This window comes from Arthrobacter sp. GW822-FHT05G07 (assembly GCF_058799755.1).
Genome location: NZ_JBXALT010000009.1, coordinates 119808 through 177478, shown reverse-complemented (window position 1 = coordinate 177478; position 57671 = coordinate 119808). Strand labels below are relative to the sequence as shown.

Genomic DNA, 57671 nt, shown 5'->3' with positions numbered 1-57671 from the left:
GATCATCCAGAACGCGTAGTTAACCATCGGCGGGATGGTGGTGGGTCCGGGCTGCTGGCTCGGCCAGTTAGTGCCCTGGCCGTACTGCGGAGCCACAGGGGCCTGGCCGTAAGGAGAGGCCTGCTGTCCGTACTGCGGTGCAGCGGGAGACTGCTGTCCGTACTGCGGCGCAGCGGGAGACTGCTGTCCGTACTGCGGCGCGGCAGGCTGACCGTACTGAGGTGCCGGGGGCTGCGGGGCAGAAGGCTGGGTGCCCTGCTGCTCGGGCTTGTTGTCGTCACCCGGGGTTGACGGCGGGTACGGAGGGTTGCTCATGGCATTCCTTTGCTTGTTCGACTGCTGGTGCGGCCGCCGGGATCAGCAAATCGACCCTGCCCCCAGCGTGGTTCTGCTACCACCGTACCTCCCGGGTCCGACGCTGCAGACGATCACACGCTGGTATTTCCAGCTCACAGGAAAAATCATCAAATCGGCTTACGCCTTCATGATGAAAGCCGCGGGAATCCGGAGGATCCGGGCCGCGGCCTTCAGCCTGCATTACCGCCGATCACGCACGACGACGGCAGTTGGGGCAGTGCTATGCGTGGCCCTTTACTGCCTTGAACCAGAGCTGCGAATTGGGCATCCACATCAGGACGACGGCGACTGCGCTGACCAGGAAGCCGAACCAGTTGCCGCCCAGGCCCATCCCGGAACCGCCGCCACTTGCCGCTCCGAAGATGGCCAGCAGCAGCGAAACGCCGGCCAGGATGGTCAAAGCGAGGCGAGCCCATTCTTTGCCTTCCTTCATCTTCATGGCCAGGACCACCTGGGCGGCGGCAACGGCCAAAGCGAGCAGGAGGAGGATGAGCGCGATTGCCGCGATACCCGGGGCGAAGGCGAAGGCTGCGATCACGGCGAAGAATCCAATAAGCCCGAACAGCAAGCCCAGAAGTCCGGAGATCACCCAAATAAAGTAGGAAACCTTCAACTCCGTCGGTAGGCCTTGGGTCTTGAACATTCCCGAGAACCCGCCCTGAGGCATGACGTCGTTGAAACTGCGCGGTCCGTCGGTGGGCATTTCGAAGTGGAAACCAGGCTGCCCGGCTGCAGGTTGGCCGGGCCCGGGCTGGGGTGCGCCGGGCTGTGAATACTGGCCTGGTTGAGACGGTGGCTGGTAACCCTGGGGGGGTTGGTAGCCCTGCGGAGGCTGGTAACCCGCAGGAGGAACATTGCCGGGCTGCGGAGGCTGGGAGCCGGGCTGCTGTGGCTGTGGTGTTTCGTCTGGGGTACTCATGGCATCACTTTAGACCGCGGGTTGAAGGATGCATAGGAAATTCGGAGCCAACTCGCAGCTAAATGCAGGCTCTTTGCCGAACAATTGCGTGGGTGACTTCCCTGCATGCGAAACGGCGCCCCCACAGTGTGAACTGTGTGGGGCGCCGTTTGGCTGCGTCGGCCACGGATCAGTCTCTTGTTCGTCGCCCTCCGCGTTGTACGGCGGGGATGACGAACAAGGGCGGGACTCGTGAACCCGCACCAGGAGCAGCAGGACTATGCGGCAGCCGGTGCGATGAAGGCGAGCTCCAGGTTGATGACTACCTTGTCGCTGACCAGGACGCCACCGGCTTCGAGGACGGCGTTCCAGGTGAGGCCGAAGTCCTTGCGGCTGATGGTGGTTTCGCCGGAGACACCTGCGCGGGTGTTGCCGAACGGATCCACGGCTACACCGTTGAATTCGGTTTCGATGGAAACTTCCTTGGTCACGCCTTTGATTGTGAGATCGCCCACGAGGTCGAAGCTGTTGCCGTTGGCCTTGACGTGGCGGGACACGAAGGTGATTTCCGGGAACTTCTCCACGTCGAAGAAGTCTTCGCCCTTGACGTGGCCGTCGCGGTTGACGTCGCCGGAGTCGAAGCTGGCGGTCTGGATGGTGGCGGTGACCTTGGAGTCGGCCAGTGTCTCACCGACTTCCAGAGTGGCAGCAGCATCCTTGAACTGGCCGCGGACCTTGCTGATGCCTGCGTGGCGGACGGTGAAGCCGATCTCGCTGTGGGAAGCGTCGAGGGTCCAGGTGCCGGTGGTGACGGAAGCGGGGAGAGTCATCATGGTGTTGCTCCTATATCAAGTGGTGGGTACTGCGTGCTTGCCCGGTCGAGCTCATTGCTTGAAGCGTCAACCGAGCTTCGTACCCAGTATAAACATGCATATGCATCTTTTATTCCAACTCCACGGAACATTTCGGGAAAACTTTGAGTTCTACTAGCGGTAGAAGATTTCGGATCGCCCCGCTTCTTTGAGAAACTGGTAAACATGCCCCAAGCAACTGTCCATCTGCTTCGCCATGGCGAGGTCCACAATCCCGGCGCCGTCCTCTATGGCCGGCTGCCGGAATTCCACCTCTCAGAGCGTGGCCGGGAGATGGCCCGGATGTTGGCGGACCACTTCACGGCCCGCGCCAGTGAAGGTGCCAAGATTGTGCATTTGGTAGCCTCGCCGCTGACCCGCGCCCAGGAAACAGCCATGCCGACATCCGAGGCGCTGAACCTGGACATCACCACGGATCCTCGCATCATCGAAGCCGAGAACCACTTTGAGGGACTCCATCCCACCAAGAGCGAGTTCCTCAAGCCCAAGCACTGGTTCTACTTCAGGAATCCCCTGCGGCCTTCCTGGGGCGAGCCCTATAAAGAGCAGGCGGCCCGCGTTCTGGCGGCTGTGGAAGACGCACGGGTGAAGGCGATCGAGCTCGGTGGCGACGGCGCTGAAGCCATTCTGGTGAGCCACCAACTTCCCATTTGGTCAACCCGTTTGACCGCTGAGGGCCGCCGCCTCGCGCACGATCCCCGCAAGCGTGAGTGCACCCTCACCTCCCTGACATCCTTGACTTTGGACGACGACGGCAAGATCGTGCGCGTCGAATACACCGAGCCTGCTGCCGTTCTGCTCCCCGGCGCGGCGAGCACCCCGGGGGCATAGAGCATGGACAACAATCTTTCGCGCCGCGGCGTGCTGACCGCCGGCGGTGTCCTCCTCGCAGGACTGACCATGGGCCTGTCCGCGTGTGCCCAGGAAGACTCCCTTGCAAAGCAAGCCAAGGCTGGCGACAACAAGAACTACGTGGCCGGCGATGGTTCGGTGACGGAGTTCGCCAAGGCAGATCGTGCAGCCCCCGTGGCGCTCAAGGGCACTCTGTTTAATGGGCAGACCGTAAAGCCGGAGGACCTGCAGGGCAAAGTCACTGTCCTGAACTTCTGGTTTGCCGCATGTGCTCCGTGCCGCATCGAAGCCCCCCAGCTTGAAGCCCTGCACCAGGACTTCAAGGACCAGGGAGTCCAGTTCTTCGGCGTTAACCTGCGCGACGAACAAGCCACCGCTGAGGCGTTCGACAAGACCTTCAACATCACCTACCCGAGCTTCAATGACAAGGACGGGGCTGTGCTGCTGTCCGTGTCCGGCATTGTGCCCCCGGGAGCAGTTCCCACCACCTTGGTCCTGGACAAGGAAGGCAAGGTTGCCTCGCGCGTGCTCGGCGAGATCGAGAAGAGCACCCTGAAAGCCCTCATCACCTCCGCAGTGGCCGAGTAGCACCCATGAACAGTCCTTTCGCCGAGACGATCCTCAACGGATCACTGCTGCTGGCTGTGCCGGTGGCGTTGCTGGCCGGACTGGTCTCGTTCCTTTCGCCTTGCGTGCTGCCGCTGGTCCCCGGTTACCTGGGATACGTCACGGGACTGACGGGCGTCGACCTCCAGAAGCAGCGGCGGGGCCGCATGCTGGCCGGCATCGGACTGTTTGTCTTGGGCTTCTCGGTGATTTTCGTCCTCCTGGGCGGTGCCTTCGGCCAGCTTGGGACGTTGCTGACGGGTCCGCAAAATGCCTGGATCACGCAGCTGTTGGGCATCCTGGTGATCATCATGGGCGTGGTGTTCATGGGCGGCTTCGGCTGGCTTCAGCGTGACGCGAAGATCCACGCCAAACCGCCCGCAGGCCTGTGGGGTGCGCCGCTTCTGGGACTCACGTTCGGCCTCGGCTGGGCGCCCTGTATTGGTCCCACGTACTCCGCGGTACAGTTGCTGAGCCTGTCCGGCGGTTCGTCGGCGGCCAAGGGAGCACTCCTGGCGTTCGTTTACAGCCTGGGCCTTGGCATTCCATTCCTCCTGATTGCTTTGGCCGTCCGCCGGGGCATGGGCGTCATGTCCTTCTTCCGCAAGCATCGGCTGGCCATCCAGCGGATCGGCGGGGGCATCCTGATTTTGCTCGGCATTCTGATGGCCACCGGTGTGTGGGGAACCTGGGTGACCGAGTTGCAGTACTGGTTCCAAAACGATGTGAAGTTGCCAATCTGATGAGCGAGTCCGTGAAAGCCAAGAAGAAGTCACCAGCCGCTGAAAACACAGCGGACGGAAAACTCCAGCAGGCCAAGTCCGAGGCAGCCCTGCCCGCGCTCGGTTTAAAAGGCATGCTGCGGTGGGCCTGGACCCAGCTGACCAGCATGCGCACGGCCCTCTTCCTGCTGCTCCTGCTCGCAGTGGGCGCCGTGCCGGGTTCCCTGTTCCCGCAGCGGCCTGCCAACCCGTCAGTGGTCACGCAGTACATCAAGGACAACCCTTCTTACGGCGAGCTTCTGGATGCCTTGCAGCTGTACGACGTCTACTCGTCGGCCTGGTTCTCGGCCATCTACATCCTGCTGTTTGTCTCCCTGATTGGCTGCGTCACACCGCGTGCCATCGCCCATTACAAAGCCATGAAGTCGCAGCCGCCGCGCACCCCCAAGCGCCTGTCGCGCCTGCCTGAGTACGGCACCTTGGCCATACCCGCCGACGCCGGGATCCCGGCCTCGAAGGCCATCAACGATGCCGCCGGGCTGCTCAAGAAGCGCGGCTACCGCGTGGAGGTCAGGGACGTCGACGACGCCCTGCCGTCCTTGGGTGCAGAACGCGGCTTCCTGAAGGAAGTGGGCAACCTGGTGTTCCACACGTCCTTGATCGGGGTGCTGGTGTCTGTGGCCATCGGTGGGCTTTACGGATACAGCGGCCAGCGGATCTTGGTGGAGGGCGAAACGTTCGTCAACACCTTGGTGGGCTACGACCAATTCACGCCGGGTACCAACTTCCAGAGCAGTTCGCTCCAGCCGTACTCGATGCAACTGGATAAGTTCGAGGCCAGGTTCGACCGCGAATCGCCGGGCAAGGCCGGGCAACCCATCGACTACACCGCAGAAGTGACCACCAAGGAAACTCCGGATTCGCCGGGCAAGAAGGAAACGCTCAAGGTCAACGACCCCGTTTCCCTCGGAGGTACAAGCCTCTACCTCACAGGAAACGGCTACGCACCCTTGGTCACGGTCCGCGACGGCGAAGGCAATATTGCCTTCCAAGGTCCCGTAACGGCCAAGGTCCAAGGCGACAACTACTATTCCTCCGTGGTCATCAAGGTCCCGGACGCCAAGCCGGAACAGCTCGGCTTTGTTGGCTTCTTCCTTCCCACGGCGTTCGTCACCGAGGACGGCATTTCCTTCAGCGGCGCCCCGGAACTGATCAACCCCCAGCTGAGCCTGAACTCGTTCTACGGCGACCTCGGACTGGACAAGGGCGTGCCCCAGAACGTGTTCGAACTGGACGTCAAAGACTTGACGCAGCTCAACGGCCGCGACCTCGCCGCCGGGGGTATCACCCTGACCCCGGGCGCCACAGTCGACTTGCCCGAAGGCAAGGGCAGCATCACGTTCGATGGCGTCAAGAAATACATCGGCGTAGACATCCACCACAACCCGGGCCAGCTGTACGCGTTGATCTTCGGTTTCCTTGCGGTGGCCGGTCTGGTCATGTCGCTGTACATTAACCGCCGCCGCGTGTGGGTCCGCACCGGAACCCACGCGGACGGCCGCACCATGGTGGAGTACGGCCTGCTGGCACGTGGTGAAGACCACCGCCTGGCCGGCGAAGCAGCAGCCCTCCGCGAGATCTTGGCCCGGGAATGGAACATTCCTGATACCGCCGCAACAACAGCAGTCTCTTCCTCAACCTCGAAGGACCAGTAATGCCCGTCATCAACGAAACCCTGGGCCAGTACAGCGAGCTGTTCATGCTGTTGGCCGCCGGCACGTACACCGTGGCGTTCATCGCCTTTGCCTGGGACCTGGCGAAGAGCAGCAAAATGCTCCGTGCAGTGGACCAGAAGGCCGCGGCAAACACCGCCGGCGAGAAGGTCACGGTGGCTGCAGGCCGGGTCGCCAGTGGCTTGGGAGGTCCCGACGCCGGTGGGCCGGCTGGCCGTGCCGAGCGTCCGACGTCGGGCCTCACCGTTGAGGGCGGTACCGCCGCAGGTGACATGAAGTACGCGGGCGAACGCCGCGCACCTGCCCGGGTGGCCGTGGCGCTGACGGTTTTGGGCGTCCTCATCCACGGCGCAGGCGTGGTTACCCGTGCTTTCGGTGCGGGCCGCGTGCCGTGGGGAAACATGTACGAGTTCCTCACCACAGGTGCTTTTGTTGCTGTGGCCGTCTTCCTGGTGGTCCTCATCCGCAGGGATCTGCGCTTCCTGGGCACGTTCGTGATCGGGCTGGCCATCATCATGCTGGTGGCCGCGTCCGCTGCTTTCTGGACTCCGGTGGGGCACTTGGTTCCGGCCCTGCAGAGCTACTGGTTGATCATCCACGTTTCCATCGCGGTTTTGTCATCAGCCCTGTTCACGCTGACCTTCGCCATGTCTGTGCTGCAATTGCTGCAGTCGCACCGCCAGAAGAACCTGGCTGCGGGCCGGACTGACAACCTGGGCTTCATGCGCTTGGTTCCGAATGCGCTGAGCTTGGAAAACCTGTCCTACCGAATCAATGCCATCGCCTTCATCGGTTGGACGTTCACCCTCATGTTCGGTGCCATCTGGGCCGAAAAGGCGTGGGGCCGTTTTTGGGGTTGGGACCCCAAGGAAGTGTGGACCTTTGTGATCTGGGTGGTCTATGCGGGCTACCTCCACGCCCGGGCCACACGAGGTTGGACTGGAACCCGTGCAGCGTGGTTGTCGATCGTTGGCTACGCCTGCGTCATCATCAACTTCACACTCGTGAACACTGTTTTCAACGGCTTGCATTCTTATTCGGGACTTTAGTTCCAGATCCCGCCCTGAGCAGGGGCGTTACTTCCCAAGCTCATACTCACGCCTCGACAATGACAATTCGGTGTAGCAATTAGCCCTTTTGCCCTGTGAAGGCAGGTGCTAACTTGATCAGGACCCGCTTGTGATGCAGACCGCTAGCGACGCGCCGTGACCTTTTCGAGGTAACCATGAGCTATGTTCTCGCCATTGACGTCGGGACAAGTTTTACAGCCGCAGCCCTTGTTAAACCCCAGCAAGGACCCGCTCCGACCCCTGAAATTCTTTCGCTGGGATTGCACGGCAGCGCCGTGCCCTCGGTGCTGTTTTATGCCGACGACGGCAGGATCCTGGTTGGCGAAGCGGCCGAACGTCGCGGCTTGGACGACCCCCAGCGCATGGTGCGGGAGTTCAAACGCCGGATAGGTGACTCCGTTCCCCTCGCTGTCGGTGAGAGCTGGCTGGCCCCAGAAGACGTGTATGCCACCATGGCCCGTTGGGTGGTGGACAAGGCCGAAGAGCGCGAGGGAAGCGCGCCGTCGTCGATCATCATGACGTACCCCGCAGCATGGGGGCAGCACCGCACTTCCCTGGTCCTGGCAGCGCTCAACATGGCGGGTCTGCAGGACATCACCCTGATCAGCGAGCCGGAAGCGGCGGCCCTTCATTACGCCTCCCAAACGCGTGTTGAGGACGGCAGCATCATCGCGGTGTATGACCTGGGCGGCGGTACTTTCGACACCGCCGTCCTGCGCAAGGCCGGAGCCGGGAACTTTGAACTACTGGGCCGTCCGGACGGCATTGAAACCCTTGGCGGCGCCGATTTCGACGCCGCCGTCCTGCGCCACGTGATGGGTCATGTTGGTGACGCTGCGGTGATGGATCCGGGTTCTCCCGGGACGTTGGCCGCCCTGTCCAGGTTGCGGCGGGAATGCCGGGAAGCCAAGGAAGCGCTGTCCCTGGACAGCGAAGCCAGCGTTGCTGTCTCCCTGCCCGGCACCCAGCTGTCCGTGAGGCTGGTCCGTTCCGAGTTCGAGGCGATGATCGAGGCCCCGGTCCGGGACACAGTGGACGCCCTTGAACGCAGCCTGGGGAGCATCAACCTTGGAGCCCAGGACCTGAGCGCCGTGCTGCTGATCGGCGGATCGTCCCGGATTCCACTCGTGGCGGAGCTGATTTCCGTGGAACTGGACCGTCCCATAGCCGTGGACGCCGATCCCAAATCGTCCATTTGCCTTGGTGCTGCCGTAGCTGGTCTGCGTTCCAGCGGGGCGGGTGCCGTGGATGCCGCGGCCGGCGCTCCAACCCTGGCTTCCGCGTCCAAGGATTCCGTTGCTGGCGGGAGGCCGCACGTCCCGGGCCGGGTTCCGGCATTCAGCCACCCCAAGGCGGCGTCGGCCAAGCCCGGTCGGCACGCCCCACGGCCCCGGGTCCGCATGGCAGCAGCAGCCGCTGCGGCCGCAACCGCGCTGACCATCGCCACCGCCACGGCAGCACAGAGCCCCGAAGGCACCGGACTGCTGGCAACCGTGTTCGGAAACCAAGCGGCCGATGTCATGCGCGACGGCGGTGCGCAAGCTTCCGGTGCGCAGGCTTCCGGTGCGCAGGGCGGCAGCGCTGCAGGAGGCGCCGCCGGTTCGGCGCCCGTGATGGGAGGACCGGCTGCGGGGCTCGAAGCGAGCGCCAAGGCCGGGGTCACGAGGGCTGGATCCAACGGACGGGCTCCGGTCAGGCAAGGAACAACGAATTCGGGTGCAGCGAACGCGGGGACAGGCAGCGCGAGCACCGGTTCAGGGAACACTGCAGGGGCGGGCGCTGGCGGCACCACCGCTGGTACAGTCGCCGGCGGGACAGGGGGCACCACCGCGCCGGCCGCCCCGGGAACGGGGACCACCGCGCCGGGCACCCAGGCCCCAGGCACGCAGACTCCAGGCACGCAGACGCCGCCAACAACCCCGGCCCCTGATCCCACAGGAGGTGCCGCGAGCGGACCAACACCCGATCCGAGCACTCCGCCTCCCACCACACCACCGGTGGTGGTTGAGCCCACGACGCCACCGGTCATCGAGCCAACAACACCGCCTACCACTCCGGCAGATCCAGTTACTCCACCACCATCGCCGGAACCCCCTGCACCGCAGCCCGAGCCCACAGTGGTCCAGGACCCTCCGCCGCCGTCACCGGAACCAACTCTGCCGCAGGAGACCGCACCGCCGGTCACCCCGGACCCTGCACCTTCACCAGCGGAAACCAGCCCTACTCCGGATCCAGCGCTGCTCTCGGCGGTCTAACCCATGACGGGACAGGACCATACGCCCGGGCACTTTCGGCCCGCGGCAGACGATCACCCCCTGAACCAGACCACAGAGACCCGGGGCACAGATATTGCTCCCACGCTGACGGGCGCGACTGCGGCAGTCCGCGAGCTGCTCTTGGCATTGTCCGTGGGGTTCTCCATCCCGTCGCCCCTGCCTGACAGCCTGGGAGACCACCACCTGGTGGACCATGGAGGGCTGGACTCGATCATTGCCGCAGCCAAGGATGCCGGGCTGCTCTCACCGGACGGGTCCGTGGTGGGTACTGCACGGTACGCCCTGCTGAAGGGAACACCCACTGCCCGCATCCGCGCGCTTCAGAAAGAACTGGTGGACAAGACTCTCCAGGAGGGTCAGGCGTTGGGGGAGTTAGCCCGGGACCTTGCGAGGAGTGGGTTCAAAAACCCCCGTGTTGTGGCTGAGCTCGAACGGTCCGCGGACGCTGTACTGGAAACCGACCCAGCACAGGCCGCCGAGCTCTACTCCGAAGCCCTCATGGCAGGGGGAACAGAACTGGCCACAGCTGCCAGGCGCGCCCAGGCCACCGCGGCCACCGGTGACCTGGACTCCGCAGGCAGGATCGTGGATCGACTCCTCGCGATGCCTGAGCCGCCCGACCTTCGCCTGGGAGTGGATGTGGCGGCCGCGGTCTGGGCGCAGCGTGGAATGTTGTCTCGGAGCGCCGATACTTACAGCTGGCTGGGATCAGACAGGATCGACGGTTCGGCCCCGCTCGCTGCGGTGGCCATGATCGGTTCGGGAAATTCTGTGGGTGCCGAAGAGTTGCTGGCAGTTGCTCCGCCGAGTGGTTCGCCGACGCTCCTGGCAGTGGCTTTGTCACTGACGCAGGAAGGGCTGCGCCAAACCTTGGGGCCCGCACCCGAACTTGCGCTGCCTGAACTCATTAGGGCCTCGGACATGATGAACGCGGCAGGTACCTCGATCCCCTTGCCGGAGACACCCAGCGCGCTGGCCGCCGTATGCGCCCTGCACAGCGGGGAACCGGGGGTAGCGGACACAGTGCTCAAAGCCGCGCTGGCTGGAGGCCAAGGCGGCGATGCTGCCCGTCCCCGGCTGTTCCTGCTGCGGGCATGGTCTTCCATGCAGCAGGACAACGCCGACGAAGCACGCCTGGCCATCAACGAGGCCGTCAAGGCCAACCACTGGCCCTTGGCGCCCCGGGATGAATTCTTATTGGCGGCCTTGGACGTGGGCCTGGCCCGGCGGGGCAGCGACGTGCACGAGCTTGTGCTGGCGTGGGACAAGGCCCGCGAAGCGATGATGCACGTCTCCGTGGATCTCTACAGCCTTCTGCCGTGGGGTGAATTGATGATCACCGCGGCGCGATTGCGGGAATCCAGGAGAGTTTCGCATTATGTGGAGGGTGCTTGGGACTTGCTGGGAAGGCTGGGCAACCCGCCCTTGTGGTCAGTGCCGCTGCACTGGGCGGCCGTGCAGGCGGCGTTGCTGAGCGAGGACCCGGCCGGTCTTGCACCGCACGCGGCAGCCTTGGTGCGGGCATCGGAACACAGCCATCTGGCGTCCGTGCTCGCCGCTGGAGGCAAGGCCTGGGTGTCTGTCCTGGCTGGCCGCTTCGAAGCGTGCGACGTCGAAACAGCGGCCCGCGGGTTGGCCGCCGTCGGGATGCCCTGGGAAGGCGCGCGTTTGGCGGGCCACGCCGCAGCGCATGCGGACGAACGGCGCGACATGGTGAAACTGCTGGCTTGCGCCAGGGACATCCATCCCCAGAGTTCGGCTCCGTCCGGCGGAGCTTCAGAGCGGCAGGAGGATGTCCACACCGCCGTCGTCGCCCCGCCCGTCATGGACAACGGGGGTAGTCCCGGGAACCCTGATTCTTCAGGGCTTAGCGCCAGGGAACGGGAAGTGGCCCGGCTCATCCTGGAGGGCAAGACCTACCGGGAAATCGGCGAGGCCATCTACATTTCGCCCCGCACGGCAGAACACCACGTGGCACGCATGCGCCGGCGCCTGGGCGCCGAAAACCGCTCTGAACTCCTGGTCCGTCTCCGCCTGGCGTTGGGGGAGGGGTACCCGCCTCCGTAGCGGCAACCCCCTCCACCCCCTAACGCAAAACCACACCATCCCCTAACGGTGAGGCAGCCGGTAGGGGGACCACCCCCGATGCCCGGTCCCCAACCGCGGCAATAGTTTGGATTCAAGCCCGGCAAAGGCGCCGGGCGAATCATTATCCATCACAGAATTTGAGGGAGCACTCCAATGCCTACACTCGCACAACAGCTCGTGCAGTTCCTGATGAGCCTGTTCAACGATCCTGAAGCAGCCGAAGAATTCGTACGGGATCCCGAAGCAGCGCTCGCAGCGGCCGGCCTCCGTGACGTCTCTTCGGCCGACGTCGACGCCGTTCGCCCGGTGGTCCTCGACTACGCACCCATCAACGCCCGCTCGTCCTTCGACCGCGAATACAACACCGGCGGCAACCACGCATCGACGGGTGGCTGGGGTGGCCGTGACGACGATGATCATGACGGTGGCGGCCACGGCGGTGGCGGTGGTGGCTGGGGTGGCCATGACGACGACGATCATGGCGGTGGCGGACACGGCGGTGGCGGTGGTGGCTGGGGTGGCCATGACGACGACGATCATGACGGTGGCGGACACGGCGGTGGCGGTGGTGGCTGGGGTGGCCATGACGACGACGATCATGACGGCGGCGGCCACGGCGGCGGCGGTGGCGGTGACTGGGACGACCATGCACATGCCGTCCAGCAGCTGGTCCACGTAGTAAACAACTACTCGTACACCACCACGATCGACGACCGCGACACGATTACTGACCAGTCGGTCAACCAGAACATCTGGGCCGACGGTGACGTAGTCCAGTTGTTCGACAATGAGGCCGTCATTGCTTCCGGCGATGGTGCAATTGCAGCCGGGGACGATGTTCGGGATTCCGGCAACACCACTACAACAACCACTACAACAACGACGAACACCGACGATCATTCGTTCAACATCAATGAATCGGGCCCTGGCGACGTTGAGGTCGGCAACACGGACATCGAGATCAAGGATTCGTTCAACGACAACTCCGATAACTCCGTGACCAAGGACTCCTACAACACGGACGTCGACGTTGACGTGGACATCGAGGACTCCTTCAACGAGGACAACTCGGTGGACAATTCGCACACCAATATCCACAACACGGATTCGTTCAACAAGGACTCCTACAACAACGAGACCGAACTGGAAGTCGGCGACGTGGACGTGGAGTACACGAACATCGAGAACTCCACCATCATCAAGGACAACGAGGTGGATCTGGAGTACACCAACGATCACTCCACCAACGTGGAATTGGAAGACGTGCAGGTCAACTACGACTCCACGGTGATCCAGGACAACGAACTGGAGATCGACAACTCCAAGGAAATCGATGTCGAAGACGTCCAGGTCAACTACGATTCCACGGTTGTCCAAGACAACGAGTTGGATGTTGAATACACCAACGTGGAGGACAACACGGTCATCGCCGACAACGAACTCGACGTGGATGTGGAGTACAACGACATCGACGATTCGATCGTCGTCGCCAAGAACGATGTGGAAATCGACTAGCACCAACGAGTTCCACACGATGTAACAACAAGAAGCACAACGCGTTACCCCCAGCAGTGCCCGGCAGGCGGCAAACCGTCTGCCGGGCACTTCGTGGCCTCATCGGCGAGGCTGGCAGAGCAAAGGACAGACCGTGGCGGAAACAGGACGCATGACCACCTTGGCGGAGCAGGGCATGGCGCTGGTGGGGGACCGGAACGACCTCCGTCGCCGATTGGAAAACACCCTCAACCGCCTGCGGGATCCAAGCGTTCGGGTGATCGTGGTGGGTGAGTTCAAGCAGGGAAAGAGCCAGCTCATCAACGCCTTGGTGAACGCACCGGTCTGCCCCGTTGATGACGACATCGCCACCTCCGTCCCTACCGTCGTACGGCAGGGGGACCCGGCGTCGGCCGTTGTCCTGGTTCCCAGGAAGGACGGTACCGGACCCGAGGCTGAAGGTGAGACCGGCGGATCCGAGAACGGCTTGGAACGGCAACCCGTGCAGCTGGAACAACTCGCGGAATACGTTTCCGAAAAGGGCAACCCGGGCAACACGAAGAACATCGTGGCAGCCGAGGTTTCCCTGCCCCGGAAACTGTTGTCCGGGGGCCTGACAATCGTGGACTCTCCGGGCGTTGGCGGCCTGGGCTCAACACACACACTGACCACCTTGACTGCGCTGCCCTCGGCGCACGCCATGGTGTTCGTCTCCGATGCTTCCCAGGAGTTCACCGAGCCGGAAATGCGGTTTCTGCGTCAGGCGATGCGCATCAGCCCGAACGTCCTGTGCGTATTGTCCAAAACGGACCTTTACCCCGCGTGGCGCCAGATCGCGGACCTGGATCAAAGGCACCTGGCTGACGTCGGGCCCGATATTCCGCTGTTTCCGGTGTCCTCGGAACTTCGTCTGCATGCGGCGCGGCTGCAGGACCCGGAACTGAACGCCGAATCAGGGTTCCCGGCGTTGATCGGCCATGTGCGGAACAACATTGTGGGCGGGGCGGCCAGAATGCAACGCAGATCCGTGAGCAACGACCTCTTGTCCGTCACCGATAACCTCAGGCTCGCCCTGCAGTCGGAACTTGGAGCCTTGGAAAATCCGGCAGGAACTCCGCAGATGATCGCCGGCCTGAATGCGGCCAAGGAGGATGCCGATGCGCTGCGCAAACGCTCCGCGCGGTGGCAGATAACGCTCAACGATGGCATCGGTGACCTGATCGCCGACATGGAGTACGACCTGAGGGACCGGCTACGCAGGATTCAACGCGAGGCCGAAACAGCCATTGAGCAAGGCGATCCTGGACCCGCGTGGGAGCAGTTCACGCAATGGCTGGAACAGAGCACGGCGGCAGCGGTTTCAGATACTTTCGTGTGGACCAGCGAGCGTGCTCAATGGTTGGCCACACAGGTTGCGGAGCACTTCTCAGAAGAGGAGGTGGCCCTCCCCGCATTGAAAGTGTCCGATACCGGCGGCGTGCTGGACCCCGTGGCCGATATTCAGCACATGGAAGACGGCCGGCTGGGGCCTCTGCAGAAGGTGCTGATAGGGATGCGGGGGTCCTACGGCGGAGTGCTGATGTTTGGCCTGCTGACCGGCATTTTCGGTATGGCCCTCATCAACCCGCTGTCCGTTGGAGCAGGCCTGATGTTGGGACGCAAAGCATTCAGGGAAGACAAAGAGGCCCGACTCAAGCAACGGCAATCAGAAGCCAAAGTCCTGGTCCGAAAGCACGTGGATGATGTGGTGTTCCAAGTGGGCAAACAGCTCAAGGACAGGCTGCGGTTGGTCCAGCGGGCCACGCGGGACCACTTCACGGAGATTGCCGAGGAGCACCACCGTTCCCTGACGGAATCCGTGGCGGCCGCGCAGAAAGCGGCAGCTACGTACGCGGTGGAGCGGGACATGAGAATCAAAGAGATACGGAACCAGCTCAAAGCCGTTGACGCCCTGGCCAAGTCCGCTCAGCAGCTGCTCGAAGAGCCGCCCGTCTCCCGGCCCGACACTGGATCCCAGCCCGGCACCACCTCCCTCCCCGGCGCCGCGACCTCGCCGATCCCGGCAGGATGATGGACACAGGCATTGCCGGAGCCTCGGACCTGCTCCGGCAAGCAAGGGAGATCTTCCACGGCGACGCAGCGGCTCTCGCGGTGGTGGACGAACTCGAGGGCAGGCTGGAAGGGCCTTTGCGCATAGCCGTGGCCGGGATGGTGAAAGCCGGCAAATCAACGCTTCTCAATGCGATCATCGGGGAGGAAATAGCGCCCACTGACGCCGGGGAATGCACGCGGATTGTTACGTGGTACCGCTACGGACACACGCCCAGGATCACGCTCCATCCCATCATCGGGGAGCCGCAAGCACTCCCCGTCACCCGTGAAGATGGCCGCTTGGTGTTCAATTTGGGCCAGGTCCGGGCCGAGGATGTTGAACGGCTGGTGGTGGACTGGCCAACGGCCAGCCTGCGGGAGCTGACGCTGATCGATACCCCGGGAATCGCCTCGCTGTCCCACGACGTGTCAGGCCGGTCTACGGAATTTCTCCTCCCCGAAGACGCCCCCATGGCCGCCGATGCCGTCATCTATCTCATGCGGCATCTCCACGCCTCCGATGTCCGGTTCCTGGAATCCTTCAAGGACACCGCCGCGGGCCAATCCGGGACAGTCAATGCCTTGGCCGTCCTGTCCCGCGCCGATGAGATCGGCGCAGGAAGAATCGACTCCCTCATTTCCGCCGCAGTGATCGCCGATCGATACAGCCGGGACCAGAACCTCAGGCCCCTTGCCCTGGGCGTCGTCCCGGTTGCCGGCTTGCTGGCGCAGAGTTCGCGGACCATGCGCCAAGGCGATTTCGAGGCCATGCAGCTTTTGGCGCAGATGGACAGGAAACAGAGGGAAAGGCTGATGCTGTCAGCGGATCTCTTTGTCCGCGCCACCGAACCCGAAGGACTCGGTCAGGCAGCAAAGACGTCCCTTGTGGAGAGGTTCGGTCTGTTCGGGATCCGCCTTGGTGTTGCCCTGATCCGGGGCGGTATCAGCAATCCTACGGAACTGGCCCATGAGCTCTCACGGCGCAGCGGCCTTGGCCAGCTGCTCGATAACATCGCCTATTTGTTCCAAACGCGCGCGGACGCACTCAAGGCGCGTGCCGTCGTTGTGGGTTTGGAAGCCTTGCTGCGCAATTCGCCACGGGACGTCGCGCTGCTGCTCGAAGCTAACTTGGAAAAACTTCAGGCGGGCGCCCACGAGTTCCGGGAATTGAAACTCCTGGCAACCCTGCGGACTGAGGGCTCAAGCCTGACTCCGGAGCTGTCCGCGGAAGCTGAGCAGCTGGTAGGTGGACGCGGCAGCACGCCTCCCCTGAGGTTGGGCTTGGATCCGGGGGCAAGCCCGGAGCAGATCAGTGAGGCGGCACGAAACGGCCTGAACCGTTGGCGGTTGATCGCGGAAAACCCGCTCACTGAGCCGGCCGCACTGGACGCTTGCCGCGTGGTGGTCCGTAGTTGCGAAGGGATGTTGGCCGCTATCCCCGCCGTTCGCTGAGCAACCAGTTGGTGGTTGACGGGAGGAACAGCAGGATCAGGCCGGCCGCCGCCAAGATGAACTGGGCCGCCAACAGCACTATGGTCAGGGTCCCGTCCGTGCCTGGGGTCACCACAAAGTCGGCAGTGATGACCGTGACTACCGCATGCAGGAGGACCAACGGGGCCAGTGCCCAGCGAGCCCAGATGCGGCGTCTGAACAGGACCGCCAGCAGGATCGCTTCCATGGCCACCACCAGCGCAAGCATGGTGAGGCTGCCAAGGAACACGACGGCGGTGGCCCCCTCCAGAGCGTCGGCGTCGCCGTCGGGAACCATGCCTGAGATGACGCCCTTCAGGCGTTCGAAGTGGGAATCACGGCCGAGAAAGCCTGTCACCACTACGGCGATTCCGGCCACGAAGCTCGCCACCCACAGGGAGCGGGACAACCGTGCGGCTCCGGGAGGCCGAACAACCGCCGCTATGGGCGGGGGAGTGGAGAGGGAAATGCCTGGTCGCGGTGGTGGTGCGGAGGGTGATGTGGGCCCGCTGGCTGATGGTGCGGAGGAAGGTGACTGCCGTGATCCATCAGCTTGCTGGGCCATGTTTCCCTACTTCAGCTCGTCGGTGTCATGGGGATCCGGCTCGGTGCGCTTGACGTCGCCGGCTTTGAAGCCATTGTTTTTTGCGTCGCCGCTGCCGTCGGTTGGCTTGTCCCTAAGTTCGCGTTCCTTGGCTTCATGGTCCGCCTTGAGCTTCTTCAGGCGATCGTCTTCGGCCTGGTTGCGGCGCCGGGTTTCCAGGTTGCGGAGGAATTCGGGGTCGTCGTCCGGGGCTGTGGGCTGGCGGCGGACGGGCTTGGCCGTGGGCTTGCCGTAAGGCCGGCCGAAGATGAACCAGAGGATTGCGCCCAGCAACGGCAGGACGATCATCACAATGATCCACGCGGGTTTGGAGATCCCGCGTGTTTGGTGGCCGTCGGTGCGAATGACGTCCACCAGGGCATAGACAAAGATGACTAGAACTATGACGACGCCTACAACCCGGAGCATGCACCAAGTCTAGTCGCCGGAAGCCAAACACTGGACGCCCGTTTCCGGCTGTGATCAGAGTGCAACCATCCGGGCGGCTAAACTTGGATGGTGGCTTTCCTGAAGTATTCCCTCATCCGTCTGGCGCTGTTCGCGCCGTTGCTCGTGCTGTTCGCTTTTTTGGGGGTCGGCTGGATCCTTGCGGTCATCTTCGCGGGGCTGATTGCTTTCGCCATCAGCTACCTGTTCTTCCAGAAACAGCGCGACGCCGCCACTGCAGCCATGCGCGAACGTTTCTCCGGGCGGGCCAAGCCCATCCGCACCGCCGGCGAGGTTGAAGACGCCGCCGCCGAGGACGGCCTAGTGGAGAAGAACCCGGATATTGCCGTTAACAACGACAAACGCCCGGGCACCCTCTAGAAGTTTTTTGTACAGATAACGCCCCTAAGAGAGCTTCTTAGGGGCGTTGTCTGTTAGAGACTCGAACGGAAAGACTCAGAAGCCGCGGCTCAGGATCAGTCCCAGCGAGAACAGCAGGCTGTAGCCGAGGTTGATCAGGCCCGTCTGCTTGAGGACCGGGATGAGGCTCTTGCGCTTCTTGCCGTTCACCATGAGCCACGCCGGCATCAGGCACGCAGGGATCAGCAGCAGGACGATCAGCATCCACGGCTTAGTGGGTGCCAGGACGATGACCAGCAGGATGGCTACGGCCAGCATCAACACGTAGCTTTCGCGGGCGTGGCGGTCACCCAGCCGGACGGCCAGGGTCCGCTTCCCGGCGGCCGTGTCCGTGGGGATGTCCCTGACGTTGTTGGCCATCAGCAGTGCGCAGGCGATGAGCCCCGTACCGATCGCGCCGATGACCGCTGCGAGGCTGACCTGGCCGGCCTGGGTGTAGGTGGTGCCGAGGGTGGCCACGAGACCGAAGAACACGAAGACAAAGACGTCGCCCAAGCCCAGGTATCCGTAAGGATTCTTGCCGCCGGTGTATCCCCACGCCGCCAGGACACAGCCGATGCCCACCAGGATCAGCCACCAGGTCTGGGTAATGATCACCAGGATCAGGCCGCAAATCATCGCCGCCCCGAACAGGGCAAACGCAGCCCACTTAACTTGCTCCGGTTTCGCGGCGCCGGAACCAACCAGGCGAAGGGGACCCACTCGGTCCTCATCGGTGCCGCGGATGCCATCGGAGTAGTCGTTGGCGTAGTTCACGCCGATTTGAAGCAGGAGAGCCACGAGTGCCGCGAGGATCGCGTTCGGCAGCCGGAAAGCCTGAAGCTCGTACGCCGCTGCCGAACCGATGAGGACCGGCGCGATGGCCGCGGGCAGTGTGCGGAGCCGGGCTCCTTGAATCCATTGTGCAGCTGTCGCCACGTGTAGTACCTCGTGTATTTCGCGGTTGATCGTTAGTCAGGCTCGGGGGAAGAACTTGTCTATTGTCCCTGATGCAGATTGGAAAGCAGGTCAATCATGGCCATGCGGTCCGGCTTTCCGTTCGGAAGCATCGGCATTTCCTTGTTTGCGAGCACCGTCTTGGGCGCCAGGACCCCCAATGCTTTCTCACGGCGGGCAGTGAATCCCTTCAGGCCCTCGGGCGAAGGATCGGTCACCGCAACATAGGCTGCCACGGCCTGGCCCCACTCGCGCGACGGGACGCCGGTCACGAAAGCCGCAGTGACGCCGTCGAGCTCTTCCAGCTTGCCCTGGATGTATGCGGCCGAGGCCTTGACGCCGCCGGTGATGATCACGTCATCGGCGCGGCCCAGCACGGTGAGTTTGCCGTCGTTGGATAGCTCGCCGAGGTCGCCGGTGATGTACCAGCGGACGTCGCCTTCCTCGACGAATGCTGCCTTTGAGGCGCGGGCGGCGTCCAGGTAGCCGGCCGCCACGGTGTCGCCACCCAGCAGGATTCGGCCTTCCAGTTCGCCCTCACCGATCCGGACCTCGACGCCGTCCAGCGGCTCGCCGTCGTACACGCACCCGCCGCAGGTCTCGGCTGAGCCGTACGTCGTCACAACCTTGAGCCCTTCGGCGTGGGCGGTGGCAAGGAGTTCAGCCGATGCTGGGGCGCCGCCCAGCAGGATCGCGTCGAAGCGACGCAGCACGGCAAGGGTTTCCGGCGTGGGGGAGTCCAGCAACCGCTGGAGCTGCGTGGGCACCAGGGACGTAAAACGGATCTTGTCCGTGAGTTCCTCTGCTGCTGCAGTGAAGGCCTCGGGCGTGAAGCCGTTCGACTGGTCCATGACCCACGGACGCGTGCCCGCATACAGCGAACGGACCAGCACCTGAACCCCGGCCACATACTGCAGGGGGAGTGCCAGCAGCCATTGGCCTTCGCCGCGCAGGGCCACGGCAGTGGACACTGAGGAGGCCGCGAGGGCATCAACGGTGAGGATGGTTGCCTTCGGCGTCCCCGTGGAACCGGACGTGCGGACCACCACTGCTGCGTCGTCGACGCCGGTCTCCACCGGAACCGCCTGCGGCTCGCCGTTTTCGTCCACCACGATTTCGACGGCGGGGCCCTCGCCATGGAGGGCGGCCATCAGGGCTTTCAGTACAGGATCGATGTTCACGGTGGTCCTAGAAGTAGTAGGGGAAGTTGGACCAGTCGGGGTCGCGCTTCTGGAGGAACGCTTCTTTGCCCTCCACGGCCTCGTCCGTCATGTACGCGAGGCGGGTGGCTTCGCCGGCGAAGACCTGCTGCCCGGCAAGGCCGTCGTCAGCCAGGTTGAAGGCGAACTTGAGCATGCGGATGGCCTGCGGTGACTGGCGGGCGATGTCCGCGGCGTACTCCAGGGCCACTTCCTCGAGCCGCGAATGGTCAACTGCCTCGTTCACAGCGCCCATGCGGACCATGTCATCGGCAGAGTATTCACGGGCGAGGAAGAAGATCTCCCGCGCGGCTTTCTGCCCGATCTGGCGGGCCAGCAGCGCAGAGCCGTATCCGGCGTCGAAACTTCCCACCGTGGCGTCCGTTTGCTTGAACTTGCCGTGCTCGCGCGAGGCGATGGTGAGGTCGCTGACAACGTGCAGGGAGTGACCGCCGCCGGCTGCCCATCCATTGACGACGGCGATGACCACTTTGGGCATGGTTCGCATGAGCCGCTGGACTTCCAGGATGTGGAGGCGGCCTGCGCGGGCGGGGTCGATAAATTCAGCCGAGTCCCCAGCAGCACCTTCTACTTGGTAGCGGTATCCGTCACGGCCACGGATCCGTTGGTCCCCGCCCGAACAGAACGAGTGGCCGCCGTCCTTCTCGGACGGGCCGTTGCCCGTGAGCAGGACCGTGGCGACGTCGGGTGTCATGCGGGCGTGGTCCATGGCGCGGTAGAGCTCGTCCACGGTGCCCGGGCGGAACGCGTTGCGGACCTCTGGGCGGTTGAAGGCGATCCGGACCGTGGGAAGGTCCTTGACTGAGCCGTCCGTTGAACGCTCAACCTGCCGGTGGTAAGTCATGTCCTTGAAGTCGTCGAAGCCGGAAACTGTGCGCCAGCGTGAAGGGTCAAAGACGTCGGAAACCTTGGCAGGGAGTTGGTTGTTCACAGTCCGAGTCTAGTAATGGCCTTAGCTGATGCAGAACTCGTTGCCCTCGGGGTCGGCCATGGTGTGCCATTCGTGGGGGCCTTGGTTGGCGGTCCACAGGTGCTTGGCGCCGCGGGCTTCGAGCTGTTTCCGCACGTCATCCTTGTCCCGTCCCTCCAAGCGGACGTCCCAGTGCACCCGGTTCTTGACGGATTTTGGGTTGGGATCCGTTTGGAAGAGGATCCGCCGGCCGGTGCTGGGGTCTGTGTCTTCGGCGGGGACGATCGCGCAGCCCTCTGCCCACACCAGCTTGCCGTTGTGTGTGATGGTCTGGTCTTCGGTTGCGTAGCCTTGCTCGATCATGGACCGGATGAACCCCTCGTCCTGGGGTTCCACGTTCCACTCAAGGGTCTCAGCCCACCAGTCGGCGAGTTCGTGCGGCTTCTTGCAGTCCACTACTACCTGGATGTTGAGTGTCATGCTCTTCAAGCTATTCCCGACGGCGGGTGGCTGGGTAGGGTGTTGCGGTCACCTTCAGTCCGGGTTCCCCTAGTTCGGGAGGAGTTCCGGGGGGATCGCGTAGATGAGGACCACGGCCATGAGGTTCTTGGCGGCGTGGACAAAATAGGAGAACATCAGGTTCTTGCCCGTCCACACATAAACCGCCACGAGCACCACGGCCATGCCCAGGTACGGAGCCAGCGCAGACATAGCCAGTCCTTCCCGGCCCACCACATGGATTGACGCGAACACCACCACGGAAATCACGCAGCAGAGCCAGATGTTCAGGTACTGCGACAACTTGCCGATCAGCAGATGCCGGAAGAGGTACTCCTCCACAAACGGTCCCAGGATCACCAGCAGCGGCACCATCAGCCAGGCCGGCACCTGTTGCAGCAGCCCTTGGATGCCCAGTTGATTCTCGGAGCTTTGCGCCGTCCCGAATGCCGCCACCAGAACGGCCGTGAGAATCAGCATCACCACGATGGCCAGCGGAACCATGGCCAGAGTGAACCATGGACGGGTTCCCAGGATTTTGAGGTCCCGCCCGGCTACGCGCCAGGCAGACGCCACGGCGAATATTCCGACGCCGGCATAAAAGATCGCGTTGACGGCATAGGACGCCGTGGCCGGGTCCGCAAACAGCTGCAGCATCAGCCGGTTGAGCGTCTCGCCAGCCAGCAGGAAGTAGGCGGTGAAGCCAACATATGCGGCCACGGCAATGGCGTCCAAGGCGGTGAATCTGTACAAAGGTGCCTTGGTGGATGGAGTGCCCATGTGACCAGCCTAGCTTTGCCGACTGGCACTTGCGTGGCTACACTTTTCGGTATGCCTAACTTTTCGTTTCGGCGCGCCAAAGACGTCCGCCGTTTCGCTGCTGTCCTGACCGCGATCTCACTTGCCCTGGGGGTCTCCGCCTGCGGAGGGAACTCATCCGCGGGGGGTGATGACAAGCCCGTTGTCCTGACCACGTTTACTGTTTTGGCTGATGTGGCCAAGAACGTTGCGGGGGACAAGCTCCGCGTGGAGTCCATCACCAAAGCCGGAGCCGAGATCCACGGCTACGAGCCAACGCCGGGGGACATCCGCAAAGCTGCCCAAGCTGACCTGATCCTGGATAACGGACTTAATCTCGAGGCCTGGTTTGCCCAGTTCGTGGAGGACCTGGATGTGCCGCATGCAGTGGTAAGTGACGGCGTGGAGGTCATGCCCATCGCCGAGGATTCCTACCAGGGCAAGCCGAACCCGCATGCGTGGATGTCGCCCAAGAATGTGCAGATCTACGCTGACAACATGGCCAAGGCCTTCGCCAAGCTGGATCCTTCCCACGCTGCCGAGTTCGAGGCCAACGCCAAGGCTTACAACGCCCAGCTCCAAACCGTGCAGGACGAGATGGTGTCCAAGCTCTCCGTCCTTTCGGAGAAGCAGAGGGCGCTGGTCACCTGCGAAGGAGCATTCTCCTACCTGGCCCGCGATGCCGGCCTCAAAGAGGTGTACATCTGGGCTGTGAACGCGGAGCAGCAGGCTACACCGCAGCAGATTACGCGGGCCATCGAGTTCGTCAAGGACAACCAGGTTCCGGCGGTGTTCTGTGAGTCCACGGTGTCCGACGCACCCATGCAGCAGGTTGTCGGAGCCACTGATGCCAAGTTCGGTGGGGTGCTCTACGTTGATTCCCTCTCTGAAGCGGACGGGCCCGTACCCACCTATCTGGACCTCATGCGCCATGACGCCAAAGTCATCACCACTGCACTCACCGGAGGAACGCCGTGAGCACTCCCGCGATCGCTGTTGAGAACGTCACCGTCCACTACGGTGAGGTCCTCGCCTTGGACTCTGCGTCCCTGACCCTGGACCATTCGCGGATTTGCGGCTTGGTCGGTATGAACGGCTCCGGCAAGTCCACCCTGTTCAAGGTCATCATGGGCATGGTCAAACCGGATTCCGGCCGGGTGCTCATCAACGGGCAGCCGCCGGTGAAGATGCGCAAGGAAGCCGGCATCGGCTACGTTCCCCAAAGCGAGGACGTTGACTGGGCCTTCCCGCTGTCCGTCCGGGATGTGGTGATGATGGGCCGCTACGGGCACCTGGGATTCACGCGCCGGCCCCGCAAAGCGGACAAGGACGCCGTCGAGCATGCTTTGGAACGCGTGGAACTGAGCGAGTACGCCGACCGCCAGATCGGGCAGTTGTCCGGCGGGCAGAAAAAACGGGCCTTCGTGGCCCGGGGCATCGCGCAAGGTGCCACCATGATGCTGCTGGATGAGCCGTTCGCGGGCGTGGATAAGCGGTCCGAGGCCACCATCACCAGGCTACTCCGCGAGCTGGCCGAGGACGGCGCCACCATCCTCATCTCCACTCACGATCTCCACGCCCTGCCGCAACTTTGCGATGAAGCAGTGTTGCTGATGCGCAAGGTCCTCATGCATGGAAGTCCTGATACCGTGCTCCAACCGGAGAACCTGGCCATGGCCTTCGGCCTCGACGTCATGAACAGGGGCTAGGCCGTGGAATTCCTCCTTGAACCTCTCAGCTACGACTTCATGGTCCGGGCGCTTGCAACTACGGCCATCGCCGCCGTGGTCTGCGCGGTCCTGAGCTGCTGGCTCGTCCTGATCGGCTGGTCCCTCATGGGCGACGCCGTCTCGCACGCGGTGCTTCCCGGCGTCGTCCTCGCGTACATTGTGGGTGCGCCCTTCGCGCTGGGTGCGTTGGTGTTCGCGCTGATCGCGGTGACGTTGATCGGGGTGGTAAGGAATACCAGCCGGGTGAAGGAAGACGCGGCGATCGGCATCGTGTTCACCTCGCTGTTCGCGCTGGGCCTGGTGCTGATCTCCGTGACCCCGAGCCAGACTGACTTGAACCACATCATCTTCGGGAACCTGCTGGGCGTCAGCATCCCGGACCTCATCCAGGTGGTGGTCCTGGGCGTCGTGGCGTTTGCGATCCTGATCCTCAAACGACGCGACCTCACGCTCTACGCGTTTGACCCCACGCACGCCCACGCCATCGGCTTGTCACCCAAACGGCTGGGCGCCCTGCTCCTGGGCCTGCTGGCGCTGACCTCCGTGGTAGCCCTACAGACCGTGGGTGTGGTGTTGGTGGTGGCCATGCTGATCATCCCGGGTGCCACGGCCTACCTGCTGACCGACCGTTTTTCCCGGATGCTGGTGATGGCGCCCGTGATCTCGGTGGTGTGCTCCGTCGCCGGCATCTACCTCAGTTATTACCTGGACACGGCGTCGGGGGCCATGGTGGTGCTCACTCAAGGCGTGGTGTTCGCCGTCGTGTATTTGTTCAGCCCACGGCAGGGGCTCATCGGTACGCGGCTGGCGAAGGCCCGCCGGAAGCGGGCCGTCGCCACGGTGTAGCGACCGCTACCGTACGCTGACGGGTGAGCGCTTCACTGTGATGTCGCCATAGGCGTTGCGTGCGCGGATTTCCACCGTGTCTGTGCTTTCACCGGGTCCGCCGGTGGGTTCGAGGGTATTGCGCACGCGTCCGTACTTGGTGCTGAGGTCCAGCCAGGCGGCGGTGCCTTCACGTACGCCGACGGCGAGCGTCCCCGCGGCGGTCTGGACAGTGAGGCTACCGGCGGCCACTTCGCCCACGGTGATGTCACCGTTGGATGCTTTGACGGTAGTGGACAGGCCAGCCCGTTCAAGGGAGACGTCGCCGTTGGCTGCGCTAACGCTGAGCTCACCGGAAGCCTGCGAGATGTAGGTGCTGCCGTTGCCGTTTTTTACGGTGGCAACTCCGTCAATGTCCCGGATGCGGATCTTGCCGGAGCCGGTCTTGATCCGGGACCTGCCCGAGGCGCGCTCCACAGTGACGTCGCCCATGTCCGTGTGGGCACGGAGCTCGCCGCAGTAATCGATGCGGATGTGACCCAAGTCGGTCTTCAGGTCGGCGGTGCTGAATTCGCCTTCGCAGCGGAGATCGCCCATTCCCGACTTCAATTCCAGGCTGCTGCCTACGGGAACTTCCACGGTGACCTCCACGGCGCCGCCGTCGCTGAACCAGGTGTGGCGGAATGGGGGGTGAAGCCTGACCTGCAAGCGGCCGTCCGTGTAGTCCACCGTGGTCTGCTCAGCCATTCTGACGTCCAGGCTTCGCTTGGGCTTGCGGGGGCGGATAGTGACCTCGGTGTCCTTGCGGTCACCGGCCACGATCCAGATATCGGCGCGGACAGAAACATCAACCACGACGGCGATTGGCTGGGGAGTCTGGAAGGTTGCCATTAGCGTGCCCATCCTGTGAAGTTCTGCTCGCCGGGTTCGCGGAGGGAGCTGCGTTTGCTCGAGTGGCCGCCGTTGAGCGCCTCGCCGACCGCCCGGACCAGCCATGAGTTCACGGAGAGGCCGTCCTGGCTGGCTGCTTCTTCGACTTGCTGCTTGAGATAGTCGGGAAGCCGGAGCGTGGTGCGTGAGGTGCTGGCGCCGTCGAGATCCTCGGCCGCTACGGTGCGTGCCGAGCGCTCGTTGACTGCCTCGAACTCCCCACCCTGCGGGCTGCTCACCACGAACTCGGGGTCGCGGCCGCGGAGCCTGAGCTCCACCGAGCCGGGAGCGAGTTCCAGCGTGATCTCGCTTGCGGCCTCCGAGAGCGCCTCCAAGAGGACCAGCCTGACGGTGGCTTCGAGGCCTGCCGTGAGGCGTTCGCTGAGGGCGCGGGCTTCCGGCCCTCCTGCTTCGGCGGCGGTGTCCAGCTGGTGTTGGACTGAGGATACGTACTGGTTCAGCTGCATGACACCATTATGACGCCACGCTGGTGTCACATCAATGCTTTTTTGTGTTGAATGGCACCAGCACTGGTGTCTCGGGTTGACGCGGTCCCTTTTGCCGGGCAGTCTTGAGCGATGAAGTCTTGAGCGCAGCCCCTCTTCCCGGCTGCATCCCCAGTACCCACACGGCTTTCTGCCATCCACTGCGGACTTGCGAGGATCCCTCTTGACTGACCACCTTCACCTTTCCGGCGTTTCCCACGGCTACGGGGACCGCGAACTTCTCCACGCCGTAGACCTGACGATTCACCACGGCGAACACGTGGCAATCGTCGGCGAAAACGGCGCGGGCAAATCCACCCTGCTCCGGCTCATGGCGGGCGTTGAAACGCCCGACGACGGCACGGCAGGTCTGTCCGGTAACCCCGGCTACCGCGTGGGTTACCTCGCGCAAACCCATGGACTCGCTGAGTCGCTGACCGTAGGCGATGCCATCGACACTTCCTTGGCTTCGCTGCGTTCCTTGGAGGCGCGCATCCTGGACCTCGAAACCGGCCTCGCCGATGCTGACTCCGAGGAACTGGAGCTCTACGGAAGCCTTCAAACGGAATACCAGCTCCGAGAAGGCTACGCCGCCGAGTCCCGGGTTGAAGCAGCGCTGGACAAGCTGGGGCTGGGAGGCTTGGACCGCCGTCGAACGCTTGGATCCCTGTCCGGCGGCGAGCAGGAGCGGGTAGCCCTCGCCTGCTTGCTGGCAGACCCGGCCGAAGCGTTGCTCCTGGATGAGCCCACCAACCACCTGGATGCCAACGGCACCGCCTGGCTCGAATCGCGGCTGGCTGCGCACCGCGGAACCGTGGTGGTGGTCTCCCACGACCGTGTCCTGCTGCGGAAAGTGGCCACCACCATCATCGAAGTGGACGCTGACCGACGGTCCGTGAACCGCTACGGGAACGGATACGAAGGCTACCTCCGGGAGAAAGCGGCAGAACGCGCCCGGTGGGTCCAGGAGTACGAGCAGTGGCTGGACGCCATGGCCGCCGAACGCCTCCAAGCCGCCACAGTTGCGGACGGCATGGGCTACGGCCGCAAGCGCGACAACGACAAGATGGCCTTCGGCTTCAAAACAGGCACGTGGCAGAGCGCGGCAGCAAGCAAAGTCCGCAACGCCCAGGAACGGCTCCGCAGGCTCGAGGAGAACCCAGTGGACAGGCCGCCTGTGCCACTGAAACTGGCAGCACCGCTTCGGGCGGCGGCTCTGGCCGTTTCCGAACCCGCGCTGGAGGCCCGCGGCGTCAGCTCTCCCGGGCGGCTCCAGCCCACCCACCTCAGGGTGGAAGCCGGACAAAAAGTGCTCATCACCGGGCCCAACGGGGCCGGTAAGTCCACGCTGCTGTCCATCCTTGCCGGAACACTCGAGCCAACCACCGGGACCGTCACAGTGAACGGCAACGTGGGTTACCTGCAGCAGGAACTGGAGGTGCCGGCCCGGCCGGGGCTGCGCCTGCTTCCGGCGTTCGCTGCGGGGCTGGGCGGAAACATCGACGAACATGCTGAGGGCTTGCTGCGGCTGGGCCTGTTCCGGCCCGCTGAGTTCCATGTTCCCGTGGGAGGTCTCTCAGCCGGGCAACAGCGCCGGCTCGCCATGGCCCGCCTCCTTCTAGGCGGGTACGACACCATGATCGTGGATGAGCCCACCAATCACTTGGCGCCAGTGCTGGTGGAGCAGCTGGAGGCAGCGCTCGCTGTATTTGCGGGGACTCTGGTGATCGTGAGCCACGACCGCGCGCTGGGGGAATGGTTTGACCGCTGCGCGCGTGCCGACGTCGCAGGCGAACACCGCAATGGTCCGGTCGGGGCGGGCGGACACTGGGTCAGGTACGGGATGCAGGGCGGCGAACTGCTGTAGCGGGCGAGCGGCTGTAGCTGGCGAGCGGCTGTTTGCGAGCGGCCGTGGTGAGCCGCCTGCAAAGTGATCGTTACCCCCTGTCCTGCAAGCGGAAACGTGGCATCGAGTGTCCTGAAACACGGCCGGAGCACCATGGAAGGAAGCCGGCCGAAAGGAACTTCCGTGATCGCCAAGAACCTCTTCCTCCAGGGCATCTACCCCTTCGAAGGCATCGGCATGGAAAAGCCGGTCCCCCTCCACAGCGAGCTGGCGCACTTTGTCCCGGACGGCGTCGTGAACCAGACGCTGTACTTCCGCGGCGGCAACTCCAGCCCCGAACTCATCACCGTGGTCCTCATGCGCGACGGCGTCCCCATGCGCTACTTCCCCATCGGGGCCAAAAGCGATGTGCACGTTCCGCTGAGGGTGGTGGAAGACATCGATGGAGGTTCCATGATTGAGCTGTTCATCGTTGCGCCCGCCGGCGTGAGAGGTTCCGTTGTGGTGGATCTCGGGATGGTGGAGCACTGATGCGCCGGCGGCTGGTGGTGATCGGAAACGGGATGGCCGGTGCCCGGGCTGTTGAGGAAATCCTGGCAAGGGGCGGTGCCGACGTCTTCGACATCACCATGTTTGGCGATGAACCGTATGGGAACTACAACCGGATCATGCTCAGCCATGTGCTGTCCGGCGAGGAAAGCGATGCGGACATCTTCCTCAATGCGCTGCCCTGGTACAGGGAGAATAACATCACCTTGCACGCGGGTGTCCGGGTGGATCGCATCGACAAGTTCAGCAAGCACGTCTTCGCCGCCGACGGTCGCGTGGAGCCGTACGACGTCCTGATCATCGCGACCGGCAGCCGCTCACACCTGCCACCCATGGGCGGTGTCTACGCACCCAGCGGCGCGGTCAGGCACGGTGTCTTCACGTTCAGGACATTGGACGATACCCGGAAAATGATTCAGTTCGCCCACCACGAGGCCCACCATGATCACCGGCGCAAGGCAGTGGTGATTGGCGGCGGCTTGCTGGGACTGGAAGCGGCCCACGGCCTGCAGGCCAACGGCCTGGACGTAGCTGTTGTCCACTCAGGCGGTCACCTCATGAACGCCCAGTTAGGGCCCGACGGCGGTGCAATACTGCGGCGAAGCGTCGAGGCGCTGGGCATCGAGGTGCACACAGGAAGCCGGACCACGGCGATCCTCGGTTCAGACCAGCTGAGTGGGGTTCGGCTGCGCGACGACACTGAGATTGACTGCGACATGGTGGTGGTCACCGCTGGCATCAGACCCAACGTTGATGTCGCCGTTGTGAGTGGGTTGGCAGTGGAGCGCGGCATTGTGGTGGACGACCAACTGCGCGTCATGGATGAAGATGACATCTACGCAGTAGGGGAGTGCGTCCAACACCGCGGTGAGGTGTACGGACTGGTGGCGCCCCTCTGGGAGCAGGCCGCCGTACTGGCAGACCAGGTCACGGGGATGGATCGGTCTTCGGTGTATCTGGGTTCCAGGACCGCCACCAAACTGAAGGTAGCCGGCGTCGATGTCGCTTCAATGGGCCTTTCCGGTCCTGAACGGGACACGGACGAGCACATCGTGTTCTCGGAACCCGGCCGGGGTGTGTTCAAGTCCATCGTCATCCGGGACAACAAAATGGTGGGCGCCACCCTGCTGGGCGATCACCGCAAGGTGGCTTACCTGACCCAAGCTTTCGATCAGGGGTTGCCCCTTCCGGAGGAGCGGCTCTCGCTGATGTTCGATCTCGGTTCGCCGGGTCAAGAAGAAAGTGTGGCCGAACTCGCGGACAGCGCACAGGTCTGCAACTGCAACGGGGTTTCCAAGGGGACGCTCGTTGCGGCGGTGCGTGGCGGGTGCGCTTCGGTGTCCGCGGCCATGGATGCTACCCGGGCCGGTAAAGGCTGCGGCTCGTGCAAGCTCATGGTCACGCAGGTGGTGGAGTGGGCCGCAGGCGGGGCTGTGGAGGAAGACTTGGCCGCGGGCTACTACGTTCCCGGTATTCCTTTGGACAAGCCTGCTTTGATGGCCGAGATCCGGGCACGCGGGCTGCGATCCGTTTCCCAGGTGTTTGCGGCGCTCGCCCCGGGCAGTGTTGAGGATGCCAAATCCAAGATGGCGCTGGCTTCGCTTATGAAAATGATGTTGGCCGATCTGTACATCGACGAACGCGACGCCCGGTTCATCAACGACCGCGTGCACGCCAACATCCAGCGCGACGGCACATTCTCCGTGGTCCCACAGATGAAAGGCGGGGTGACGTCTGTTCAACAGCTCCGGAGGATTGCCGACGTCGCGGAGAAACACAGCATTCCCATGATCAAGCTGACCGGCGGTCAACGGATTGACCTTTTGGGAGTCCCGAAAGAGGACCTGCCACAGGTCTGGGCTGACCTGGACATGCCTTCCGGATACGCCTACGGAAAGAGCTTTCGCACCGTCAAAACCTGTGTTGGCAAGGACTATTGCCGGTTTGGGACAGGTGACTCCACCGGTCTGGGCATCTCTTTGGAGTCCCGTTTCCAAGGAATCGAAGCGCCTGCCAAGCTGAAGCTCGCGGTCTCCGGGTGTCCACGCAATTGCGCCGAGTCCTTGGTGAAAGACGTCGGGGTGGTGGCTGTGGAAGGCGGACGCTGGGAGATCTATATAGGGGGAGCGGCCGGCGCCCACATCCGGAAAGGCGACCTACTGGTTACCGTGGATACACCGGAAGAGGTCACACTCTTGGCGGGCCGGTTCATGCAGTACTACAGGGAAAACGCCAACTGGCTGGAGCGGAGTTACTCGTTTGTTCCGCGGGTAGGCATCGACCATATTCGCAGCGTCATCCTGGACGACTCCGAAGGGATCGCCGCCCAATTGGACGCCGCCATGCAGGCGTCCGTGGACAGCTACGCGGATCCCTGGAGCGAACGGGATGATCCGCTGACGCCCGGTCAGTTCCGGACTTCCTTGCCGTTGACCGTCCTCCCGCAGGTGCCGGTCCGATGAGCGCCCGGTCCGTTCCGGCAATCGAAGCGAATACGGTCTTGGGGTCCGTTGACCAAATTCCCTTCGGCGAGGGCCGGGCCTACGGAGTTGGTGGCGAGCAGGTTGCGGTGTTCCGGTTACGGGACGGCACGCTGCGCGCCGTCGGGGGCGTCTGCCCCCACAAAGGCGGCCCGATCGCTGACGGAACCATCGACCATAACGTGGTCATCTGTCCCCTCCATCAGCACGCCTTCGAGCTGATGACAGGTTGTTCCACCACGGGGGAGAAATCTTTGCGTTCCTACAAAGTCTTCGCAGATGAGGCCGGGAACATCGTGCTGACGCATGACTGAACAGCGGTTATCTACAGCCCCCTTGTTGCCTGCGTCACGGGCATTGTGGTTAATCCCGTAAGATAGACGGGTTGCGCGAAGCTTCGGCGTTCTGCGTTCTTTGTCACACTTCGAACCCTCAAACGAGGAAAAGCTCGAATTATGTGTGCCAAAGCCGCCCGTGTTCCGGCACTGGCGTAACACCTACAGCAACACCCCAACCCACAAGGAACAGCTGTGCCGCAAAGTACTCCCACAGATCTCCAGAGCCCCAAGGCCTCATCCGCAGCCTCGGACTCCAACCTCAGCGCCGAGGGATATCAGAAGACCCTGAGCCGCCGCCACGTCACCATGATCGCCATGGGTGGCGCAATCGGCGTCGGCCTGTTCATGGGCGCCGGTGGCCGCCTCGCCTCCACCGGCCCGGCCCTGATCTTCTCCTACGCCATTGCCGGCGTCATCGCTTACCTGCTGATGCGCGCCCTCGGCGAGCTCATCATGTACCGCCAAACCTCCGGCTCCTTCGTGAGCTACGCCGGCGAGATGTTCGGCAAGAAGGGCGCTTTCCTCTCCGGGTGGATGTACTTCATCAACTGGGCCATGACCGGCATTGCCGAACTCATTGCAATCGGCCTGTACTTCCAGTTCTTCTTCCCCAACGTGCCCATTGAACTGTCCGCCATCGCAGCGCTGGTGCTGCTGGTGGCCGTGAACCTGTTCAGCGTCAAGGCGTTCGGCGAATTCGAATTTTGGGCCTCCTGCCTCAAGGTCGCGGCCATCGTGATCTTCCTGGCCGTTGGCACGTTCATGGTTGTCACCAACGCCAAGGTGGGCGAGGGCAACGCGTCCGTCGCAAACCTCTTCCACGAAGACGGCGGCATGTTCCCCAAGGGCGGCCTGGTGATGATCCTGGTCCTCAACGCCGTGATCTTCGCTTACAACGCCATCGAGCTCGTCGGCATTACCGCTGGTGAGATGGAAAACCCGGAACGCGAAGTTCCCAAGGCGATCCGCGCCGTCGTGGTCCGTATTGTTGTCTTCTACGTCGGTTCGGTGACGCTGCTCGCGATGCTGCTGCCGTCCGACCAGTACGTGGCCGGCACCTCGCCGTTCGTTACCGTGTTCGGCCAGATGGGCCTTGGCTGGATGGGCGATGTCATGAACATGATCGTCATCACCGCCGCGCTGTCCTCCTGCAACTCGGGCCTGTACTCGATCGGCCGCATCTTCCGCACCATGGCCAACAACGGCCACGCACCGCAGTGGCTCACCAAGATGTCCACACGCCACGTGCCGTACGCGGCCATCCTGGCGATCGGTGGCGTCTACCTTGTAGGCATCCTGCTCAACATCTGGCTGGGTGGCTCGCACGCGTTCGACCTCGCGCTGAACACCGCATCCATCGGCGTGATCTTCACGTGGGGCTCCATCTTCGCGAGCCAGATTGCCCTGCGGAAGAAGCGCGGCAACGTTTCCAGCCTGCCGATGCCCGGTTCACCGTGGACCAGCTGGTTGGGCCTCATCGCTTTGCTGGCCATCACCGTGCTGATCGGTTTCGACTCCATGACGGACAAGGAAACCGGCGAGGTCTTCCTGCTTGGCCTGTGGACCCTCGCCACCATTCCGTTCTTCGCCCTGGTGCTGTGGCTCGGATGGCAGAAGGTCAAGAACAACGAGCCCAAGAGCGAGCTGTTCAGCTAACTCTTCCGGTTCACCCCTCTTCCGGTCCATAACTCGACGGCGGGCGCTTCCCTAGTGGGGGCGCCCGCCGTTCGCGTTGTGGGGCCTGCTTTGCGCCTTAAGGGAGGCGCGAGTCGTGCAGAGTGGGCCTCGCAACGAGCACCCCTGTGTTGTGGGGCCTGCTTTGCGCCTTTTGGGTGGCGCGAGTCGTGCAGAGTGGGCCTCGCAACGAGCACCCCTGTGTTGTGGGGCCTGCTTTGCGCCTTTTGGGTGGGGTGAGTCGTGCAGAGTGGGCCTCGCAACGAGCACCCCGGTTGGGAGTGTCGGGGGTCGGGTCTAGGCTCAATATATGGAACACACCACCACCCTGACGCAGCACGTCAACGCAAGCCCGGAGAAGGTTTGGGCCGTCATCTCGGACATTCCCGGCTCGGCCGGAACGCTCTCCGGCATCGAATCCATCCAGATGCTCAGTGAGGGCCCGTACGGCGAGGGCACCCGCTGGAAGGAAACCCGCACCATGATGGGCAAGCAGGAAACAGTAGAGATGTGGGTGTCCCAAACAGACCCTCCGCGCAGCACCACGGTCAAGGCGCTTCAGGGAGGCGCCGACTACACCACCCGCTTCACCTTGAACGACCGCGACGGCGGCACGGACCTGACGCTGACCTTCGGCGCCGAGATGATCAATCCTTCGCTTATCAGCAAGGTGGGCATGGCCCTGTTCGGGAAAATCGGGATGAGCATGACCCGCAAGGCCCTCAGTAAGGACCTCGCCGAGATCGCCGCCAAAGCGGAATCGCTCTGATGGCGGCTGTGAAGGTAGCGGCCCCCAAAATCTCGCCGGTGCGGTTGGATGAACTGCGTGACGACGACGCCCCGGACTTCCAGCGCGGCGAACGGTACGACGGCGTCCGGCTCACCCGCGTTTCTGCCGACGGCGAGGAACTGAGCGGCGCGGATTTCATCGAGTGTGAGCTTAACGGTGTGTCCTTCAACGAAGCCCAATTGCGGGGAGCTACGTTCCGTGAGTGCATCCTCGCGGAGCCGTACGCCCCGGTCTTCACAGCTGCCCGGAGTTCCTGGCAAGACGTGGAGATCAGCAATCCGAGGTGGGGCTCAGCCGAACTTTATGAGGGGAACTGGCGGTCAGTCCGCATCGATGGCGGCAAGCTGGACTACGTGAACCTTCGAGGCTCCAAGCTCATGGATATCCAAATCTCCGACTGCATCATTAACGAGCTGGACCTCGGCGGTTGCACGGGAACGCGGTTGGCGCTGAAGAACTGCACCATCGGCACGTTGGATGTCACGGGCGCCAAGCTAATGGACGTGGATCTGCGGACCTCGGAGTTCCGTGGAATCAACGGTCTGGCGGGGCTGGCAGGAGTGGTGATCGATGACTATCAGCTGAGCCTCATGGCACCGCTGCTCGCTGGACACTTGGGAATCAGGGTGGTTTGATCCGGGCTGGGGCCGGTCTCCTCTGATCTGTAACTGAGGGCTCAGCTGTTGACCGGCCCGCCCTGCCGTGTAATCTTTATAGAACGAACGGTCGGTATATTATTCCGGACCGGTCCCTTTCACTTCGCGAAGGATGTTCTCATGGTCGAGGCTTTTCTTGTTGGCGGCGCACGCACGCCTGTAGGTCGCTACGGTGGGGCACTGTCCTCCGTCCGCCCGGACGATCTCGCAGCGTTGGTGGTCCGGGAAGCGGTGGCGCGTGCCGGCGTCGATCCTGACTCCATTGATGAGGTGATCCTCGGTAATGCCAACGGCGCGGGCGAGGAGAACCGGAATGTGGCCCGCATGGCCACCATCCTGGCCGGACTTCCCCTCCACATCCCCGGCATCACCGTCAATCGACTGTGTGCCTCGGGCCTTAGCGCGATCATCATGGCCAGCCAGATGATCAAGTCCGGCGCTGCGGACATCGTGGTGGCCGGTGGCGTTGAGTCCATGAGCCGGGCCCCTTGGGTGCAGGAGAAGCCGACCACGGCGTTCGCCAAGCCTGGCCAGATTTTCGATACGTCCATTGGCTGGCGCTTCGCCAACCCGCGCTTCACCAAAGGCGAGCTTTCCCGTGATGGCAAGATGACCTACTCCATGCCTGAAACGGCCGAGGAAGTCGGCCGCGTGGACAACATCTCCCGCGAGGATGCTGATGCTTTTGCTGTCCGCTCCCACGAGCTCGCCTTGGCCGCAATCGCCGGTGGGCGCTTTAAGGACGAGATCGTTCCCGTCACTGTGAAGACCCGAAAATCGGAGACCGTGGTGGACACGGATGAGGGTCCCCGCGAAGGCACCACCATGGACGTACTCGCTGGGCTCCGCCCGGTGGTTCCCGGCGGATCCGTGGTGACGGCCGGCAACTCCTCCACGCTCAACGACGGCGCCTCGGCCATCATCGTTGCCTCCGAGGCCGCCATCAAGAAGTTTGGTTTGACCCCTCGCGCCCGCATCGTCGACGGCGCCTCGGCTGGATGCGAACCGGAGATCATGGGCATCGGCCCGGTCCCGGCCACCCAAAAGGTCCTGGCTCGCTCCGGCCTCACCGTGGATCAGCTGGGCGCCGTGGAACTCAACGAAGCCTTCGCCACCCAATCGTTGGCGAGCATGCGCCGCCTCGGGCTGAACCCGGACATCGTGAATAACGACGGCGGCGCCATCAGTTTGGGGCACCCGCTCGGTTCCAGCGGCTCGCGAATTGCGATCACCCTGCTGGGCCGCATGGAGCGGGAACTGGCCTCAACTACCGGACCTAAGCTCGGATTGGCGACGATGTGCATCGGCGTCGGACAGGGTACCGCGATGCTGCTGGAAGGCGTGTAATGGCGCTGGATCCGAAAGACTTCTCCACACTTCTCATCGAGGACCGCGGGGACCGCCTCACTGTTCTGCTGAACCGTCCCGAGGTCCGTAACGCGATCGACCAGACCATGGTGGACGAGCTTCACCTGGTCTGCGCTGAACTTGAGCGGAACCCGAAGGTACTGATCATTGCCGGAACCGAGGGCGTATTCGCCTCGGGTGCGGACATCGGACAGTTGCGCGAACGCCGCCGGGAAGACGCCCTGCAGGGGATCAACTCCACGATCTTTGTCCGGATCGCCAAGTTGCCCATGCCCGTGATCGCCGCCTTGGACGGTTACTGCCTTGGCGGGGGAGCCGAGCTCGCGTACGCCGCAGACTTCCGCATTGGAACTCCGAGCGTCCGCATCGGGAACCCTGAAACCGGTTTGGGGATCCTGGCCGCAGCCGGTGCCAGTTGGCGGCTGAAGGAACTGGTGGGCGAACCGAAAGCCAAGGAAATTCTCTTGGCCGGTGCCGTGCTCCGCGCTGAGGAAGCCTTGCGAATCAGCCTGATCACGGAGATCCACGAAGCACCCGAGCTCATGGATGCGGCACACAAGCTGGCGGACAGGATCGGACGCCAGGACCCTCTGGCCGTGCGGATTACCAAATCCGTGTTCCACGCCCCGGCAGAAGCCCACCCACTGATCGATACCCTTGCCCAGGGAATCCTCTTCGAGTCCCAGGCCAAGTTTGATCGCATGCAGGCTTTCCTGGATAAGAAGTCCGCGAAAGCTTCGCAAGAAACCGCCCTACCCGCCGCTGACACCGCCGCCGCACCCGACGTACCCACGCAAGACAGGACCCAGAAATGACCGAAGCTCCCGCCATCCCGCACGTCGTTGGAGTCCTGGGCGGAGGCAGGATGGGCGCCGGCATCGCGCATGCCTTCCTTACCAAGGGTGCCACTGTGATCGTGGTGGAACGCGATCACGAGGCAGCGGCCGGAGCGCAAGGTCGCGTTGCTGATGCCGTTGCCAAGTCCGCGGCCCGCGGTACCTTGAGCGAAACCCCCGAAGACGCTATGTCCCGTTTCAGCACCTCCACGGACTACGAATCCTTCATCCACTGCGGTCTCGTGGTGGAGGCCGTGCCCGAGGATTACGATCTCAAAGTCACAGCGCTGAAGGCTGTGGAGGACCACTTGTCCGCGGATGCTTATCTGGCGTCGAACACCTCCTCGCTCTCAGTCACCGGGCTCGCCAACCAGCTTCGCCGCCCTGCGAACTTCGTGGGGTTGCACTTCTTCAATCCGGTGCCGGCTTCCACCCTCATCGAAGTGGTGCTGGCCAACGAAACGTCTCCCGAACTGGCTGAAGCAGCGAAAAACTGGACTGAGGCACTTGGCAAGACCGCCGTCGTCGTCAATGACGCTCCGGGTTTTGCGTCCTCAAGGCTCGGCGTCGCCATTGCCCTTGAGGCGATGCGCATGGTGGAAGAGGGAGTGGCCTCGGCGGGTGACATCGATGCTGCCATGGTCCTGGGCTACAAACACCCCACCGGCCCGCTGAAAACCACCGACATTGTTGGCTTGGACGTCCGGCTCGGGATCGCCGAGTACCTGCACTCCACGCTGGGCGACCGCTTCGCTCCGCCCCAGATCCTGCGGGACAAAGTGGCGCGCGGCGAGCTGGGACGCAAGACGGGCAAGGGCTTCTTCGACTGGACCGACTGACGGCTGCGCGGCGGTTAGGCTATCCGGGTGACTTCAATCGAACCCATCACCCTGACCGGAAAATTCGTGACGCTGGAGCCGTTGAGCCAGGAACACCACCACGGCCTGGTGGACGCTGCCCGCGACGGTGATCTCTGGAAGCTCTGGTACACCTCGGTCCCTACGCCCGAGGGCATGGCTGCCGAAATTGATCGCCGCTTGGGGCTGCAATCCCAAGGGACCATGGTGCCTTTTGCCACCAGGTCCAACACCACGGGCAAGCTCATCGGCATGACGACGTACATGAATATCGACGCCGAGACGCCTCGCTTGGAGATCGGATCCACGTGGAATGCCGCATCGGCGCACGGTACAGGAACCAACCCGGATTCGAAGCTGTTGCTCCTGCGCCACGCGTTCGAAACCCTGGGCTGCCCGGCCGTGGAGTTCCGCACGCACTGGATGAACCAGCAGTCCCGTGAGGCTATCGCCCGGCTCGGTGCCAAACAGGACGGCGTGCTTCGAAACCACTCCCGCAGCAAGGACGGGGCCCTCCGCGACACCGTGGTCTTTTCCATCCTCGAACACGAATGGCCGGCCGTCCGGAATGGGCTGGAATTCCGGTTGGCGAAGTCCAGCGCGTAACTGGTTCGCCGAGGGGTGAGCTTTCGGCCTTATCCGGTCGCGTAAGCCTTGAGAACTAACCCCTCGGCGTACTGTCAAGGTCTTTCCCCAACACACCCGTGGGCGTAATCTAGCCAACACATTGCCCCGGGTGCGCGGCCGACTGGTGGGCGAGCCGCGACTTCCGCGCATGCGGAACCGGAGCCCCATCGAGCGGTAAAAAAGGGGATTCACAATGGCAACTCATCAATTACGACGGCGGCACACCGCTTTTGCGGGCGCGCTTGCGGTCCTGGCGCTCACCTTAGGATTTACGGCAAGTCCGGCTACTGCCGCCCCGCCGCCACCGGTGGACTACGTTGCGCTCGGTGATTCGTATACGGCGGGGACCGGGGCCGGCGGGTTGTATGCAGACGCAATTTGTTGGCAAAGCGAGGGCGGCTACGTGGATGTGGTTGCCGATACAGGCCGCGTGAACCTTTTGGCGAACGGGGCGTGCCATGGGGCGCTCTTGTTTACTCTCGACGAGGTTCCCATTCCATCGGTTTCGGCCCAGATTAGCGGCCTGGGGAACGAGCTTGCTGCTGCGGAGCTCGTCAGTATTACGGCAGGCGCCAATGACATTGGGAGTGGGGATGCTCTGGTTGCTTGCCTCACGCAGACTCTCATCATCTGCCAAGGTGCCGTGAATAATGCCATGTCCCTCTTGCCGGGCCTGGAGTTGACGCTTGCGGAATTTTATAGGGACATCGCCGAAGCCGCGCCAAATGCAACCATCGCGGTGATGGGCTACCCACTGCTCTTTGATCCCATCAACGGTGTGCCCATTGTTTCTGTGGAGCACCAGATTGAGGTCAACCGGGCCGTCGCTGCTCTCAACACGACCATTGCAGCAGCGGTGAAGGCGAGTGAGGTCAATGCGGTGTTCGTTGACGTGACCAAGCGATTCCGCGGGCATGCGGTCAACTCAGCTGAACCGTGGATTGTGCTGGTCCCGGCTCCGGTGCCCCCGTTCAATCGCCTGCCGGACGCCAACTTCCACCCGAATCCGGCCGGCCATCAGGCCTACGCCGCAGCCCTACTCTCCACAATCAAGCCCGCCCAGCTGGCAAAGCGCTAACCCGTTCGCCGAGGGGTGAGATCTCGGGTGTAAGGAGTCTCGATAAGCCCGAGAGCTAACCCCTCGGCGAGATCGCAACCAAGTCACGCCGGAGCACCCGTCACAGCGCAACGCTTTCGCCGGCCAGGGCACTCCTCACCGAGGTCCAGGACTTGAGCACCTCCAACACGGCGGGATCGCGCTCAGCCAGGATTGCTTGTTGGTACGAGTCTTCCAGTAACGAATCGACTGAAACACGTGCACCGGTGGAAGCGCTGAGGATGGCCGCCTCCACCATGGCCAGGCTCATGATGTTCTGGTGCACACGTCCCATGGGCGTGCTTCCGGTGCGCACAGCGGACACGAAGTCCCGCAAGGAGCCGGCAATCTCCTGGCCGGGGTCCTCAGAGTACCCGGCATCCGATGGAACGGAAGATACTGGTTCGTTGTCGCCGTCCCAAAGGACAGTTCCGTGCTCGCCACTGATCCGCCACGACGCATTCCATGATGTTTCCTGTCCAGGGCTGCACCAGCTGCCCGTGAACACAAAGCGCTCGCCGCCGGTCATCTCGAAGATGGCCGTGGACCCTGCGTCTCCGCGGTACCAGCTCCACGAAGGGTTGTACTCCTCGCAGAACACTGAGACGGGGTCGGCGTCCAGCAAGAAACGGGCCATATCGAACTGGTGGATGGCCATGTCCAGCAGGAGTGGGTGGTCCATGGCGTCCCGGAAACCGCCGAAGTGCGGGGCCTTGAAGAACTCAGCGGACACAATGCCAACGGCACCCAAAGTTGACGATAGGTGTTTGGCGGAAAACAAGTGCTTGTTGTACCGCCGGGACTGGCTGACCATGAACAGCTGACCATGGAGCTCGGCGGCGGCCGCCAAGGAAAGCCCCTGGGCCACAGTGGAAGCTACTGGTTTCTCACCCAGGACCGGCAAGCCTGCGGCCAGCGCTTCGGTGGTGACCGGATGATGCGCGGCAGGAACGGTGACGTTGATGACGGCCTGGGCTCCGACGTCGGACGCCACTGCTGCTGTACCGGCACCGACCGGGAGGTCGGGACGGCCCAGGGACGCCGCCGCTTCGGTGGCGGCCGAAAGGTCAAGGTCAACGATGCCCGCGAGTTCCACCAACGGCGACGATTCCACCGTCCGCAGCCACGCGCGGCCCATGCCCCCGGCGCCGACTACCACGACGCGAAGGGGAGTGCCGTCGTCGGGAATGGTGGCGAAATGCGTGCTCACGCGTTGGCTCCCTGGTAGCTCTTGCCGTTGAAGAAGTCGCCGGTCTCGTAACGCAGCAGTTCCGGTACAGCGCGTTCCGGACGATCGGTGATGGCCCATTCCACGGCGTTGGCGATGACCCGCCGCACGTCCTTGTGGTGGTAGACGGGGTAGTCCTGGTCGCCGGGGCTGAAGAAGAAGATTTTGCCGTGACCGCGGCGGAACGTGCAGCCGGAACGGAACACCTCGCCGCCGCTGAACGAGCTGATGAACACCAGTTCCTCGGGGATGGGGATGTCGAAGAACTCGCCGTACATTTCCTGCTGCGGGATCTCGATGGGGTGCGGGATGCCTTTGGCGATGGGGTGTGTGGGGTCCACGGTCCACACGAGTTCGCGGTCCTGTTCCGAGCGCCAGCGCAGGGTGCACGAGGTGCCCATGAGCTTGGTGAAGATCTTGGACCAGTGCCCGGAATGCAGCACAATCAGGCCCATTCCGGCCAGGACGTGCCGGTGGACGCGCTCCACGATCTCGTCCTCAACGTCGGCATGTGACATGTGACCCCACCAGGTGAGGACATCGGTGTTGGCAAGGACTTCCTCGGTGAGGCCGTGTTCCGGTTCATCCAGGGTTGCGGTCCGGACCTCGACGGCGGCACCCAGGTTCTCCTCGATGCCCGCCTTGACGGCGCCGTGCATACCGTCCGGGTAGAGGCGTGCCACCAGTTCGTCGCGCTTTTCGTGGCGGTTCTCGGACCACACAGTGACGCGGATGGGCTTGCTTTCAGTCATGATTTTCTCCTTGAAGGTGTGGGAGGGCGGTCTACTTGACCGCACCGCCGGTGGTGCCGGCGGCGATGTATTTTTGGGCCGCGACCAGCAGGACGATGGCCGGGATGGAGGCGAGTACCGCCGTCGCCATGACCGAACTCCAGTCGTTCACATAGGCGCCGATGTACTGGAAGATGCCCAAGGTGACGGGTCGGACGGCTTCGGTGGTGGTCAGCGTCAGCGCGAACAGGAAGTCACTCCACGCGAACAGGAAGGTGAAAAGCCCGGCGGTGATCAGGGAGTTTCGGCTGAGCGGCAGCACGATCGACCAGAACGCCCGGACGTGTCCGGCGCCGTCCACCCGTGCGGCCTCGATCACCGAGGCCGGCATGCCGTTCATGAACGCCCGGATGATGAGGATCGCGAACGGGATGCCGTGGGCCGAGTCAGCCAGGATCAAACCTGGAATGGAGTTGAGCAGGCCCAGATCGTTGTACGCGGTGTACAAGGCGTTGGCCACCACGATCCCCGGAATCATCTGGCTGATGAGGATCGCGAACAGGACCACTCCCGCGCCACGGACCTTGAAGTAGGCCAAAGCGTAAGCGGCCGGGGCGGCGATGGCCAGGCTCAGCGCCACGCTTCCGAGCGAAATGATGAGGCTGGTTCCCAGGTTGCCCGCTTGCTCGTTGATGGCTGTGGCGTAACCGGTGAAGTCGGGCTTCAGCGGGAACCACGAGGTTTCCAAGGTGGTGCCGTTGGGTTGCAAGGAGGCGTTGACCATCCAATACACGGGGAACAGCATGATGGCCAGGAAGAAGATGGCCAGTGCCGTGTAGCCCCAGTTCTTGCGTCCCGTAGCTCGTGGGTTGTTACGCCGGAGCGTGGGGGCTTTCAGTGTGGTTGTCATGCTGTCCTCACTCGTCCACTGCGCGTCGGCTGGCCCGCAGGTACAGCACTGCGAAGACCAGGGAGATGATGACCAGCACGTTGCCCAGGGCTGCGCCTTCACCGAACTTGAATTCGTGGAAGGACAGGTTGTACGACTGCGTGGCGATGGTCTGGGTGGAATTGGCCGGCCCGCCGTTGGTTAGTCCCAGGATGATGTCCAGCACTTTGAGCGTGTAGACGACACCGAGCACCAGGACCACGCTCACTACTGGCCGCAGCATGGGCCAGGTGATGTGCCGGAAGGCCTTCCACCCGGTGGCACCGTCCAGGGATCCGGCCTCGTACAGTTCGTCCGGGATTTCCTGCAGTCCGCCGTAGAGGATGGTCATGTTGAACGGGATGCCGATCCAGATGTTAACACCCACCACCGCGATGAGGGCCAGTGAGGTGCTGGTGAGCCACGGAATACCGGTATCGATGATGCCGAGGTCTCCAAGGAAGCGGTTGAGAGCGCCGCTGTCTTTATCCAGGATCCACCGCCACACAGCACTGGAGACGATCAAGGGAAGGAGCCAGGGAAGCAGGAGCAGGGACCGCAGGATGCCGTTGAGCGGGAACTTGCGCTGGAAGAAGATCGCCAACGAAAGGCCGATCACGAACTGGCCCACAATCGAGCCGATGGTGAACAAGACGGTGTTGAGCAGGGACGTTGAAAACAACGACGACGACAGTACAGTCACGTAGTTGGCGAACCCTACCCAGGGGGCTTCTCCGGTGAAGAACGTGGAGGTGGTGTATTCCTGAAAACTCATGACCACGTTCTTGACTACGGGATAGCCGAAGAACAACGTCATGTACACCACTGCGGGAACCAGGAAGAGCCACTGGAAGAGGCGCTCGCGGCGTTGTCGGGTGCGGCGTCTGGGGGCTGGCTGTCCGGTCCCTAAGCCGTGAGTTTTGGCGGCCCCGCCGGTAGTCTGCCCCTTTGAATGAGGTAGATCAGTTGCTAATGACATGGCAGCTGCCTACTGACCTTGGGCTTGCTTGAGTGCGTCGGCCGGTGAGGCGTTGCCCGTGAGTGAAGACTGAATGGCTGTGTAGATCTTGGTGGCCTGTGCGGGCCATTCTTCTCCGAGCTGGCCGGTGCGTGCGCGGGCAGTCTTGATCAGTTCGGTGAACGTTGCGAGCTTGGGGTTGTCGCTGGCGAACTTGTCCGAGAGCGTGGTTTTGGAGGGGATGGTGTTGCGGGCTGTGGCCATGGCGAGTTGGTTCTCGTCGCTGTTCAAGCAGGCAACCATCTCTGCTGCTTTGGCTTGCCGGGCCTTGTTGCCAGTCTGCGGAACCGTCCACACTTCGCCGCCGAGCGGAGCCACCGACGTCTGGCCGGCTTCCCGTACCGGAATTTTCACTACGCCGTACTGAAGTGTGGGCTGCTTGTCCAAAGCAGGAATCTGCCACGGCCCATTGACCATCATGGCGGCCTTGCCGGCCAGGAACTGGTCCTTCACATCAGCCTGGGTCCAGTTGAGGGCAGAGGAAGAGACGGAGCCGCTCTTGACCAGGTCGGTCCACAGCTGGAGCGCCTGCTCGGTCTCCTTGGTGTCGATCTTCTTCTCATCGCCGCCGTTGGACCACATGACAGGAAGGAACTGCCAAGTGCCTTCATAGGTGGGGTTGGCGTTGAAGGCCAGTCCGTACTGGTCTCCTGCAGTGAGCTTTGCGGAGGCCTCCTTGAGCTCATCCCAGGTAATAGGGGGAGTGACGCCGGCCTTGGCCAGGATGTCCTTGTTGTAGAAAAGGGCGATGGTGTTCACCGTGGGAGCCAGACCATACACCTTGTCTTTGTAGGTGCCCGCGCTCAGCACGCCTTCAGCAAAGTTCTCCGTGCTGACCTTGAAATCGGCCAGCGGAGCCAGCGCACCTGTGGCCGCGATTTGCTGCAGGTCCGGGTTGTCCAACATGAGGACGTCCGGGAGTGTCTTGGAGGAGGACTGCTGGAGAACCTTGGAAACGAGCGACTTTCCGGGGACAGTCTCCCGCTTGACGGTGACGCCCAGCTGGGTGCCGCACTTGGTCAGGGCATCGCCGATGAAGGACTTGTCCGGCTCGTTGTTGTAGTAGTCCATCACTGAGATTTCCGTGACGGCTTCGGTGGAGGATGCAGCTGTGGAGGAACCGCAGCCGGAGAGGGCCAACGGCAGGCCGACCATGGCGGCCATAGCCAAAGCGAGTGGACGGGATGTCCTTTGTGCTGACTTCATTGTCTGTTCCTTTTCTGGGAATCGATTTATCGATGCGTATCGACGATGCGTATCGATGAGTTCGGAAACGGAGGTAAAACGGGTACGTAAAGAGGGGACTTAGCTGCCGTGGGGTGGGCGGAGCGTGCTTGAACGGTGCGTTATGACCGTGGGTACCAGTTCCAAGGATTCGTGTGGTCCCTGGTTGTCGGCTTCGAGGAGGTCGCAAATGATTTTCACTGCCCGCCGGGATACTTCCCTCGGGCGTAGATCAATCGTGGAGAGTGGCACGGGTTGTAGTTCGGCCAGGGTGGGAGAAGCGCTGCCGATGATGGAGACATCCTTGCCGGGAGTCAGTCCGCGGGCGGCGAGGGCACGGCGCAGGATGTCTTGAATGGTGCGGTCCGGTGCGATGAAGGCTGGCACGCCGTCTGTGGCGGCCAGTGCCTTGTCTACGGAATCCGCGATGATGGCAACATCCGCGCCTCCCGGAAAGTGCTGAACTGCCACTCCCAGGGATTCGGCGGCCCCATCGGCTCCGCGCATGAACCGGTCAACGTAATTGACGTGCCGGTTCACGACGGCTGGCTGCCATTCGATGATCGAAATGACGTTGTGGCCGGCTGCGGCCAGGTCGCGGACGCATTGCTCGCCTGCCATTTCGAAGTCTGCGTCTATGCAGACCAGGCCGGACGGATCCCGGGGGATGCCGATCAGCAGCACGGGGACGTTGAGCGTCCGCGCGACCGGGAGCCGTTCATCCTCGTCTTCCACTTGCATGAGGATCAGGCCGTCGCAGATCTGCTGACCGACAACACGGCGGAGCCCCGCGGCCCCTTCGTCTTCGGTGACCAGCAGGATGTCGTGATCGAACTGCCTCGCCGTCGATGCGATCACGGAAACGAATTCCATGAGGGAGGCCATTTCCAGTTCTGGAATGAACGGAATGACCAGCCCGATGACGCGCGTCCTGCGCCCCGCCAAGGCGCGGGCACCGGCATTCGGCTGGTACGTCAGTTGTTCGATCGCCGCCTCGACCTTTTTGCGGGTCTTCTCGGAAATCGGCCGCTTGCCGCTCAGTACATAGGACACCGTGCTTTGAGCTACTCCGGCGGCCTGGGCAACGTCCTTGCTGGTGGGCATGGCCTGACCTCCTTGTGCTCTCTGCTGAACAGTTCCTGTGGCTTGTCGATGCGTATCGTCGATGCGCATCGAGAACGAGTATGACATGGGTCACTCAGCCTCCGCAAGACCCACCCCCCACCCTCTCTCACTTCCCGCGTGCTTGCGCGCGACCCTCTCTCACTTCCCGCGTGCTTGCGCGCGACCCTCTCTCACATCCCGCGTGCTTGCGCGGAACCCTCTCTCACTTCCCGCGTGCTTGCGCGCGATCCTCTCTCACTTCCCGCGTGCTTGCGCGCGACCCTCTCTCACTTCCCGCGTGCTTGCGCGGAAGCCTCTCTCACTTCCCACACCAAGGCGCCAATGTGCTTAGCTACCTCCTATGGACGGGACTACTTCAGCTCACCAAAGTGTCCATTGGGACGGCGCCGTGAACGCGTGGCGCATCGCCGGGGATGTGTATCGCATGGGTCGCCATGAATGGGTTACCGAAGCCGGTTGGCAGCAGATGTACGACGACGGCGTCCGCACCGTGATCGATCTCCGCGCCTCGCGCGAGCGGCGGCAACGCGACACCGATCCCGAGGTGCCGGACGAGGTGAAGGCGCGGATCGACGTCGTGCATTGCCCAACGGAAGATCCGGACCATAGGGACTACAGCGAGCTTTTTGGCCCGTACCTCAAGGAACCCGCGCAGTATGCGGATTACCTGGAATTGTTCGCTGAGAAGATAACGGCAGTCTTCAAAGCTATTGCGGCCTCACCCGGCAAGGTGGTGGTTCATTGCTCCGCGGGTAGGGACCGCAGCGGAGTGATCGCTTTGCTCCTGCAGCGATTGGCGGGGGTTGGTGATGAGGAGATTGTGCGTGGATACGAGCTCGCGGCGCGGGGCATCAACGAGCGGCATCGCACGCACGGGGCGCCGCATGCGCACGATCCGTATCTGTCCGAGGAGGACCTTGAGGCAATGCTGACCCGGCGGCGAGCCAGCCTGCGCGAGTTCCTTGCTTCGATCGATGTAGCCGCGTTTCTGACGTCCAACGGCGTTTCCGAGGCGGAGTTGGCGGCAGTCAGGGCCAAGCTCGGGGTCACCAGCGCTGCTAACATGCAGAGTTGACTCGTCTCCGAAATGAATGGATCCGCAATGACTTCCGGTGCCCGCGTCACCATCGTGACCCGAACCAAGAACCGACCCATTTTCCTGGCGCGCGCCTTGGACGACATCTTTGCCCAGACGTTCCAGGACTTCGAGCTGGTGATTGTCAACGACGGCGGCAACCCTGCCGACGTGGACCACCTCATCTCCCAGCGGTCGGAAGCCGAGCGATCCCGCGTTACGACGCTTCACCACGCTGAATCGGCTGGCATGGAGGGGGCCTCGAATGCCGGTCTCAAGGCAGGATCCGGCGAGTTCGTGGTGATCCACGACGACGACGACTTCTGGGCCCCTGAATTTCTGGCCCGAACAGTGGCCTACCTTGACGACCCCGCGCACGCTGCCGAAAGCGGCGTGATGGTGCGGACGGAAATCGTCATCGAAGAGCTTGTGGACGGCGCGATCGAGCCCATCCGCCGCGAAATCTTTTGGGCTGACATGCGGCAAATAACGCTCGCTGACATGCTCAAGATCAACCGTGCCGTTCCCATTTCGTTCCTGTACAGGCGCAATCTTCACGACCACGTGGGATATTACAACGAGAACCTGCCCGTGGTGGGGGACTGGGAATTCCACCTCCGCGTGCTGAGCCACTCGCGCGTTGGATTCCTCGACGGCGAACCTCTCGCCTTCTGGTCGCAGCGGCCCCAATCCGATGGCCACCACAGCAACAGCATCTTCGCTAAGGTCGCAGAACATGCCCAATACGATGCCTTGGTTCGCGACGACTATCTCCGTGACCAGGCCGCGCAGGGCGGACTTGGCACCATGCTTTACCTGACGCGGGTGTTGTCGGAGCAAGAAGAACTCATTGTCGCGCAGCAGCGACGCCTGGACGAGTCCGCTGCCAAGCTCGACCACATCCTGGAGCGTCTCGAGGCGCTGAGCCAGACCGTTGTTGTACGGACGAGTGTGGGGGAGTTCTTGAAGAAGCCCATGCTTTTGATGCGGAAGCTGCTCAGGCGGGGCTAATCGTCTGCGAAGCGTTCTCTCACTTCACAAATATGCGGCGTTTAGTATTACCCGTTCCCTGCATTAGGATCGCGAGGGGCCGCCATTTGCGGCCCCTTCGTTCGCATGAAACATGGGGGACCCATGAGGGGTTATTCTCGCGGCCGTTTTCGGCTCGCAATCACACTACTAGCGGCACTCGTCCTGGGCGCCCTGCCTGCCGGGATCGCATCCCCGGCGTTTGCAGCAGCTACGGGAAGCATTTCAGGAACGGTCACCGTACCGGCGGGCGTTGACGCGTCCAAGATAACTGTCTTCGCCGGCCCCGAAGTCGGGTATTATCAAACGGCGAATGTGGCCTCGGACGGAACGTTCACGGTTAGTGGACTTCCCGCAGGCAACGTCTGGGTCAACTTCAACTACCCCTTCCAGCCGTCGCCGGTGGTGAATGCTCACTATTCAACCTCTCCGGACGGTTCAAAAACGCTCGTCAACGTTTCACCGGGTGCCACCACCACGGGCATCAACCAGACCCTGAAGCCAGCAGCCTTCATTTCCGGAAAGGTCTCCGTTCCGGCTGGCTCTGCTGCCTTTACCGGTCAGGTCAACGTCATCAAGGGTCCCGACTACGCGAACAGCGGCTACGCGGGAAATGCGTTTCTCCAAAGCTCGGACTCCGGAAACTATGTGGTGGGTGGCCTCGCGCCGGGCACTTACAAGATTCAGTTCCAAGCCCAGAGCGGGTGGGCGAACATGTGGCATGGCGGTGTTGCGGGAGTCGGCAGCTCACAGTCAGTAACGGTTACTGAAGGACAGCAGCTCGCTGGTATCCAGGACACTGCCGTTGCGGCTGCCACTATCGGCGGCTCCATCGCGGGTGCCCCAGCCCCTGGCCCCACTATGAGTGGTCCGGGCATGAGCATTACTGCCATTGCTCAAGACGGCACTGTTGCAGCGTCAACGGTCATGGAAACCTCCCAGACCACCTACGCGCTGAAGAACCTGCTGCCTGGCACGTACACGGTTCAGTTCAACCGGACCAAGGGTTTCGTGTCCAAGTACGAGGCACAGCTTTATAAGGACCTCCCCGAGTCCGGAGGCGCTGCTAACGCAACGCCGGTGACCGTAGCCGCCGGACAGACCCTAAACAGTGTCAACGCAACCGTTCGCCAGGGCGGAACTCTTACCGGAAAGATCCTGGGATCCACAGGAGCTCCCCTGAGCGGCGTGCGAGTTAACGTTTACACCAAGGACGAGTCGCTTGTGACACGGTTTTCTTACACCGCAGCAGACGGTACCTTCAATGTCACTGGCCTCACCACGGGACTCTACTTTGTGTCGGCTGAGCCCGAAGGGGCTGGCCCGATCTACTCCGGAAATGTCCTCAACGCAACGAACGCCAGGTCTGTTTCCTCGTTCGTAGGCCAGAACACAAATCTTGGGACACTGAGTTACGCGACTGCAACGCAGGGTACCCGGGGCTTCGACGATGTTCCCCTCGGAGCTCAGTTCCAGGATGAAATCCTTTGGTTGGCCAATGCGGGAATTTCCACGGGTTGGGAGGCCAATGGGTCCAGGACCTATCAGCCGCTGACTCCGGTAAACCGTGACGCGATGGCCGCATTCATGTACCGGTTGTTGGGCGAACCTGAGTTCACCCCGCCTGCTGTGTCACCGTTCGCTGACCTCCCCACAGACGCCAAGTTCTACAAAGAGATCACCTGGCTGGCAGACAAGGGCATCACCACCGGTTGGGAAGAGGCTGACAAGACCAAGACCTACCGGCCGTTGCAGCCCGTGAACCGCGATGCCATGGCTGCGTTCATGTACCGTTTGGCTGAGCAGCCTGAGTTCACTGCCCCGGCGGCTTCGCCGTTCGTTGATCTTGCCGTCGGGGCGCAGTTCTACAAGGAGATCACGTGGCTCGCAGCCCAGGGCATCTCCACGGGTTGGGCCGAAGCCGGTGGCAAGGCGTTCAAGCCTTTGCTCCCCGTGAACCGTGATGCCATGGCCGCATTCATGTTCCGCTACAACACCAAGTTCGGACCCTCGTAGCCATACTGCGTGTGTCAGCAATGTGAAGGGTCGGTCTCCCACTATGGAGGCCGGCCCTTCGTTGCGTCCTCCAAAGCGGAAAAATTCCTGCTGTACTCCACCGGGCATTCATGTACCCTGTATATATTACCGAACGGCCGGTCAGTAATGTTGGCTCCAGTCAGCAATGACCGTGCCGATTTCACGTGCCTTGGAAGGACCCGTCGACGATGACCACTACCGCAGTCGCCCCGGAAACCACAGCCGTTGCAACCGTCCCCAGCTACGTCCAGGATGCCTGGTGGACGCCGGCACCCGACGCCAAGAAAGTCCCGGTCCGTGATGCCAGCACCGGAGAGGTCCTGGCCAACGTCAGCACCGACGGACTGGACCTTGCCGCCGTCGTCAATCACGGCCGCACCACCGGGCAAACTGAACTTGGGAAGCTGACTTTCCACCAGCGCGCGCTCAAGCTCAAAGAGCTTGCCATGTACCTCAACGGGCGCCGCGAAGAGCTGTACGAATCCTCTTCGCAGAGCGGTGCCACCAAGATCGACAACATGATCGATATCGATGGCGGCATCGGCGTGCTCTTCACTTTCGGCTCCAAGGGCCGCCGCGAGCTGCCCAACTCGCAGGTTGTGGTGGACGGCCCCATGGAAACTCTGTCCAAGGACGGATCGTTCGTCGCAGAACACATCTACACCCGGATCCCCGGCGTTGCTGTCCAAATCAACGCGTTCAACTTCCCGGTCTGGGGCATGCTGGAGAAGTTCGCTCCCGCGTTCCTGGCCGGCGTCCCCACCATCGTGAAGCCGGCCACGCCCACGGGTTATGTTGCCGCCGCGGCGGTCAAGGCAATCGTCGAGTCCGGCATTCTTCCGGCAGGCTCCATCCAGCTGATTTCCGGTTCCGCCCGCACCATCCTGGACGAGCTCGACTACCGCGACCTCGTTTCGTTTACGGGCTCGGCATCCACTGCCAACTCGCTGAAGGGCCACAAGAACGTGGTCCAGGGCGGCGTCCGTTTCACGTCCGAAACCGACTCCCTCAACGCCGCAATCCTCGGACCCGACGCCGTTCCGGGCACCCCCGAGTTCGACGCTTTCATCAAGGCGGTGGTCACCGAGATGACCGTCAAGGCCGGCCAGAAGTGCACGGCCATCCGCCGCGTCATCGTCCCCCAGGAGCTGACGTCCGACGTCGCGGCTGCCATCGGCGCGCGCATCAACGAGCGCGTCGTGGTTGGCGATCCCCGAGCCGAGGGCGTCACCATGGGTGCCTTGGCGTCCCTGGAACAGCTCGCTGACGTTCGCGCTGCCGTTCAGTCCATGCTCGACGCCGGCGGTGAGCTTGCGTACGGATCTCTCGATTCGCCGTCGGTCACCTCCGTCGGCGGCACCGTAGGCGTGGTGGAAGACGGCGCCTTCATGTCTCCGGTGCTCCTGAGCTGGGCAGACGCCGAAGCCGAAGAAGTGCACTCACTGGAGGCGTTCGGGCCGGTTTCCTCAGTGATTGGGTACTCGGACCTCACCGACGCCATCCGCTTGGCGGCCCGCGGCTCCGGCTCATTGGTGGCATCTGTATGCACCAACGATCCTGCTGTTGCGCGGGAACTGGTGCTCGGCATCGCTGCTCACCACGGCCGCGTTCACATGCTCAACCGTGAAGACGCGCGCTCATCCACCGGCCACGGATCGCCGGTCCCGCACTTGGTTCACGGCGGTCCCGGCCGCGCAGGTGGGGGCGAGGAGCTGGGCGGTATCCGCTCCGTGATGCACCACATGCAGCGTACGGCCATTCAGGGTTCGCCGAACATGCTGACCGCGGTTACCGGTCTGTGGCACACCGGCGCGGACCGGAACTTCACCGTGGAGACCGAGGGCGAGCATCCCTTCCGGAAGCACCTGTCCACGCTCCGCATCGGTGATGCCGTACGTTCGGACCTCCGTGAAGTCACGCTTGAGGACATCACTGCCTTCGCGAACTCCACTGGCGACACGTTCTACGCGCACACCAATCAGGAAGCCGCTGAAGCCAACCCGTTCTTCCCCGGCATCGTGGCCCACGGCTACCTCCTCCTGAGCTGGGCTGCCGGACTCTTTGTTGAGCCCGCTCCGGGTCCCGTCCTGGCTAACTACGGCCTGGAGAACCTGCGCTTTATCACCCCGGTTGCCGCCGGCGACTCCATTCGGGTCACGCTGACGGCCAAGAAGATCACGCCTCGCGAGACTGATGAATACGGCGAGGTGGCTTGGGACGCCGTCCTGACCAACCAGAACGACGAAATCGTGGCCACCTACGACGTCCTGACCCTCGTGGAGAAGTAACCCTCTCTCACATCCCTCGGGTTTGGCCGGGTCGTTCTCGCAGATCCCTCGGGTTTGAGCGGGACGCTCTCTCACATCCCTCGGGTTTGAGCGGGACGCTCTCTCACATCCCTCGGGTTTGGCCGGGTCGTTCTCGCAGATCCCTCGGGTTTGGCCGGGACGCTCTTGCAGATCCCTCGGGTTTGAGCGGGTCCCTCTCGCAGATCCCTCGGGTTTGAGCGGGTCCCTCTCGCAGATCCCTCGGGTTTGGCCGGGTCCCTCTCGCAGATCCCTCGGGTTTGGCCGGGACGCTCTTGCAGCAACGACAAAACGCCTTTCCGCTTCAATGCGGAAAGGCGTTTCGTCGTTCCGGCCGAAGGCAGCCATGAGGAACTTCACGACGACGGCGGCACCTGGCTTCGTCATGCCCGCCACCGGGGATGTGAGAGAGGGTTGGCCGGAAGGGTGGGGGATGTGAGAGAGGGTTGGCCGGAAGGGTGGGGGATGTGAGAGAGGGTTGGCCGGAAGGGTGGGGGATGTGAGAGAGCGTCAGGCGGCTGTGTGAAGCCCGTCGAAGGCCATGGTGATGACGTCGTCGGCGAGCTTCTCCGGGGACAGAGAGCCGCCCGGCTTGTACCACTCCACGATCGAGTTGATGGTGCCGAACAGCAGACGGGTGACGGTGCGGGGATCGATGTCCTGGCGCAGGGAGCCGTCTTCCCGGGCAGCGGCAATCAGCTCGGCCACCTTGTGGTCGAAGGCGCGGCGGCGTTCCAGGGCGTCGCGTTCGATCTCCGTGTTGCCCCGCAAGCGCAGGAGCAGGGTCACGAACGGCAACCGGTCCACCAGCACGGCAATGGTCTGCCGCAGCACGAACTCCAGCCGCGCATCAGCAGGACCGGACGTAGCGGACGGCTCCTCGAGGATGGCTTCCAAGCCGCCCAAGGCGTGGTCCAGGGCGAGCTTCAGCAGATCGCCCTTGGACGGCACGTGGTGGTAGATGGCTGACTTCGAGATCCCGAGATTTTCGGCCAGGATGCCCATGGACGTTGCGTCGTACCCGTGGCGGTTGAAGACGTCGACGGCGATGCGGAGCACCGACTGCTGGTCATAACCGGGCCGTCCGCGCTTGGTGGTGGTCTCAGTAGGCATGCTGGCATTTTCTCACGATCTCAGTGGTGGACGGCGCTCAGCCTTTGGGTCGCATGTCGTAGATCCGGCGAAGCTTGCCATTGGACCGTTCAAGTGAGCCGGGCTCTACAACGTCAACTACGCAAGATGACCCGACATGAATCTTGATCTGCTCACGCAAGGTGTGTGCCGCCGTCGTGCCTGCCTCGGACGGGACGTTCTCGCGGCGCTCGATCTTCACAGTCAGCGAGTCCATGCGCTTGCCTTCGGGGCGGGTGATTTCGAGCTGGAAGTGGGGGCTGAGCTCGGGGATGCGGAGCGCAATTTCCTCGATCTGTGACGGGAACAGGTTCACGCCGCGAAGGATGATCATGTCGTCGCTGCGGCCGGTGATGCGGCCCATGCGGCGGTGCGCGGGGCGTGCGGTGCCGGGGAGCAGGCGGGTGAGGTCCTTGGTGCGATAGCGGATGATCGGCAGCGCTTCCTTCGTGAGGGAAGTGAAAACGAGCTCGCCGGGTTCGCCGTCGGCGAGGACCGTGGAGTGGTCGAACGGGTCGATGATCTCGGGGCGGAAGTGATCCTCCCAGATGTGGCAGCCGTCTTGCGTTTCAACAGCTTCGCCGGCCACACCAGGGCCCATGACCTCGGAGAGCCCGTAGATGTCCGAGGCCTTGATGTTCATGGTGGTTTCGAGCTCGTGGCGCATCTCTTCAGTCCACGGTTCGGCGCCCAAAACGGCATACTTGAGCGACGTGGACGTGGGGTCGATGCCTTGGTGTTGCATGGCATCGGCGATGGTGAGCAGGTACGTGGGCGTGGCCAGGATGGCGTCGGGCTTGAAGTCCTGGATGAGCTGGATCTGGCGTTCGGTTTGGCCGCCGGAGATGGGGATGACGGTGCAGCCGAGCGCTTCAGCGCCTGCGTGCGCGCCGAGGCCGCCGGTGAACAGGCCGTATCCGTAGGCGTTGTGAACCTTCATGCCGGGGCGGACGCCGGAGGCGCGGAAGGAGCGCGCCACCAGGGTTGCCCAGTTGGCGAGGTCGTTCTTGGTGTAGCCAACCACGGTGGGCCGGCCGGTGGTGCCGGAGCTCGCGTGGATGCGCGCAACCTGGTCCTGCGGGACGGCGAACATGCCGAACGGGTATTCCAGGCGCAGGTCTTCTTTGGTGGTGTACGGGAACTTGCCGAGGTCGCTCAACTCGCGGAGGTCGGTGGGGTGTACGCCCACCTCATCAAACTTCCGCTTGTACAGCGGCACGCGATCGTAGGCGTAGGCCACGGTGTGCTGGAGGCGGGTGAGCTGCAGGGCCTCGAGTTCGTCGCGGGAGATGGTCTCTTCACGGTCCAGCACGGGGGCAGCTGCCGTGGAGGTGGCGGGGGCGGCCACAGTGTTCTGCGTCATGGGTTTCCTACTTCTTGGAGATGGTGCGGCTGCGGCCACGGAACTCAGCGATGAGCTCCCCGGGCGCCTCGGGGGAGGGGGCTGCGTCTGCAGGGGATGCCGCATAGATCTGGATGTCGTACAGGCCGCTTCGGCCTGTGCTCGCGCGGCGGTTTGCGACGGCGGTGATCACTTGGCCTTGGAACGCCGGCTTGATGAAGTTGATGTCGACGCCGGACGCCACCGTGATGTTGGCGGCTTGCTTGGGCGTGGGGTTGGCCGGGTTGCAGGCCAGTGCGAAGGCGGTGTCACCGAAGGCGAAGATCATTCCGCCGTGTGCCATGCCGAATCCGTTGAGCATTTCCTGGCGGAGATGCATGCGGATGGTGGCGTGGCCGTCGTCGAGCTTGAGGACCTCGATGCCCATCCATTCGGACGCGTAGTCGTTGGTCAGGATGTGGTGCTGAGCACCGGAGAGGGTTGTTTCAACCATGCGTCATTGCCTCCAGCTTTATTTACCGAATGTTCATTAGGTAATCCCAGATCGCGCCACGTGTCAAGACTGGGCCACGATTCACCCGTAGCTAGTAGCCTCGGAAGCATGCCCGAAATTGAGCTTCCCATCATCACCGACCGACTCATCCTGCGGCGCTTCGAAGCTGAAGACCTCCAACGGTTCCACGGATACCAGTCGCTGCCCGAAACAGCCCGGTTCCTGTTGCGCAACGAGCTGACCAAAACCAAGTCCATGGAGGTCCTTGGCCGGTACGCAAACTTCGAATTCAACCAGGAAGGAGACTGGGTTTGCTTGGCAATCGAGCATAAGGACAAGCCCGGCCTGCTTGGCGAGGTAGTACTGAAGTGGTTGGAGGGCACCGGGCAGGGCGAGCTGGGCTGGATCCTCCATCCCGAGGCCCGCGGCCACGGGATTGCCACCGAGGCTGCGGAAGCCGTCATGAAGCTGGCGTTCGAGAAACTGGCCTTCCATCGCATCGAGGCCAAGCTGGACGCCCTCAATGACGGTTCGGCCGGCATTTGCAAGCGCCTGGGCATGCGGCTTGAAGCAACGCTGGTGGACAACTGGCATTACAAAGGCCAGTGGGCCACAGAGAACATCTACGCGATTCTGGATTCGGAGTGGCGCACACGGCACCATCCATGGACGCGGACCATCAGCTGACAGGCCATGTCTTGTGATGCTTCAGCTGCTCGGTCAACTGTGCTTCAGGCAGTGGCCGGCTGAAGTAGTAACCCTGACCGCTGGTGCACCCGATGCTCAGCAGGTACTCGGCCTGCTCGGCGCTTTCGATGCCTTCCCACACAGCAGCCAGCCCGCACGCGCGGATCAGTTGCAGAACAGCAGCCAGCAGGGCGGGCTGGGACGGGTCGCTGCCCAAGGCGGAAAGCAACGTCCGGTCAACCTTGACCGTGTCCACGGGCAGCTGGCGAAGGTAACTGATGGAGGAATAACCCGTGCCGAAGTCGTCAATTTCCAATCCCACACCAAGGCGGCGCAGGCTATTGAGCGTGTAACGGTCCAGATCGTTGCCCTGGATGACGGCACTTTCGGTCAGCTCCAGGACCAGGAGCGACGGATCCAGGTCGGCTGAAGCCAAGGCTTCGCGAACGTCTTCAATGAACTCCAGCCGCTGCAGGTCCGCCGCCGAAACGTTGATACGCATGCTGAAGTTGTGGCCCGCCGTCAGTGGGTCGCTGCGCCATTGCTTTAACTGCTCGACGGCGGTGCGGAGCACCCAACCGCCCAGATCGGAAATCATTCCCGTTTCCTCGGCGATGGGGATGAACTCGTCCGGCATGATGATCCCGCGGGTGGGGTGGTTCCACCGGACCAGTGCTTCCACACCTTCAATTTCGCGGGTGTCCAGCCTGATGATGGGCTGGTAGTAGAGCACCAGCTGGGAACCGGCGATAGCCTCTTTGAGCTCCCCCACCAGCTGGTTCCGCATTTGCCTGGCGAGCAGCATGTCAGCGGCGAACACCTTGAGTTTGCCGCGCCCGTCCGCCTTGGACTCGTACATGGCAATGTCCGCTTCCATCATGAGCTCCTCGGCCCGCTGGCCGGGGTCGGCCATACGGAGGCCCATGCTGACCCCGCAGCGGAGATGTTGTCCCTCGATCTCCATCACCCCCGCCACGGCAGCGAGGATTCGGCTGCCAATGGCGCTGGCCTCCGTGGGCGTCACCTCCGTCAGAAGGACTGCGAACTCGTCGCCGCCCATACGGGCAACCATGTCCTGTTCCCGAACCGCGCCACTGATCCGGTTAGCTACCGTTTCCAGGACTTTGTCACCGATGGTGTGGCCGAGGGAATCGTTGATGGCCTTGAATCCATCCATATCCAGCAGGAGGATCGCCGGCCGTTTGTTGCCTTGTCCGCCGTTCGCTTGGGCCTTGGTCAGGGCGGTTGCGAAAGCGGAGCGGTTGTTCAGGCCGGTCAGGGGATCGGTCATCGCCATGCGCTGCATTGCCAGGTGCGCCTCATTGAGCTGTTGTGTCCGGGCCTGCACCCGTTGCTCGAGCTCTTCGTAGACGATTTGGAGATCTTCGGCCAGGAGGTTGGTGCCCATGATCACGGCGTCAATCTCATCGCGCGCGTCGGAGACTTGGATCCTGGTGTTCAGGTCGCCCGCCGCCAACCTGACGATGCCTTCAAGGAGCATCCCTAAGCGGGGGTCGTTCGCGGAGTACATTTCTGCTTCAGACATGCTCACCCCCCGTGCGGCCCGCCCCGGCGCTCGACGCTTTGCCGAAGATACTCGCGAACGGCCGCGCTGCGCTCAGGTAGGGCCGCTTGGTCGAAGAGCTTTGCTGCTTCTTCGAAGGCAGCCAACGCTTCGTCAATTCTCTCGGATGCCAGCAAAGTCCGTGCGAATAGAAAGTGCGCTTCGGCGGATGTTTGGGTGGCCAGAATGGATGAACGCGCGCAAAGGGGTTCGAGGATGGCCAGGGCTTCCTGCATATCACCGATGAGGGAATTCCAATGGGCGCGGACCAAGGACATTTCCAGATGGTCCCGCTCGGAACCGCCCACGATGTCCGTAGCGAGCT

54 protein-coding genes (2 of these 54 cut by a window edge) are annotated in these 57671 nt (G+C 62.9%); 31 read left to right on the top strand and 23 right to left on the bottom strand.

Annotated features, from left to right (window positions below; genetic code table 11):
- The 3 genes from AC1RJY_RS16620 to AC1RJY_RS16610 all read right to left on the bottom strand — a co-directional run.
- Nucleotides 1-315 carry the 5' portion of a hypothetical protein gene (locus AC1RJY_RS16620; RefSeq protein ID WP_498602757.1) on the bottom strand. The gene continues 441 nt to the left of window position 1, outside the view, so the window shows 315 of its 756 coding nt (coding positions 1-315); the start codon lies at nt 313-315; its stop codon lies beyond the left edge, outside the window.
- 262 nt (nt 316-577) lie between these two features.
- Nucleotides 578-1276 carry a hypothetical protein gene (locus tag AC1RJY_RS16615; protein WP_011775916.1) on the bottom strand — a complete coding sequence of 233 codons (699 nt, stop codon included), beginning with the start codon at nt 1274-1276 and terminating at the stop codon, nt 578-580.
- Nucleotides 1277-1533: 257 nt separating this feature from the next.
- A complete protein-coding gene (locus AC1RJY_RS16610; protein WP_043471462.1) occupies nt 1534-2085 on the bottom strand; it encodes a YceI family protein in 552 nt (183 codons plus the stop codon).
- 207 nt (nt 2086-2292) lie between these two features.
- Between AC1RJY_RS16610 and AC1RJY_RS16605 the strand changes: the two genes are divergently transcribed.
- The 10 genes from AC1RJY_RS16605 to AC1RJY_RS16560 all read left to right on the top strand — a co-directional run bounded on the left by AC1RJY_RS16605 (nt 2293) and on the right by AC1RJY_RS16560 (nt 16511).
- Nucleotides 2293-2958 carry a histidine phosphatase family protein gene (locus AC1RJY_RS16605; RefSeq protein ID WP_011775914.1) on the top strand — a complete coding sequence of 222 codons (666 nt, stop codon included), beginning with the start codon at nt 2293-2295 and terminating at the stop codon, nt 2956-2958.
- A gap of 3 nt (nt 2959-2961) precedes the next feature.
- A complete protein-coding gene (locus AC1RJY_RS16600; protein ID WP_011775913.1) occupies nt 2962-3567 on the top strand; it encodes a TlpA family protein disulfide reductase in 606 nt (201 codons plus the stop codon).
- A 5-nt stretch (nt 3568-3572) separates the two neighbouring features.
- Nucleotides 3573-4328: a cytochrome c biogenesis CcdA family protein gene (locus AC1RJY_RS16595; protein WP_014922639.1), complete on the top strand. Its 756-nt coding sequence runs from the start codon at nt 3573-3575 to the stop codon at nt 4326-4328.
- Nucleotides 4328-6022 (top strand): cytochrome c biogenesis protein ResB, encoded by a 1695-nt coding sequence (gene resB, locus AC1RJY_RS16590; RefSeq protein ID WP_014922638.1) that lies wholly within the window; start codon nt 4328-4330, stop codon nt 6020-6022. Before AC1RJY_RS16595 ends, resB begins: the two co-directional genes overlap by 1 nt.
- Entirely contained in the window at nt 6022-7089 is a 1068-nt protein-coding gene (ccsB, locus tag AC1RJY_RS16585; protein ID WP_210063372.1) for a c-type cytochrome biogenesis protein CcsB, read from the top strand. Before resB ends, ccsB begins: the two co-directional genes overlap by 1 nt.
- Before the next feature lie 176 nt (nt 7090-7265).
- On the top strand, nt 7266-9365 hold the full coding sequence (locus tag AC1RJY_RS16580; protein WP_498602756.1) for an Hsp70 family protein: 2100 nt from the start codon (nt 7266-7268) through the stop codon (nt 9363-9365).
- Nucleotides 9366-9368: 3 nt separating this feature from the next.
- The gene (locus tag AC1RJY_RS16575) at nt 9369-11453 is read left to right on the top strand and encodes a LuxR C-terminal-related transcriptional regulator (RefSeq protein WP_498602755.1); all 2085 of its coding nucleotides are present in this window, start codon (nt 9369-9371) and stop codon (nt 11451-11453) included.
- Between the two features lie 174 nt (nt 11454-11627).
- Complete coding sequence (locus tag AC1RJY_RS16570) at nt 11628-12989, top strand: IniB N-terminal domain-containing protein (RefSeq protein ID WP_498602754.1); 1362 nt, start codon at nt 11628-11630, stop codon at nt 12987-12989.
- Between the two features lie 133 nt (nt 12990-13122).
- Entirely contained in the window at nt 13123-15039 is a 1917-nt protein-coding gene (locus tag AC1RJY_RS16565) for a dynamin family protein (RefSeq protein WP_210063376.1), read from the top strand.
- A complete protein-coding gene (locus AC1RJY_RS16560) occupies nt 15036-16511 on the top strand; it encodes a dynamin family protein (protein ID WP_014922631.1) in 1476 nt (491 codons plus the stop codon). Before AC1RJY_RS16565 ends, AC1RJY_RS16560 begins: the two co-directional genes overlap by 4 nt.
- Here AC1RJY_RS16560 and AC1RJY_RS16555 read toward each other — a convergent pair.
- Nucleotides 16492-17094, bottom strand: coding sequence for a hypothetical protein (locus tag AC1RJY_RS16555; RefSeq protein ID WP_498602753.1), 603 nt, complete (start codon nt 17092-17094; stop codon nt 16492-16494). The two genes, AC1RJY_RS16560 and AC1RJY_RS16555, sit on opposite strands and share 20 nt — an antisense overlap.
- 6 nt (nt 17095-17100) lie before the next feature.
- A complete protein-coding gene (locus AC1RJY_RS16550; RefSeq protein ID WP_014922629.1) occupies nt 17101-17541 on the bottom strand; it encodes a PLD nuclease N-terminal domain-containing protein in 441 nt (146 codons plus the stop codon).
- 87 nt (nt 17542-17628) lie between these two features.
- Here AC1RJY_RS16550 and AC1RJY_RS16545 point away from each other — a divergent pair, with 87 nt between their 5' ends.
- A complete protein-coding gene (locus tag AC1RJY_RS16545) occupies nt 17629-17940 on the top strand; it encodes a DUF4229 domain-containing protein (protein WP_011775902.1) in 312 nt (103 codons plus the stop codon).
- A 75-nt stretch (nt 17941-18015) separates the two neighbouring features.
- Here the strand turns inward: AC1RJY_RS16545 and AC1RJY_RS16540 are convergent, their stop codons facing one another.
- The 5 genes from AC1RJY_RS16540 to AC1RJY_RS16520 all read right to left on the bottom strand — a co-directional run bounded on the left by AC1RJY_RS16540 (nt 18016) and on the right by AC1RJY_RS16520 (nt 22323).
- Nucleotides 18016-18897, bottom strand: a complete 882-nt coding sequence (locus AC1RJY_RS16540; RefSeq protein ID WP_011775901.1) for a 1,4-dihydroxy-2-naphthoate polyprenyltransferase — start codon at nt 18895-18897, stop codon at nt 18016-18018.
- Between the two features lie 59 nt (nt 18898-18956).
- Nucleotides 18957-20096, bottom strand: coding sequence for an AMP-binding protein (locus AC1RJY_RS16535; RefSeq protein ID WP_498602752.1), 1140 nt, complete (start codon nt 20094-20096; stop codon nt 18957-18959).
- Nucleotides 20097-20103: 7 nt separating this feature from the next.
- Complete coding sequence (locus AC1RJY_RS16530; RefSeq protein WP_014922627.1) at nt 20104-21066, bottom strand: 1,4-dihydroxy-2-naphthoyl-CoA synthase; 963 nt, start codon at nt 21064-21066, stop codon at nt 20104-20106.
- A 21-nt stretch (nt 21067-21087) separates the two neighbouring features.
- Nucleotides 21088-21525, bottom strand: coding sequence for a VOC family protein (locus AC1RJY_RS16525; protein ID WP_498602751.1), 438 nt, complete (start codon nt 21523-21525; stop codon nt 21088-21090).
- A 69-nt stretch (nt 21526-21594) separates the two neighbouring features.
- Entirely contained in the window at nt 21595-22323 is a 729-nt protein-coding gene (locus AC1RJY_RS16520) for a CPBP family intramembrane glutamic endopeptidase (protein ID WP_498602750.1), read from the bottom strand.
- Nucleotides 22324-22374: 51 nt separating this feature from the next.
- On the opposite strand from AC1RJY_RS16520, the gene AC1RJY_RS16515 reads away from it, so the two are divergent.
- The 3 genes from AC1RJY_RS16515 to AC1RJY_RS16505 are packed head-to-tail and all read left to right on the top strand — an operon-like array spanning nt 22375 to nt 24917.
- Nucleotides 22375-23319, top strand: a complete 945-nt coding sequence (locus AC1RJY_RS16515; RefSeq protein WP_498602749.1) for a metal ABC transporter substrate-binding protein — start codon at nt 22375-22377, stop codon at nt 23317-23319.
- Nucleotides 23316-24050: a metal ABC transporter ATP-binding protein gene (locus AC1RJY_RS16510; RefSeq protein WP_011775895.1), complete on the top strand. Its 735-nt coding sequence runs from the start codon at nt 23316-23318 to the stop codon at nt 24048-24050. Before AC1RJY_RS16515 ends, AC1RJY_RS16510 begins: the two co-directional genes overlap by 4 nt.
- Nucleotides 24051-24053: 3 nt before the next feature.
- Nucleotides 24054-24917 carry a metal ABC transporter permease gene (locus tag AC1RJY_RS16505; RefSeq protein ID WP_498602748.1) on the top strand — a complete coding sequence of 288 codons (864 nt, stop codon included), beginning with the start codon at nt 24054-24056 and terminating at the stop codon, nt 24915-24917.
- A 6-nt stretch (nt 24918-24923) separates the two neighbouring features.
- On the opposite strand, the gene AC1RJY_RS16500 is transcribed toward AC1RJY_RS16505, so the two are convergent.
- Together AC1RJY_RS16500 and AC1RJY_RS16495 are read right to left on the bottom strand one after the other, a co-directional pair.
- Entirely contained in the window at nt 24924-25787 is an 864-nt protein-coding gene (locus tag AC1RJY_RS16500; protein ID WP_043806293.1) for a DUF4097 family beta strand repeat-containing protein, read from the bottom strand.
- A complete protein-coding gene (locus AC1RJY_RS16495; RefSeq protein ID WP_498602747.1) occupies nt 25787-26293 on the bottom strand; it encodes a histidine kinase in 507 nt (168 codons plus the stop codon). The genes AC1RJY_RS16500 and AC1RJY_RS16495 overlap by 1 nt, the downstream gene beginning before the upstream one ends.
- A gap of 202 nt (nt 26294-26495) precedes the next feature.
- On the opposite strand from AC1RJY_RS16495, the gene AC1RJY_RS16490 reads away from it, so the two are divergent.
- The 12 genes from AC1RJY_RS16490 (at nt 26496) to AC1RJY_RS16435 (ending at nt 39410) form a co-directional block, all read left to right on the top strand.
- Entirely contained in the window at nt 26496-28178 is a 1683-nt protein-coding gene (locus tag AC1RJY_RS16490; RefSeq protein ID WP_210063382.1) for an ABC-F family ATP-binding cassette domain-containing protein, read from the top strand.
- 162 nt (nt 28179-28340) lie between these two features.
- On the top strand, nt 28341-28688 hold the full coding sequence (locus AC1RJY_RS16485) for a hypothetical protein (RefSeq protein WP_043471456.1): 348 nt from the start codon (nt 28341-28343) through the stop codon (nt 28686-28688).
- Nucleotides 28688-31168 (top strand): nitrite reductase large subunit NirB, encoded by a 2481-nt coding sequence (gene nirB, locus AC1RJY_RS16480; protein ID WP_498602746.1) that lies wholly within the window; start codon nt 28688-28690, stop codon nt 31166-31168. Before AC1RJY_RS16485 ends, nirB begins: the two co-directional genes overlap by 1 nt.
- Nucleotides 31165-31500 carry a Rieske (2Fe-2S) protein gene (locus AC1RJY_RS16475; protein ID WP_498602745.1) on the top strand — a complete coding sequence of 112 codons (336 nt, stop codon included), beginning with the start codon at nt 31165-31167 and terminating at the stop codon, nt 31498-31500. Before nirB ends, AC1RJY_RS16475 begins: the two co-directional genes overlap by 4 nt.
- Nucleotides 31501-31716: 216 nt before the next feature.
- Nucleotides 31717-33180, top strand: a complete 1464-nt coding sequence (locus AC1RJY_RS16470; RefSeq protein WP_014922617.1) for an amino acid permease — start codon at nt 31717-31719, stop codon at nt 33178-33180.
- A 328-nt stretch (nt 33181-33508) separates the two neighbouring features.
- Nucleotides 33509-33967 (top strand): SRPBCC family protein, encoded by a 459-nt coding sequence (locus tag AC1RJY_RS16465; RefSeq protein WP_011775886.1) that lies wholly within the window; start codon nt 33509-33511, stop codon nt 33965-33967.
- Nucleotides 33967-34623, top strand: a complete 657-nt coding sequence (locus AC1RJY_RS16460) for a pentapeptide repeat-containing protein (protein WP_498602744.1) — start codon at nt 33967-33969, stop codon at nt 34621-34623. Before AC1RJY_RS16465 ends, AC1RJY_RS16460 begins: the two co-directional genes overlap by 1 nt.
- A gap of 141 nt (nt 34624-34764) precedes the next feature.
- Nucleotides 34765-35991 carry a thiolase family protein gene (locus AC1RJY_RS16455; RefSeq protein WP_498602743.1) on the top strand — a complete coding sequence of 409 codons (1227 nt, stop codon included), beginning with the start codon at nt 34765-34767 and terminating at the stop codon, nt 35989-35991.
- Nucleotides 35991-36827 (top strand): enoyl-CoA hydratase/isomerase family protein, encoded by an 837-nt coding sequence (locus AC1RJY_RS16450; RefSeq protein ID WP_498602742.1) that lies wholly within the window; start codon nt 35991-35993, stop codon nt 36825-36827. Before AC1RJY_RS16455 ends, AC1RJY_RS16450 begins: the two co-directional genes overlap by 1 nt.
- A complete protein-coding gene (locus AC1RJY_RS16445; protein WP_498602741.1) occupies nt 36824-37687 on the top strand; it encodes a 3-hydroxyacyl-CoA dehydrogenase family protein in 864 nt (287 codons plus the stop codon). The genes AC1RJY_RS16450 and AC1RJY_RS16445 overlap by 4 nt, the downstream gene beginning before the upstream one ends.
- A 27-nt stretch (nt 37688-37714) precedes the next feature.
- A complete protein-coding gene (locus AC1RJY_RS16440) occupies nt 37715-38311 on the top strand; it encodes a GNAT family N-acetyltransferase (protein ID WP_498602740.1) in 597 nt (198 codons plus the stop codon).
- 214 nt (nt 38312-38525) lie between these two features.
- Complete coding sequence (locus AC1RJY_RS16435; protein WP_210063388.1) at nt 38526-39410, top strand: SGNH/GDSL hydrolase family protein; 885 nt, start codon at nt 38526-38528, stop codon at nt 39408-39410.
- Between the two features lie 100 nt (nt 39411-39510).
- On the opposite strand, the gene AC1RJY_RS16430 is transcribed toward AC1RJY_RS16435, so the two are convergent.
- From AC1RJY_RS16430 to AC1RJY_RS16405, 6 genes are all read right to left on the bottom strand, one after another.
- Nucleotides 39511-40638, bottom strand: a complete 1128-nt coding sequence (locus AC1RJY_RS16430; protein WP_043806287.1) for a Gfo/Idh/MocA family protein — start codon at nt 40636-40638, stop codon at nt 39511-39513.
- On the bottom strand, nt 40635-41408 hold the full coding sequence (locus AC1RJY_RS16425) for a ThuA domain-containing protein (protein WP_498602739.1): 774 nt from the start codon (nt 41406-41408) through the stop codon (nt 40635-40637). The genes AC1RJY_RS16430 and AC1RJY_RS16425 overlap by 4 nt, the downstream gene beginning before the upstream one ends.
- A 31-nt stretch (nt 41409-41439) precedes the next feature.
- The gene (locus AC1RJY_RS16420; RefSeq protein WP_014922608.1) at nt 41440-42297 is read right to left on the bottom strand and encodes a carbohydrate ABC transporter permease; all 858 of its coding nucleotides are present in this window, start codon (nt 42295-42297) and stop codon (nt 41440-41442) included.
- A 7-nt stretch (nt 42298-42304) separates the two neighbouring features.
- Complete coding sequence (locus AC1RJY_RS16415) at nt 42305-43294, bottom strand: carbohydrate ABC transporter permease (RefSeq protein ID WP_011775876.1); 990 nt, start codon at nt 43292-43294, stop codon at nt 42305-42307.
- 9 nt (nt 43295-43303) lie between these two features.
- Entirely contained in the window at nt 43304-44539 is a 1236-nt protein-coding gene (locus tag AC1RJY_RS16410; protein WP_498602738.1) for a sugar ABC transporter substrate-binding protein, read from the bottom strand.
- A 99-nt stretch (nt 44540-44638) separates the two neighbouring features.
- A complete protein-coding gene (locus tag AC1RJY_RS16405; protein ID WP_011775874.1) occupies nt 44639-45661 on the bottom strand; it encodes a LacI family DNA-binding transcriptional regulator in 1023 nt (340 codons plus the stop codon).
- 361 nt (nt 45662-46022) lie between these two features.
- Here AC1RJY_RS16405 and AC1RJY_RS16400 point away from each other — a divergent pair, with 361 nt between their 5' ends.
- The 4 genes from AC1RJY_RS16400 to paaZ all read left to right on the top strand — a co-directional run bounded on the left by AC1RJY_RS16400 (nt 46023) and on the right by paaZ (nt 52111).
- On the top strand, nt 46023-46757 hold the full coding sequence (locus AC1RJY_RS16400; protein WP_498602737.1) for a tyrosine-protein phosphatase: 735 nt from the start codon (nt 46023-46025) through the stop codon (nt 46755-46757).
- 27 nt (nt 46758-46784) lie between these two features.
- Nucleotides 46785-47768 carry a glycosyltransferase family 2 protein gene (locus AC1RJY_RS16395; protein WP_238324369.1) on the top strand — a complete coding sequence of 328 codons (984 nt, stop codon included), beginning with the start codon at nt 46785-46787 and terminating at the stop codon, nt 47766-47768.
- 123 nt (nt 47769-47891) lie between these two features.
- Nucleotides 47892-49802, top strand: coding sequence for a carboxypeptidase regulatory-like domain-containing protein (locus tag AC1RJY_RS16390; protein WP_498602736.1), 1911 nt, complete (start codon nt 47892-47894; stop codon nt 49800-49802).
- A gap of 209 nt (nt 49803-50011) precedes the next feature.
- Entirely contained in the window at nt 50012-52111 is a 2100-nt protein-coding gene (paaZ, locus tag AC1RJY_RS16385; protein WP_498602735.1) for a phenylacetic acid degradation bifunctional protein PaaZ, read from the top strand.
- 528 nt (nt 52112-52639) lie between these two features.
- Here the strand turns inward: paaZ and AC1RJY_RS16380 are convergent.
- Genes AC1RJY_RS16380 through AC1RJY_RS16370 form a run of 3 tightly spaced genes read right to left on the bottom strand, consistent with a single transcriptional unit; the run spans nt 52640 to nt 55095 of the window.
- Entirely contained in the window at nt 52640-53242 is a 603-nt protein-coding gene (locus tag AC1RJY_RS16380; protein ID WP_014922600.1) for a TetR/AcrR family transcriptional regulator, read from the bottom strand.
- A gap of 37 nt (nt 53243-53279) precedes the next feature.
- Nucleotides 53280-54623, bottom strand: a complete 1344-nt coding sequence (gene paaK / locus AC1RJY_RS16375; protein ID WP_014922599.1) for a phenylacetate--CoA ligase PaaK — start codon at nt 54621-54623, stop codon at nt 53280-53282.
- Nucleotides 54624-54630: 7 nt separating this feature from the next.
- Nucleotides 54631-55095, bottom strand: coding sequence for a hotdog fold thioesterase (locus AC1RJY_RS16370; protein WP_498602734.1), 465 nt, complete (start codon nt 55093-55095; stop codon nt 54631-54633).
- Between the two features lie 108 nt (nt 55096-55203).
- On the opposite strand from AC1RJY_RS16370, the gene AC1RJY_RS16365 reads away from it, so the two are divergent.
- Nucleotides 55204-55782 (top strand): GNAT family N-acetyltransferase, encoded by a 579-nt coding sequence (locus AC1RJY_RS16365; protein ID WP_498602733.1) that lies wholly within the window; start codon nt 55204-55206, stop codon nt 55780-55782.
- Here AC1RJY_RS16365 and AC1RJY_RS16360 read toward each other — a convergent pair.
- Complete coding sequence (locus tag AC1RJY_RS16360; RefSeq protein ID WP_210063395.1) at nt 55775-57328, bottom strand: putative bifunctional diguanylate cyclase/phosphodiesterase; 1554 nt, start codon at nt 57326-57328, stop codon at nt 55775-55777. The genes AC1RJY_RS16365 and AC1RJY_RS16360 overlap by 8 nt on opposite strands.
- 2 nt (nt 57329-57330) lie before the next feature.
- Nucleotides 57331-57671: the end of a hypothetical protein gene (locus tag AC1RJY_RS16355; protein WP_014922597.1), read on the bottom strand. 712 nt of this gene lie beyond the right edge of the window; only the last 341 of its 1053 coding nucleotides appear in the window; its start codon lies off the right edge, out of view — the gene reads right to left on this strand; the stop codon is at nt 57331-57333.

Coding starts and splice junctions, on each gene's coding strand:
- AC1RJY_RS16380 (WP_014922600.1), bottom strand. CDS start 53,242: ATGCCTACTGAGACCACCACCAAGCGCGGACGGCCCGGTTATGACCAG.
- AC1RJY_RS16360 (WP_210063395.1), bottom strand. CDS start 57,328: ATGTCTGAAGCAGAAATGTACTCCGCGAACGACCCCCGCTTAGGGATG.
- AC1RJY_RS16420 (WP_014922608.1), bottom strand. CDS start 42,297: ATGACAACCACACTGAAAGCCCCCACGCTCCGGCGTAACAACCCACGA.
- AC1RJY_RS16445 (WP_498602741.1), top strand. CDS start 36,824: ATGACCGAAGCTCCCGCCATCCCGCACGTCGTTGGAGTCCTGGGCGGA.
- AC1RJY_RS16545 (WP_011775902.1), top strand. CDS start 17,629: ATGGTGGCTTTCCTGAAGTATTCCCTCATCCGTCTGGCGCTGTTCGCG.
- AC1RJY_RS16575 (WP_498602755.1), top strand. CDS start 9,369: ATGACGGGACAGGACCATACGCCCGGGCACTTTCGGCCCGCGGCAGAC.
- AC1RJY_RS16400 (WP_498602737.1), top strand. CDS start 46,023: ATGGACGGGACTACTTCAGCTCACCAAAGTGTCCATTGGGACGGCGCC.
- AC1RJY_RS16425 (WP_498602739.1), bottom strand. CDS start 41,408: ATGACTGAAAGCAAGCCCATCCGCGTCACTGTGTGGTCCGAGAACCGC.
- AC1RJY_RS16580 (WP_498602756.1), top strand. CDS start 7,266: ATGAGCTATGTTCTCGCCATTGACGTCGGGACAAGTTTTACAGCCGCA.
- AC1RJY_RS16555 (WP_498602753.1), bottom strand. CDS start 17,094: ATGGCCCAGCAAGCTGATGGATCACGGCAGTCACCTTCCTCCGCACCA.
- AC1RJY_RS16495 (WP_498602747.1), bottom strand. CDS start 26,293: ATGCAGCTGAACCAGTACGTATCCTCAGTCCAACACCAGCTGGACACC.
- AC1RJY_RS16520 (WP_498602750.1), bottom strand. CDS start 22,323: ATGGGCACTCCATCCACCAAGGCACCTTTGTACAGATTCACCGCCTTG.
- nirB (WP_498602746.1), top strand. CDS start 28,688: ATGCGCCGGCGGCTGGTGGTGATCGGAAACGGGATGGCCGGTGCCCGG.
- AC1RJY_RS16560 (WP_014922631.1), top strand. CDS start 15,036: ATGATGGACACAGGCATTGCCGGAGCCTCGGACCTGCTCCGGCAAGCA.
- AC1RJY_RS16405 (WP_011775874.1), bottom strand. CDS start 45,661: ATGCCCACCAGCAAGGACGTTGCCCAGGCCGCCGGAGTAGCTCAAAGC.
- AC1RJY_RS16515 (WP_498602749.1), top strand. CDS start 22,375: ATGCCTAACTTTTCGTTTCGGCGCGCCAAAGACGTCCGCCGTTTCGCT.
- AC1RJY_RS16570 (WP_498602754.1), top strand. CDS start 11,628: ATGCCTACACTCGCACAACAGCTCGTGCAGTTCCTGATGAGCCTGTTC.
- AC1RJY_RS16415 (WP_011775876.1), bottom strand. CDS start 43,294: ATGTCATTAGCAACTGATCTACCTCATTCAAAGGGGCAGACTACCGGC.
- AC1RJY_RS16395 (WP_238324369.1), top strand. CDS start 46,785: ATGACTTCCGGTGCCCGCGTCACCATCGTGACCCGAACCAAGAACCGA.
- AC1RJY_RS16465 (WP_011775886.1), top strand. CDS start 33,509: ATGGAACACACCACCACCCTGACGCAGCACGTCAACGCAAGCCCGGAG.
- AC1RJY_RS16610 (WP_043471462.1), bottom strand. CDS start 2,085: ATGACTCTCCCCGCTTCCGTCACCACCGGCACCTGGACCCTCGACGCT.
- AC1RJY_RS16500 (WP_043806293.1), bottom strand. CDS start 25,787: ATGGCAACCTTCCAGACTCCCCAGCCAATCGCCGTCGTGGTTGATGTT.
- AC1RJY_RS16435 (WP_210063388.1), top strand. CDS start 38,526: ATGGCAACTCATCAATTACGACGGCGGCACACCGCTTTTGCGGGCGCG.
- AC1RJY_RS16600 (WP_011775913.1), top strand. CDS start 2,962: ATGGACAACAATCTTTCGCGCCGCGGCGTGCTGACCGCCGGCGGTGTC.
- AC1RJY_RS16550 (WP_014922629.1), bottom strand. CDS start 17,541: ATGCTCCGGGTTGTAGGCGTCGTCATAGTTCTAGTCATCTTTGTCTAT.
- AC1RJY_RS16615 (WP_011775916.1), bottom strand. CDS start 1,276: ATGAGTACCCCAGACGAAACACCACAGCCACAGCAGCCCGGCTCCCAG.
- AC1RJY_RS16595 (WP_014922639.1), top strand. CDS start 3,573: ATGAACAGTCCTTTCGCCGAGACGATCCTCAACGGATCACTGCTGCTG.
- AC1RJY_RS16525 (WP_498602751.1), bottom strand. CDS start 21,525: ATGACACTCAACATCCAGGTAGTAGTGGACTGCAAGAAGCCGCACGAA.
- AC1RJY_RS16410 (WP_498602738.1), bottom strand. CDS start 44,539: ATGAAGTCAGCACAAAGGACATCCCGTCCACTCGCTTTGGCTATGGCC.
- AC1RJY_RS16390 (WP_498602736.1), top strand. CDS start 47,892: ATGAGGGGTTATTCTCGCGGCCGTTTTCGGCTCGCAATCACACTACTA.
- paaZ (WP_498602735.1), top strand. CDS start 50,012: ATGACCACTACCGCAGTCGCCCCGGAAACCACAGCCGTTGCAACCGTC.
- paaK (WP_014922599.1), bottom strand. CDS start 54,623: ATGACGCAGAACACTGTGGCCGCCCCCGCCACCTCCACGGCAGCTGCC.
- resB (WP_014922638.1), top strand. CDS start 4,328: ATGAGCGAGTCCGTGAAAGCCAAGAAGAAGTCACCAGCCGCTGAAAAC.
- AC1RJY_RS16370 (WP_498602734.1), bottom strand. CDS start 55,095: ATGGTTGAAACAACCCTCTCCGGTGCTCAGCACCACATCCTGACCAAC.
- AC1RJY_RS16475 (WP_498602745.1), top strand. CDS start 31,165: ATGAGCGCCCGGTCCGTTCCGGCAATCGAAGCGAATACGGTCTTGGGG.
- AC1RJY_RS16605 (WP_011775914.1), top strand. CDS start 2,293: ATGCCCCAAGCAACTGTCCATCTGCTTCGCCATGGCGAGGTCCACAAT.
- AC1RJY_RS16450 (WP_498602742.1), top strand. CDS start 35,991: ATGGCGCTGGATCCGAAAGACTTCTCCACACTTCTCATCGAGGACCGC.
- ccsB (WP_210063372.1), top strand. CDS start 6,022: ATGCCCGTCATCAACGAAACCCTGGGCCAGTACAGCGAGCTGTTCATG.
- AC1RJY_RS16455 (WP_498602743.1), top strand. CDS start 34,765: ATGGTCGAGGCTTTTCTTGTTGGCGGCGCACGCACGCCTGTAGGTCGC.
- AC1RJY_RS16365 (WP_498602733.1), top strand. CDS start 55,204: ATGCCCGAAATTGAGCTTCCCATCATCACCGACCGACTCATCCTGCGG.
- AC1RJY_RS16460 (WP_498602744.1), top strand. CDS start 33,967: ATGGCGGCTGTGAAGGTAGCGGCCCCCAAAATCTCGCCGGTGCGGTTG.